Consider the following 57671-nt stretch of genomic DNA (forward strand, 5'->3'; position numbering starts at 1 on the left):
ACTGTAGTATCAGTGTGCTGCAGTGTGATTCACCGGATCGCTTGCCGTCACCCGGAATTTGGCAGACGGGTCGTGCTGTCCGGCGGCAGCCTGAATAATCAATTTCTCGCCAGGCATTTGCAGGCAACGTTAGCCGCTGGCGGTTTTGATGTTTTTACACATCACCGTATGCCATGTGGAGACGGGGGGCTGTGCCTTGGCCAGCTGGCTGTGGCGGCAGAAATGCAAGTTGGCAAAACATGATATAACTTATAGCATGATAAAGTGATATATTAATAAAGAAAACTGGCGAAACCAAGCCTTTGCGCCGGCTGAGCCTTAGTTGTGACGGACGGTCCAGAGCGGAACATGCCACAGGATGTGGTATTGCTCGGCCGCTGACACTTGTAATCCACTTAAATTTTATACTTTATTATGGTGTTAAAAAGGTTCATAGGGGGATGAACAGTATGTGCGTAGGTGTACCTGCAAAGGTTATAGAAAAGAAAGAATATACGGCACTTGTTGACGTCATGGGGACCAAAATGGAAGTCGGAATCCTCTTTGTTCCGGAAGTAGAAATAGGAGAATACGTGATTGTCCATGCCGGACAGGGTATGTCAATCATTGATCAGACATTTGCCCGTCAAAGCATCAGCGAATGGGAGAAGATGGCCCGTGCAGACGTTATTTGAACCCGCCGATCCGGCAGTTGCAATCGAACTTGCACAGAAAGTGATTGCGCTTGCCGACCGCTGTAAAGAAAAATTTGGCGCAATGCCTGCGTTCATGGAAGTCTGCGGTTCACATACGATGGCTCTTGCAAAAACCGGAGTCAAACTGATCCTCCAGGGACATGTGAATCTCATTTCAGGCCCGGGCTGTCCGGTCTGCGTGACAGATCAGAAGCAAATCGACGCGATGATTGAAGTAGCGGAATCGGACAGCAGGATTGTCTGTACTTTCGGCGATATGATGCGCGTACCGGGATCGAAACGGAGCCTGCTAAGCGCGAAGACAGAAGGGCGCGATGTCCGCATCGTCTATTCACCGCTTGACGCCGTACGGATTGCTGAAGAAAATCCGGAGAAAGAGGTTGTTTTTCTCGGTGTCGGCTTTGAGACGACGGTTCCGGTGCTGGCAGCCGCAATTCAAATGGCTGCACATAAAAATATTAACAATTTTTCGATGTGGGCCACGACAAAGCTTGTCCAGCCTGTACTCAGAACGCTGCTGTCCGTAAAAAAAGTGAAAATCAACGGTTTCTTGCTTCCCGGGCATGTTTCGATTGTGCTTGGCGAACAAGCCTACCGGTTCCTGATTGACGAATTCCGGATGCCCGGCGTGATCAGCGGCTTCGAACCTGTGGAGATGTTGAGCGCTATCTATAAATTATTGAAAATGGTTGATGAAGGCCGGCCTGAAATTATTAATAATTATAAAAGTGTTGTACGTGCCGGAGGTAATAAAACAGCCCAGAAAATGATGAATGAATTTTTTCAGCCATGCGACGAATCATGGCGCGGCATCGGTATGATTTCAAAGAGCGGCCTTGAAATCCGTGAGAAATACAGTCGTTTTAACGCCAAAGAGAAATTCAGCATTAAAATCGGTGAGCCCAAGAAAACCCCCTGTCGCTGCGGCGACATGATCTGCGGCCTGGCTTCTCCGGAAGAGTGTGTACTGTTCGGGAAGGCATGCACGCCGCTGCACCCGGTCGGGCCGTGCATGGTTTCCACAGAAGGTAGCTGTGCGGCCCACTACGCCTATATGAGAAAGGAAGGGTGATTTGATGGAACGCAAAGTGACACTCGCGCATGGCGATGGCGGAGAACTGGCACACAAACTGATCCAGCAAATCTTTATCTCAGCATTTGGCAATGGACATGCCGCCCGGTTCGACTCGGCATATCTGTCGCTGAAAAGTGGAGAAATAGCGGTGACGACGGATAGTTTCGTGGTTAGGCCGCTTTTCTTTCCAGGCGGTGATATTGGCAAGATCGCCGTATCCGGAACGGTCAATGACCTGGCAGTAGCTGGCGCAATCCCGCTTTATCTTACTGCAGGATTTATTATTGAGGAAGGCTTTTCGCTGGCAGATCTGAGGAAAATTGTTCAGTCACTGGCCGAAGAAGCAGGCAAAGCAGGGGTCCGTGTTGTTGCAGGAGATACTAAAGTTGTTGAAAAAGGAGGGGCTGACGGCGTCTACATTAATACGACCGGTGTCGGTCTCCAGCGCGCTGGCAGCTCAGTCGACCCCTCTCGGATCGAAGCGGGTGACGATATCGTTGTCAGCGGCACCATCGGCGACCACGGAATTGCGATTCTGGCGGCACGCGGCGAACTGGGGCTGATGACCGACCTTGAGAGCGACTGCGCATCGTTGAACAAAATGATTGCTGCGTTGATTGACGGCGGCTGCGATGTGAAAATGATGCGTGACCCGACCCGCGGCGGCGTGGCGACAACATTGGTTGAGATTGCTGAAGACTTTGGTGCGGTGCTCGAAATTGAGGAACGGACGCTGCCGATCCGCAATGAAGTGAAGGGCGCCTGCGACATTCTCGGCTTTGATCCACTGTATCTGGCAAACGAGGGTAAGGTGATCCTGGTTGTTTCCCACGCCGACTGTCCGCAGGCACTGGACATATTGCGCCGTTTTCCTGAAGGGGAAAATACCGCAGTGATCGGGCACGTTGCGGGCAGGGGAAGGGGAACCGGGCAGCTGCTGCTTGAAACGCCCCTTGGAAGCAAGAGAAGAATTCACCGCCTTTCAGGTATGATGCTTCCGAGAATATGCTGAACAAATGTCGCGGATGCCGCTTAACGATGAACGAACTATCGGAAACTAATAAAAAGAGGTGCTTTTTCAATGAGTCCGTTAAACATTGGTTTTCCCGGTCTGATTATGATTCTGGTTATTGCTCTGATCATTTTTGGTCCTTCGAAGCTTCCCGAAATCGGCAAGGCGTTTGGTAAATCATTGAGGGAATTTAAGAAAGCGACACAAGGCCTTGCATCTGAGAATGATGAAGAAGATAAGTCTGAAAAGAAAAAGAATCTGATGGCAAGCCAGACGGAACAAACAGAAAAAGACGAAAAAAAAGGATGAAGGAAACCGGATGACTATGACAAAGAGCGGTCAAAGCATGACGCTGATGGAGCATCTGAATGAACTTCGGAGGCGATTTATTCTTGTTCTGATCGCTTTTATTATCAGTTTTGGTGCCTCCCTCTTTTTTGTGCGCAAGCTCTATTACTGGCTGATTTACGATCTGGGCATTCACGGGAAACTGACGGTTCTCGGACCGACGGATATTCTCTGGGTTTATTTTATGCTTGCCGGAGTCATTGCCTTGGCTGTGACTATTCCATTTATTGCTTGGCAGCTCTGGCTGTTTGTTTCGCCAGCCCTGACAGAAAAAGAGCGGAGAATTGCGGTCGCCTATATACCGTCTATCTTTATTCTGTTTATCTGCGGCATTGCTTTCGGTTACTTCGTCGTCTTTCCGAATATACTCCGTTTTCTAATCTCAATTAATGGTGGTATGTTTACGGTGATGTTTACGACGGACAAGTACTTTGGCTTTCTAATCAATATAGTTCTGCCCTTCGGTTTTCTGTTTGAACTTCCTGTTGTCGTCGTTTTTCTGACGAATCTGGGCATATTATCACCTGCGCGGATGAAAAAAATGAGAAAAATTTCTTATCTGTGCCTGGTTGTTCTGGCAACGATGATTTCCCCGCCGGATTTCGTCTCGCATTCTCTCGTTGCTGTTCCGCTTCTGCTGCTTTACGAGATTTGCGTGACCGTGTCGGGTGTAGCCTATAGAAGAAGGAAAAAAAGAATGGCGGCCGCTGAAAAAGAGTTCTCCGCTTCACCCGAATAAAAGGGCCTGAAGACGATGGATAAAATAACCTGCTTTTAGTTGCGGCAGAGCGGCCCATATGTTACATTAAAAATAATGGGTTAGTGAACGTTGATATGAAGATTGGAGCGTTAGTGTATGCATACACTGCTGTTGATTCTGATGATCGCTGCTGCAGTTATTATGATTGTTCTGATTATGATGCAGAGGAGCCGCGGCGACGGTCTTTCCGAAGCCATTACGGGCGGTGCGGAGCAGCTGTTCAGCAAGCAGAAAGCAAGAGGCATTGAAGTGGGGCTTAACCGGCTGACCATCTTTTTTGCTGTTGTCTTTTTCGTCTGTGCTTTTTTGCTTGGGTATTACTTCAAATAACCGCATAGGACAGAATAAACCGGAAAGACGGCTAACGAAGCTGCCACTCCGGTTTTTGTCATTCAGGATAGCGCGAAGAAGGCTTTCCATGATTTCCCGATTGGATTTAGACCTGCACGCCCGGATGGCGTATAATGAAGACTGAATAGGGTGGAAAATGGTGAGTTCTCTCTTCGCCTGTCCGCCAGAAGACAGGAGATTGATTGGGGGGATACGGTATGTCGAAAATCAGGCCGCCCAAGCCTTTTCTGTTTGAAGGCGGGCCGAGAGCGGTTTTGCTGCTTCACGGATTCACCGGAAATTCTGCAGATGTCCGCCAAATCGGCAGGTATCTGAATCAACGGGGATACACGTGCTACGGGCCGCACTACTCCGGACATGCCGTTCCACCGGAAAAATTAATTGAAACGACACCGGATGACTGGTGGCGGGACGTCAGAAATGCATACTCCTTTCTTGAAAAAAAGGGCTTTCAGAAAATTGCAGTGTGCGGACTTTCCATTGGTGGAGTATTTTCCCTCAAATGTGGCTACACTTTTCCTGTCAAAGGAATTATTTCAATGTGTGCACCCGCCGACAGCAGTACCGGGAACAGAATTTATGCTGGTGCTCTCGGATACGCTGAAAACTATAAAATGTATCAGGGAGAAACCCGGGCTGAGATTGACGGCGAAATGAGGGTCATTAAGGAAAAACTTCCAACGCTGCTGGCTGCTGTAAGCAGTCTCATTCTGGATGTCCGTTCAAATCTTCACCGTATTAAAGCACCGGCATTTATTGCTCAGGCTGCCCTCGATGAAATGATCAATATGGACAGCGCAAATTTTATTTATCATGAAATACAATCGAAAATCAGGCGGCTCAAATGGTATGAGCAGTCCACACACGTAATTACGTTAGGAACAGAGAAAGCACAGCTGCACCAGGATATCTATGCGTTTCTTGAAAGCCTGGATTGGTCTGTTTCCTAAGGACAGGGAGGTTATTATATGGCGGAAGAGCGTATTCAGGAAATTCTGGATTACATGCGTGAAGAAACTTATCGGCCGATGACGCTGAATGAGCTTGAGGAAGCTTTCAGTGTTCATGATTCGGCCAAATTTACCGAATTTGTAAAAGTAATGAATGAAATGGAAGAACAAGGGCTAGTCATTAAGACACGATCGGACCGGTACGGACTGCCGGAAAAAATGGACCTGATGAAGGGCCGTGTGCAAAGCCACGCCAAGGGATTTGCCTTCATTATTCCTGAAGATGACAAGCTGGATGATGTTTTTGTCGGGCCAAATGATCTTGCCGGAGCGATGAATGGTGACACCGTCATTGTCCGTGTTTCACACAAAACAACGACGGATGATCGCGGTGACCGTGCAGAGGGCGCGGTGATCCGTATTTTGGAACGTGCCGTAAAGCAGGTTGTCGGTACGTTCAATGCAGGAAAACATTTCGGCTTTGTTATTCCCGATGACACGCGGATTAACGGGGATATTTTTATTCCTGAAAACGCGGAACACGGCGCGATGGAGGGCCACAAAGTCGTCGCGGAGATCACAAAATATCCGGAGGGGCGGAAGAATGCCGAGGGGATGATCACGCAGATCCTGGGTCACAAGAATGATCCGGGTGTCGATATCCTGTCCATCATTTATAAGCACGGGCTGCCACTTGAATATCCACCTGAAGTGATGTCGGAAGCAGAGGCAATTGCGGATGAAATTTCGGATAGAGACCGGGCCGGACGTCGGGATCTGTGCAACGAAACCATTGTGACGATCGATGGGGAAGATTCCAAGGACCTTGATGACGCGGTCACTGTGGGTAAACTTGAAAACGGAAATTACCGGCTCGGTGTACATATTGCGGATGTCAGCTATTATGTCACGGAGGGTTCGTCTCTGGACGCAGAAGCATATGACAGGGGCACAAGTGTATACCTTGTCGACCGCGTGATTCCAATGATCCCGCACCGCTTGTCCAACGGTATCTGCAGCCTGAACCCGCACGTTGACCGGCTGGCGATCAGCTGTGAGATGGAGATTAATCCTCAGGGCATTGTTGTCGATCACGAAATTTTTCCAAGTGTGATCCGGACAACAGAACGCATGACTTATACTAATGTGCGAAAAATTCTTAAACGTGAAGATGATGAGGTGCTTCAGCGCTATCATGATCTCATTCCTTTCTTTGATCTGATGGCCGAGCTGGCCAAAATTCTGGAGAAAAGCCGTCAAGACCGCGGCGCCATTGATTTTGATTTTACCGAAGCAAAGATTATCGTCGATGAACAGGGCAAGCCGACAGATGTTGTGATCCGCGAGCGGACTGAATCCGAGCGATTGATTGAGTCGTTCATGCTTGCAGCCAACGAAACCATCGCAGAACATTTTGAGAAGCTTCATCTGCCTTTCCTCTATCGCGTCCATGAGGAACCGAATCCGGAGAAGCTTCAAAAGTTCTTTGATTTTGCTCTGAACTTTGGCTATGTGTTGAAGGGTGCGACTGATCATGTGCATCCGCGCACGCTTCAGTCACTGCTGGAAAAGGTTAAAGGGCAGCCTGAAGAAGCAGTGATCAGCACAGTGATGCTGCGCTCGATGGCGAAGGCAAAATATGATGATCATTGTCTCGGCCATTTCGGCCTTTCAACCGAATATTATACACATTTCACTTCGCCTATTCGCCGTTATCCCGACCTGACCGTTCACCGGCTGATCCGCAAGTATCTGTTTAATGGGCAAACCGATGGAAAAACGCAGGCCTTCTGGAAAGAACAGCTGCCGGAGATTGCAAAAAGCACTTCTGCTCGTGAGCAGCGCGCCGTCGAGGCTGAGCGCGATACGGACGATCTGAAAAAAGCGGAATTCATGCAGGATAAAGTCGGACAGACCTTCGACGGTGTCGTGAGCGGTGTGACAAACTTTGGCCTGTTTGTCGAACTGCCGAATACGATTGAAGGCCTGGTCCACATCAGTTATCTCACGGACGACTATTATCGCTACAGCGAAGAAAACATGGCACTGATCGGTGAACGAACCGGCCATCTGTACCGGATCGGCGATGAAATCCAGGTGCGTGTGCTTGATGTTAATCTGGACGAGCACGCCGTTGATTTTGAAGTTGTTGGCATGAAACCGCAGAAACCGCGAGTTCGCAAGTCGCGCCCAACGATTATTCAGGGCAGCATGTCCGGGGCCGGAGAGAAAAAACGGTTCGGCAGCAAGCCGAATGGCAGTGGATCGGATCACCGGAAACCTTATCATAAAAGCAGCGGTGGAAGCCGAGGCTCCGGCATAAAGAACAGGCCACATTTTAAAAGCAAAGATAAAAATAAATAATGTAAGATGGAGAATCCTCAGCGATTCTCTTTTTTTTACGATAAAAAAATATACAACTTTGGGAATGTCGACACAACTGGTTCAATTAATAATGATCACAGTTGGCCGGGACTGCGCATCAAAATGAGTGACATTTATTCTTGCCCTATAACTCTCTTTTTTTTACAGCGAATCAACGCAAAAGCGAAGAAAATCAACGAGTCGATGCAAGAAATCAACGCAAAGGGGAAAGGAATCGACGAAATAGGCTTAAGAATCGGCACTAAATCGGAAAAAATCAACAAATGATCAGATTTTATCAATCATATATATACATGTACAAAATAAATTGCAACATGACTATACAAATATTAATGGAAGCGCTATAATAAAAGCGTTAACAAAAGAACAAAACATTAGGAAACACAGATAGGCAGTGTTAAAAAAATATTATAAGCGTTTCTATTTTTGAAGGCATTTAACCAACGCGCGATTAATCAGCGGGTAAGGCTAATTAAAAGAATATCCGCCAAAATGGTTCGGTTCGGGGAGTTGATACTGTGGATTTCAGAAATAAAGTGATCTATCAGATCTATCCAAAATCCTTTTATGACAGTGATCATGATGGGATTGGCGATCTGCGAGGCATCATTGAAAAGATACCTTATATTGTGAAACTGAACGTTAATATGATCTGGTTTAATCCATTTTTCGTTTCGCCGCAAAAGGATAATGGCTATGATGTTGCCGATTACCGTGCGGTTGATCCAAGGCTTGGCACGATGGAAGACTTTGAAGAACTTGTCGCGAAACTAAAAGCACATCAGATTGATGTCATGCTGGATATGGTTTTTAACCATACTTCGACGAAACATGAATGGTTTCAGAAAGCGTTGAACGGAAGTAAAAAATATCAGGACTACTACATTATAAAAGAGCCGAAACCGAATGGCGGCCTGCCAACCAACTGGACTTCCAAATTCGGCGGACCTGCATGGGAAAAGTTTGGCAGCACTGATCGCTATTATTTGCATCTGTACGATAAAAGTCAGGCGGATCTGAACTGGCGCAATCCGGAAGTCAGAAATGAGTTATACAGCATCATTAATTTCTGGATGACAAAGGGTGTCAAAGGATTTCGCTTTGACGTTATCAACGTCACTGGAAAAGACGCACGTCTTGTTGATGCCAAACCCGGTGAAGAGAGCAAGTCTCTATACACAGATAAGCCGGTTGTGCATGATTATTTACAAGAAATGAATCGGGAAAGTTTTGGCAAGGCAGCGGACACTGTTACAGTCGGAGAGATGTCTTCAACCTCAATAGAAAACAGTGTCGGGTATACGAACCCGGACAATCATGAGCTGACGATGGTCTTCAGTTTCCATCATTTGAAGGTTGATTATCAAAATGGTGAAAAATGGACCAAAACAAAATTTGATTTTATGAAATTAAAACGGATTCTCGATAACTGGCAGTCCGGAATGGCGAAAGGAAATGGTTGGAACGCTTTGTTCTGGAATAATCACGACCAGCCCAGAGCAATAAACCGTTTCGGTGATCCGGGAGAGTATCGTGTAAAATCAGCTCAAATGCTGGCTACCGTGATTCATCTGTTAAGAGGAACGCCCTATATTTATATGGGTGAAGAGATCGGAATGACCGATCCGGATTATCACGGTATCGGTGATTATGATGATATCGAGGCCATTAATGCTTATCATGCGTTATTAAAGAAAGGCCTGTCTGAGAACGAAGCCTTTGATATTGTCCATGCGAAGGCTCGGGACAATAGCCGGACGCCGATGCAGTGGGCGGACAAAGAGAACGCCGGTTTTTCCAGCCATCAGCCTTGGCTCAAACCAACAAATTATAGACAAATCAACGTTGAAAAGGAACTGAACGAAGGAAGCATTTTTAATTATTACCAGAAACTGATCCAATTGCGAAAAAATGACCCGATTGTTTCTCATGGCGGTTACGAAAGCCTTTTAATGGATCATCCTGATGTATTTGCTTATTTCAGGACTTATCAAAATCAAAAACTGCTCGTTCTTAACAATTTTTTTAAACGGAACACAGCCGTTACTGTTCCTGATCAGTATTTAAGCCTTGACAGTCGGGTACTCATTTCAAATTATGATAGGCAGACCTTTGAAAAAAGCATCATCCTAAAACCATACGAAGCCATTGCATTTTTATTAATAGATCGTGAAAGCGGGGAGCAGCATGTTTAAACTGTTTGGAAAGAAAAAAGAAATTGAAGCAGATAATCAGTTATACGCCCCGGTAAATGGAAAACTGATTGATATCACGGAGGTAGGAGATCCGGTGTTTTCCGGGAAGATGATGGGGGAAGGATTTGGCGTCATGCCCGATGATGGACATTTGGTTAGTCCCGTTGCCGGCCAGGTGACCATGGTGGCAGACACGAAACATGCCGTCGGCCTGAAAATGGCAAACGGCCTGGAGATTCTGATCCATCTCGGAATTGATACCGTGGAGCTGAAGGGGATCCCATTCTCCCTGACTGTAAAAACAGGTGATATTTTAAAAGGAGGGGATCCTTTAGGAACAATGGATATCAATGAAATTAAAGAAGCCGGAAAAGGAAGTACGGTGATTGTGGTCGTCACCAATTCAAAAGACGCTCTGGATCAGATTAATGTCAGCAAGGGAAAGACTGCTGCAGGTGAAAAGGTGGGCAACTTAGCAGCCAGATCATGACTGTTTCGTTTACAGACTATCTAAAACGCTTACACGTATAATTGGGGAGGGCATTAAAATGGCTAAGAAAAACTATGATCAATTGGCAAAAGAAATTATCACGAATATTGGCAATAAAGAAAACGTCAACAGTGTGATTCATTGTATTACCCGTTTGCGCTTTTATTTAAGAGATGAGTCCCGGGCAAAAACAGACACGATAAAAAAACTGGATGGTGTCATTGATGTGGTCAAATCGGGCGGACAATATCAGGTTGTGATTGGCAATGCCGTGGGCGATGTTTATGACGCGGTCATTCATGAATTAGGAGAAGGTTATGCTGACGATGTCGCTACAGATGCGGCAATTGCTGAAACAGCAGTTGAACAGGGCACCGGGAACCGCATCAAAAACGGGTTTAATGCATTTATTGGTGTTATTACCGGTTCGATGTCCCCGGTCGTCGGCATTCTGGCCGCTTCCGGTATTTTAAAGGGTTTACTAGCCATGTTCACAGGCTTTCACTGGTTGTCCGCGACCGGAAACACTTTTATGTTGCTGAATGCCATGGGCGACTCTGCCTTTTATTTCCTACCGATCATCATCGGTTACACGGCCGCCAAGCGTCTCGGCGGGGATCCAATAATTACGGCTGTTATTGGCGGTGCGATTGCCTATCCAACGATTCTGACCGCAGCCAAGGGCGGACTGAATATTATGGCATTGGGCGCGCTGCATTTTCCCTTTGTTTCCTATACGTATTCCATTTTTCCAATGATTCTGGCCGCTTGGATGGCCGCAAAATTAACCAAATGGGTGAAGAGCTGGCTGCCCAACTATTTGCAGATGATTTTTACGCCATTGATTGTCATTTTGGTTGTTAGTACCATTACTTTATTAGTAACGGGTCCGGTGATTACATGGCTGGCGGATGGTCTTGCCGCAGGGATCGCATGGGGTTTGCAGTCAAGTGGATGGGTATCGGGATTGTTACTCGGTGCATTTTACCAGATTTTGGTCATTTTCGGTCTGCATTGGGGCGTTGTTCCATTGGTTGCCAACGATATCGCGACGACCGGACACAGTTATTTGAATGCGATCCTCTGCCAGACGATGGTTTCACAAGGCGCTGCTGTTTTGGCGGTTGCCATCAAATCGAGAAAGACGACTTTGAAGGAATTGTCGTGGGGCGCTGCCATCTCAGCATTCTGCGGTGTTACAGAACCGGCTATTTATGGCGTTAACCTGAGATATCGCCGCGTCTTCGTATCTGGTTTAATTGGCAGTGCGGTTGGCGGTTTTATCACAGGGCTGCTGCATGTCAATATGTGGGGATTTGCCGGTTCACTGATCGGCTTCCCATCGTTCATTAATCCGAAAGTAGGCATTGACCCGAGTTTCTGGGGATTTGTCGTTGCAAGCGCCGCTTCTCTAATCGTTGGGTTCGTAGTCGCCTACACTTGGGGATTCAACGATAAGATGCAAAAAGAAGAAGAAATAAAACCGGCAAAAAACCCTGCAAAAGCTGTCTAAAGAGCGACAATTTTTGAACCTTGCATATGACAAAAAATGAGACCGCTCAGCCACAAAATGAACCGTTGAAAAACTTCAAGAGGAACCGCTTGGAGTTTTTCAATTTCTGTTCATTAAATTGAATCCGGGAGCATCAACCATGCTAACGAAGACGATTAACTTAAAAACAGTTTTAAAAGAGCCATTTGAAGTTAATGGATATCTTCTTGATCAAATTTCAAATGATGATACGGCAGTTAATGATCCTGCTGTTGTGATCTGCCCGGGCGGCGGGTTCACTTTTTTGTCCGGACGGGAAGCGGAACCGATTGCCTTGAAGTTTAACAGCGAAGGCTATCATGCTTTTATCCTGAATTACTCCCTGATTTCAGCCGGCAAAACCGTTTACCCCGGCGCTCTGTTAGAGATGGCTGCAACCATCCGAATGATGCATCAGAATAAAGAGAAATGGCATATTGATACGAATCGTATTGTTTTGGTCGGTTTCTCGGCCGGCGGCAATATCGTTGCCAACTACAATGGTATTTATAGTCAATCTGCTTTTCTAAAAAAATATCATCTTGACAAAGACGGCATCGCGCCCAGTGCTGCAATTTTATGCTATCCAGTGATTGACTTTCATCTGGGGTATCCCGATGGACATGAGAAAAAGCTGGCAGTCAGTAAGGACAGAACGTACTGGGCAGCGGAACATCTGATCAGTACGGGAACGAAACCAACCTTTATCTGGCATACGGTGACGGATCAGGTTGTTCCAATGGAAAATACACTGGTTTACGTGGCCGAATTAAAAAAACATCATATCCCGTTCGAAGCGCATTTATTTGCTGAGGGAAAACATGGGCTTTCTTTAGCGAATGCAATCACTCAAAAGTCCAACCGACCCGAAGATATCAATGCCCATGTCAGCCACTGGTTCAATCTGGCAGTTGAATGGCTGAGTGACAGGAGCGGGAAGCCTTAAAGTGAACAGCAGTTTTGAATAATTTTTGGTTAACAAATCGGGGAAGCCGTAATTCATCCAGGTGAAACAGTGACCTTTTTAAGTTCAAAATTTTTCCTGTTAAACAAAATAGCAGGGAATTCATGGGCAAAGAATTTTGTTATAATAATAAAAGGTGGAACGTGAAGAAGCGCTTTCTTTATTCTGCAGTCTGGGTGGACGGCTCTCTCCGTATCATGGTTTAAGGAACGTGAAGGCAATGCATGAAAATAAATTCTTGAATATCTATCACGATCTGTCCGGCAAAATTCGCAAGAAAACGATAGCGACGGGAGATCTGCTTCCCTCGGAAAATGAACTGGGTGAGCGTTACCAAGCATCGCGGGAAACAGTGCGCAAAGCATTGGCGCTGCTATCGCGTAACGGATATATCCAGAAGATTCAAGGGAAAGGCTCGGTCGTGCTTGATGTCAGTCGGTTTGATTTTCCTGTTTCCGGACTGACGAGTTTTCAGGAATTGGCCAGCCACACTGAGGAGGAGTGGAAGACTACCGTCCACCAGCTCGTTCTCATGAAACCCGACAAAGAATTGCTGCACATCATGGCTATCGATGCCGGCGAGTACTTATGGAAAGTGATCCGTTCGCGCGCCGTTGATGGTGAGACGGTCATTCTTGATAAGGATTACCTGCTCATGAGTGAGGTACCGATGCTGACGCAGGATATTTGTGAACATTCAATATATAACTATCTTGAGAATGATCTAAATATGAAAATCGGTTTCGCCAAAAAACAGATTACCGTAGAAACGGCAACCGAGGAAGACAGAAATTATTTGACGATGTCCGAAGTGTCAAGCGTAGTTGTTGTGCGCAGTCTCGTCTATCTGGATAATACCGAACTTTTTCAGTTTACGGAATCAAGGCATCGTGCAGATAAATTCCGCTTTGTGGATTTTGCCCGCCGGGAGCATTTGTAAATGATACATTTTTTAAAAAAGTCAGCCGGGAGGACTTTATGGTTAAATTAATTGCAATGGATATGGACGGCACCCTGTTGAATGGCCATCGGGGGATCAGCTGGGACAATTTGAAAGCGCTGCGTTTTGCACGGTCGAAAGGTGTGACACTGGCTATTGCTTCAGGGCGGGCTTTTTTTGATATTAAGAACCTGATGAGAGAAATCGATATGGAAACACATATCATCGGCACAAATGGCGCGACGATCCATACGATTGACGGGAAACTGTTGGGTGCGGATGCTCTGGACCGCTCGGAGGCACTGGCCGTTGTCGCTGAACTGGTCAAGCAGAACTATTACATCGGCGTCTATTCGGAGCATCATATTTATGTCCCAGCAGATGGAACGGAGTGGCTGTACGAGGAACTCGAGCGTCTGCACATTCATGAAGATCGTTCAGTTGGGTTCCAGGGGGCGACGCATGATGATTTTTATCGTACGTTCAGCGACTGGCACGAAATTGACAAGAGAGGGTCCGAAATTTTTAAAATAATCATTTGTTCCTATGATGATGCGAAGCTTCAGAAAGCGCGCGGTATTTACGAAGCGAAACATCGCTATAGTATCGTGAGCAGCGGGATCGGCAATTTTGAAATCATGGCTCCGAATGTTTCGAAAGGCAACGCACTTTATCAGTTGTCCAATTATCTTGATATTCCGCTCAGCGATGTCATGGCGATCGGCGACAATTATAACGATTTGTCCATGTTCGAAGTGGCTGGAATCTCGGTGGCGATGGGCAACGCTGACGATGTCATTAAAAGCAAATGTGACCGGGTCACGCTGAACTGTAATGAAGACGGTGTGGCCCACGCCATCTATGAAGAATTGAAAGCGAAATAAAACCTGATTAAGGGCTTTATTTTAAAGAGGATGATCCGACTTGAAAAAAGCAATGAGATATCTGATTTTTTTCGTAGCCAGCCTTTTGATCCAATGGGTCTGGTATGCTGTGGTGTCCCCCGGAGCACATAAATCCTTACTGGACATGCTGCTGGCTTCACTCGTTTTTATTTTCATCCTGTTCATGCTTGATCTTGTCCCAAGAAGAAGATAGGATGAGAGATACTAATAGCCAAAAACGGCTGTATGAAAATGGCTGCACTTGCGGCGCAACGCCTGCGTAGCCTATAATGGAGCAATGGTAACAGTCAGGCAGGTGTAAATAATGGTTAAGGAAGAAAACCGCGCTCTTGCACAGAACCGCAAGGCGCATCACGATTATTTTATTGAACAGACCGTGGAGTCGGGCATTGTTCTGCAGGGAACGGAAATAAAGTCGATCCGCAAAGGGAAAGTCAGCATTCAGGATGCCTTCGCCCGGATCGAGAATGGCGAAGCATATCTTTATAATATGCATATTAGCCAGTACGAACAGGGCAACCGCTATAATCATGAACCGCTTCGCACGCGTAAACTGCTGATGCATCAGAAAGAGATCAAAAAACTGGGTGCTGAATCGAATAAACCGGGTTATGCGCTGGTTCCGCTTAAAGTCTACCTCAAAAATGGCTTCGCAAAAGTGCTAATCGGCCTCGGCCGGGGCAAGAAAGAATTTGATAAGCGGGAAACACTGAAAAAACAGTCTGCCGAGCGTGAAATTCAAAAGGCATTCCGGGCGAACCAGAAAATGTAAGTTGTGTTTACTTTCCTTTTGTGATATAATTTTTCCACTGCATCAGTCATGCAGTAAACAACAGTTATGGTCGTTTTCACTCTATTCGCACGCCCGTTTTTTAAACGGGGACGTTACGGATTCGACAGGGGTAGGTCGGGTTTAAGCGGCGAGCCGAGGGGGTCGGCCTCGTTAAAACGCCAAAAGCCATAACTGGCAAAGAAAACAACAACCTCGCTTTAGCTGCCTAAGTAGCTTTTGCGGTCCCTTCCTCCATCGCCCATGTGGTAGGGTAAGGGACTCACTCTAGTGGGATACGCCGGAAGCCTGCATCCTGAAGGCCATGGAAGAGATTAACCGGGATAGCCTCGCGGAAGCCTGTCAGTGGGCCGACGCTGGGGCGAAACGCTAATACATTGACTACGCTCGTAGAAACTTAAATTACGATGCTTCTGGACGTGGGTTCGACTCCCACCGTCTCCATATCCACAATTCTGTGAGATTCTTGAAGAGGTTCGAAAACGTTGATTTATCAAGGTTTTCGGGCTTTTTCTTTTGAGGAGAATTCGATGCAATCCGATACTATCCGAAATAATTCCGGATCGTTCCGGAGCTTATTTGGCGACTTGGAAGAGGTCATCCATCGCAGCGTCTGTCGTCTCAGAGTCTCTCTGAGCAAGCTCGTCTAATATGTGTGTGTAAACGCGCATGGTTGTTAGAACGCTCTCATGTCCCAACCGACGGGAAAGATAATTGATGCTAACCCCTTTATACAGATGGAACTTATGATCATGATCCGTAATTTAGTACCGGAGTTAAATTGCCGGCTATGTAAAAAATGGCTAAGTTTAAATTCAACGTTGTTTTTGCCCCACCGTTGATTGGAGCGGAAGGTGTGAGGCTCACGGATCACCCGCGAAAAGCGAGCACCTGGAGCGAAAAACAACAGACAAGTTTAACAAAGCCAAAAAAAGAAAACCGAAACGTCTGAGTTCCGGTTTTCTTCTTATTGAAGAACTATTTTCTTATTAAATGTTTCTCTTATTTCGTAGTTGTTGCGGCTTCGGCATAGGCTTTATTCCGTTTCTTCATTTGGAAAGCATACCAGATGAAGAGCAGGATATATCCGGCAAGAGCTGCCAGCGCATACAGAATGTAAGAACCGCCCTGGCTGGTAGCATGTCCGACCAGATAACCCAGGAATTTTTCGATAGGACCTTCCATCGTTGTCTGAGAGATCAGCTGGTTCTGTGCCACACCGGCAGGGAAAGCACCGACCACTTTAGCCGTATGTGTAACAAACGGAGCGGCGAGTGTACCGGCCCACAGGAATATAGGAAGTTCAAGTGCTCCGATGACAATCATACGAATAATTTTACCGCGTGTAACAACAAGCAATGCAGGCGTAACACCCATGGCAATGATACCGCCGAGAGGAAGCAGGTGGTTGCCCGGAAGAATCAGGGCTTCACCAAGCATGATCGGAGCAAGCACGTTAGCAGCTGCCCAGATTTCCGCACGTCCTGCAAGGAAAGGCCAGTCAAGGCCGATATTGAACTCACGGCCTTTCAGATATTTTGTTGCAACGTTTGAAATACCTTGAGACAGCGGTTCAACAGCCTTGATAAACCAGCTTCCGATTTGTGAGAACAGTTCAAGACATGTACCGGCTGTAAATGAAAGAACGAAAATGGCTTTAGGATCCTGATGTGCCATCAGGCCGATAAAAACACCGAGATAAATACCGATTGCAAAGTTGCTGCCCCAGAAGCCGATTTTCTTGTTCAGCTTTGCGGCGTCGAAGTCGAATTTGTCGAGCCAAGGAAAGACAACATCGAAGATCTTATTAAGAACCATGATAATTGGGTTCATCATATAGTTCATATGTGTCGTTGTCATCGGGTTGTTTTCGTTGTGCAACAGATCATTGAATGTCGGTTTCATCAAATCCGAGTTGAAGATTTTCATGGAGCCGATTATGAGAACAAGAATCGTGGCAATGAGAAGATTCCCGCCTGAAAAAATACACAGCAGACCGACAAAGGCCAAGTGCCAGACGTCAAAAATATCAACATCCAGCGTATTGGTTCTTTTTAGCAGAACCAGAATAATGTTCAATAAAACGAGTAAAAGCAGGAAAAAGAGGGTGTATGGAGAACCCCAGGTGATCGTGGCCAGTGGTGCCCAGCCTACGTCGGTAATACTTAATTGAATACCTGTTGACTTTACGAATTCGGTAAGTGCTGCTGAGAAAGCCGTTGTCAGCAATCCGATAATCGCACTGATACCGGTTAAAGCTATAGCAAGACGGATACCGCCTTCCAGCGCTCTGGTCCATTTTACCCTGAAAATCAGGGCGATGACCGTTAAAACGATAAGCATGACTGGTGCCGAACCGAGAGCAATGATTGGGTTAAAAATACTGTTTGCTAAGCTAATGATTGAACCCATTATAAATTCACCTCTGCCTTATTTGAACGCATGTTCGATTATTTATTGATACTTTTAATAACTTCTTCCATTTTATCGTACACAGGCTGAGCCATCGTCGGAATGCGGTAAAGGATCGGTCCGCAGTCAACGGTTGGAATCTTGATTTCAAATCCGAGATCAGGTTTTACAATTGGAGCAAAAATATCATAATCAGAGATCAGGCTTTCGGTCACGTCTTTAACCATCACGGCGGTTGCTTCAACATCATATCCGCGTGTCTTCATTTCAGATTCGAGAGCATCTGCAATCTGGTGACTTGAGTTAACACCGGCGCCGCAAGCAGTTAAAATTTTTATCATTTTCATTTCCTCCTCTTTAATCAAACGTTCTTTTTTTTACTTTGGTCAATTAAGTGGAATACTATACAGCCTGTGAAGCTTACTACTGTGATGCATCTGAACTTCTTTAACGGTTGGAACTACTTAAAAGAAGAAAGCGGGTTGATTTCCCATAATTAATAAGTAACATACTCCCTGACTCCGCATAAACCCATGTGACTAGGACGGGTTATAAAGTGAAACGCTTTAAACGGACATATGGGTTCACCCCTGTTTCTAAAATGTTTTAATTTGTTTTATTTTTTTCACATATAGAATAAATCTTTTGGAAAGCGCTGTCAATAGATTATCTCCTGAAAGAGATGCAAAATTTGTGTCGATTTGTGTCTGAATCATTATCTTATATCCATTATGTATGCGTTGACATTGTCGCTTCTGGGTGCTACATTGTTCGTGAAAACAAAAATAAACATTTTAAGACATGGTCACAGAATAAGGAGGAGAACATGGTGAAAGTCATTATTGGCGCAGATAAGGTCAATGTACAGGCTAAGGACGATCTGGTTAAGGATTTGAAGAGTGAAGGTTACGAGATCCTTGATGTATCAAAAGAAGGACAGGATTTTGTGGACGTCGCGGTAGCGGTAGCCAGGGAAACGCTCAAAGAAACGGACAACGGCCAGGATAAAAGTGAAACCGCTCCGCGTGGTATCGTCATTGACACATGGGGATCCGATGCTTTCATGGCAGCCAACAAATTAAAATACGTAATTTGTGCGAACGTTTCAGACGAGCATTCGGCCCGGATGACGCGCCGCCATAACGGGGCACTGATGATCACACTCGGTACGGCAGTTGTCGGTCCGGAACTTCTGAAAAATTGTGCCAAAGCCTATCTCGAAGCACCGTTTGACGCAGGCCGTCACATGGTCAGAATTGATATGGTCAACAAGATGGCGTAATGAAGCAAATGATTAATTTATTTATACTTACTGAAGGAGTGAGCAAAAATGGGAAAGACCGTTATTTCAATCGGAAATGATCATATAGTGACAGACATCAAGGAACGGATTTCAGAACATCTGAAAGAAGAAGGATACGAAGTTATTGATAACGGAACGTATGATAAGCTTCGTACGCATTATCCTATCTATGGAAAGAAAACGGCTGAAAAAGTAGTCAGTGGAGAAGCAAAATTCGGTGTTTGTCTGTGCGGAACCGGTGTCGGTATCAGTTCATCGGCGAGCAAGGTCCCGGGCGCCCGAGTCGCACTTGTTCGTGACGTATCGGAAGCTGAATATGCGCGTAAAGCACTGAATGCCAATGTTGTTGCAGTAGGCGGACATATTACGGGCGTCGATCTGATTGCCGCAATTGTTGATAAGTTTATTACGACGGAATACGAGAAAACCCCGGAACACGATGCTTGGATCAAAAAAATCGATGCTTTGGAAGGCCCGAAACCGGAGCAGACAGGCAATGACCATTTCTTTGATGAGTTTGAACAGAAATGGGAAGAAGGATACTATCACGATTGATTACGACTGGAATCATTGGAACAGACGGCTGACGTTGCTTGTGAAGTTTGCAGGCAAGGCCACGGTTTAGAAAGGGACGGAATGGAGATGCAGAGAACATGCCGAAGATGATATCAAACGCACTAAAGTTCATTTATCTGGCCGCTTGCGTGGTATTTGTTGTCTGGGGATTGCAGGAGTTTCTAAAAAGCGGAAGCATCTATTCATTATTCGGATGGTGCTATTTGATGCTTGGAACCGTTTCGCCGGCGGTCGTTCTTTTAGGGAACAACAGGCGGCGAAAAGAAGAAAAATATTTATCTCCGCGATCACGTCTCCTGGTTGAGGGAGCCGTGTTGATCGGCATTGTTCTTTTTATTATCGGTTTTAGTGCTCCGATGGGATTCATTCCCCAGCTGATTGTAAGCCTGCTTGGATTCGGAATGGCGGTTCCTTCTTCGTTCGTGTACCTGTATCAGTCATCTCCGAAACCGTCACCAGTTGACAAGGAAAAGTCTTGAAATAGGAAAAACGATCCTCACCCTTAAAAAGGTGAAGGATTGTTTTTCTTTTTTTTTGAGCTGTAAAGGCTGCTTTACGCAGCATCATAGAGAAAAATATGCTGTCTGGCAAGTCTCGTTACAAAATAGTGAATTAAAGTAAATAATCTTGAGATGCTAACGTTTTCATGATAATATGTAATCGAAATGAACATTTATTAACATTATGAAACATAAAATAACTTTAAAAAACACTTTATTTAAGGAAGTGATGCAGACCTGAATAAATTGAGTACATCTCCAAAGACTAATTAATGAATTTCTTTATTATGGGGAAAATGGTCCGATAACGGATCACCTGATTTTTTCCAAATGACATGAAGGAGGATTTTTAATGAAAGTTATCATTGGTGCGGATGTTAAAGGGTATGCATTGAAAGAACATTTAAAGGATTATCTGACGAACAAGGGATATGACGTTATTGATAAAACACCGGAAAAAGATCTGGATCTCTTTGAATCCGCTTCGCGTGTTGCAAAGGCAATTCAGCAAGGTGAAGGCGACCGCGGCATTGCGATAGATGAATATGGTGCCGGATCATTTATGGTCGCAACTAAATATAAGGGTGTCATCGTCGCGGAAACCTCAGACGAACATTCATCAAAGATGACCCGCAGCCATAACAACGCATCGATGATCACACTTGGTTCAGGCATCGTCGGAGACCGTACGGCAGAAGGCTGCGCGGATGCGTTTATTAAAAATGAATACGCAGGCGGCCGCCATCAGGTGCGTGTAGATATGCTGAACAGAATGGGCTAAGAAAAACGGGATAAAAAAGGAGCGATCACATATGAAAGTGGCAATCGGCTGTGACCATATTGTAACGGAAATTAAAGATCACATGGTGGAATATCTGAAAGAAAAGGGTTATGACGTTATTGACTTTGGCACTTATGATAAAGTCAGGACACATTACCCGATTTATGGACGGAAAGTAGGCGCCGCCGTTGCATCAGGTGCAGCAGATCTGGGCGTAACGATTTGCGGGACTGGTGTCGGAATCACCAACAGTGTGAATAAAGTCAAGGGAGTTCGCGCAGCGCTGGTACGTGACGTAGGTACGGCTGTTTATGCACGGGAACATTTGAACGCGAATGTCATCGGAATGGGCGGTCGCATTTCCGGAGTCGGCCTGATTGAAAACATCGTCGATGCTTTTCTGGAAGCAAAGTATGAACCGACCCCTGAAAGTGAGGCGCTTATCGCAAAAATTGATGGAATACCAATGAGCGATGAAGCAAATACCAATGACCACATTTTCGATGAGTATAACAAAAAATGGGATGAAGGCTATTATCACGACTAAAACGCAGCAGCCGTTATGAAATTAAGCCTTTGACTCATTATGCGGCCATACGGAAGAAAATGCCGCGTGAATAAGAATTCGGACTCTTTCTTGTGGGTTCAATAATATTCGAGGGGAATTTGTGATGATTTTAACATTGACATTGAATCCCGCCATCGACATGAATTATCAGCTGGATCATTTGAACATTGATCAGGTCAATCGTTGCGGTCATGTGATTAAAACAGCCGGGGGAAAAGGGCTGAATGTGACACGTGTTTTAAAGTGCGCGGAAGCAGATGTACTAGCAACAGGTTTTCTAGGCGGAAAAACCGGTGAATTCATCACCGAAGAACTTGATCATGCGGGGATTAAGCACCACTTTGTATCTATCAGCGGCAATACCCGGCATTGTCTGGCACTCATGCATGAGGGGAACCAGACGGAAATTCTGGAAGACGGGCCTTCCATTTCCGAAGAAGAAGCAGATGCTTTCTTAAAAGAATATGACCGCCTTCTTGAACAAGCGACGGTTGTCACAGCTTCCGGGAGCCTGCCCAAGGGACTGAAAAAATCTTTTTATCAGCAGCTGATTGAACATGCCGGCCGGAAAAACCGGAAATTTCTTCTGGATACCAGCGGTGAGTCGCTGAAGGAAGGGATTAAGGGCGCACCTTATCTGATTAAGCTCAATCAGGATGAACTGGTAGCTTTGATCGGTAAAGAAGTAAATACAGAAGCCGAGATCCTTGCAAGTGTGAAACAGCTTGCGGAGACAGGTGTGAAATTTATTGTTGTTTCATTGGGCAAAAAGGGTGCAATGGGATTCTTTGACGGACATGCCTTCATTGTGGAACCGCCGATTGTTAAGGCAGTCAGTGCTGTAGGATCGGGCGATTCAATGATCGCAGGTCTTGCATATGGAATTGATAAGGGACTTACTCCTGAAGAAGCTCTCACATACGGGGCCACTTTTGGAACATTAAATGCAATGGAAGCACGTACCGGCTACATTGACCAGACGCAGATCGAATCCTTTAAGAAAAAAATAACCGTAAGAGCAGTCGACTGAAAGGGGAGAAGCAGGGTGGAAGCAAATATTCAGGAATTGTTCCGTGAAGACCTCATCTTTTTTGAAGATGTAAACAGCAAAGAAGAATTATTTAAGTCCGTAGGTGAAAAATTGTTACAGAAGAATCTGGTTAATCCGGGGTATATTGAAGCACTGACGGAAAGAGAAAACAATTATCCGACAGGACTCGATTTAAGCGTCGTGAAAGCCGGCACATCGAATGTCGCAATTCCTCATACAGAGGTGAACTATTGCAACTGGAAGGGACTTGTGGTTGCCCGCCTGAAAGAAGAAGTCACTTTCCATAATATGATTGCACCGGATAAGAGCATTCCGGTACGCTACGCATTTTTTATATTAAACAATGAAAAAGACAACCAGACCAATATCCTTTCTCACCTGATGTCGTTTTTTACTGCGGAGGACAGGATTTCTCATTTGGATTCGCTGAAAACAGGTAAAGAAATTTACGATTTTATTATTTCATAATCATTAAGCTGAGCATGAAGCTTAATCAATCCATCATCTTTTTAATTCAACGCTATGTCTAAATTCAATGTTGTTTTTTGCTGGAGCGAAAAACAACAGACAAGTTTAACGAAGTCCATTCAAAATACAGCTGGGGGAATTAATATCATGGTAAAAATCCAAAAAGGTAAATTTGCAGCTCTTGAAAAACTTTCAGATATGAACGGTGTTATCGCGGCACTGGCCATTGATCAACGTGGTTCTCTGAAGAAAATGATCGGAGCCGCTAAGAAGACCGACGCAACGGCTGAAGAACTGGTCAACTTCAAAAAATTGGTTTCTCAGGAGTTGACACCTTATGCCAGTTCTATTCTGCTTGATCCCGAATTTGGTTTGCCTGCAGGCAGAAGCCGCGATGAGAATTGCGGCCTGATCACCTCTTATGAGAAGACCGGCTATGATGTAAACGCACCCGGACGGCTGCCTGACCTCTTGCCGAATTGGTCGGTGAAACGAATCAAAGAAGAGGACAGCAATGCCGTTAAAATTCTGGTTTACTATGATAAAGACGACAGTGAACAAATCAATGATGTGAAGAAAGCATTTGTTGAACGCGTGGGTTCAGAATGTAAAGCAGAAGATATTCCTTTTTTCCTGGAAATTGTTACTTATGATGAAAAAAAAGCCGATAAGGCGGAATACGCGCGGGTAAAACCTGAAAAAGTCATTGAGGCAGTCAAAGTATTCTCTGAGAAGCGCTATGGCGTGGATGTTCTGAAACTGGAAGTGCCGGTTGACATGAGCCGCGTCGAGGGCATCGGGGATAATAAACCTGTTTATTCAGCTGAACAGGCTAAGGAATACTTCAGACGTGTTGAAGAAGCGGCTCAAGTTCCTTATATTTGGCTGAGCGCGGGCGTTTCAGCCGAATTGTTCCAAAAAACGCTGATTTTCGCTCATGAAGCCGGATCAAAATTCAATGGTGTGTTGTGCGGACGGGCTACCTGGCGCGAAGGCGTAGCTGCTTATGGAGAAGGCGGAGAACAGGGAGCGATTGAATGGCTTCGGTCACAAGGCAAGAAAAACATTGACGAATTGAATGCCGTTCTTGCAAAGACAGCAACACCTTGGTACGAAGTATACGGCGGAAAAGGGCAAATCACTGTTGACTAATTTTGGGCCCAGCTTTTAATTGTTACTCTGTTATACAGATACATCAGGTTTTTCGGATTATAGTGTTAAAAGATTGGCTCTTGTTGACTACTCTTTCAATAATCTGGCTCAGTTCCATATTATGATGTGGTCGTTGCATGAGCTTTTTTTGACGCAATGAACAAGGATCAAAGGTCAATAGGCGTTTCAGAGTCGTGTATTGATCATTCTTAGCTCAGATGGACATCTTTATATAGACCGACACTTTCATTTGTGCGGGAACATCGTGATAACCAGACGTTCTCTTATTGAGACGATATTGCAGTCGCTTTGTTGTATAATGTGGAAAGCGGCTGTTTGCTTGAAGGAAACAAAACAATGTTTTCCTGACTCGAATAATCCTTTTGTAAGTAATATGAGTCAAGCGCAGTTATGCATTCGTACGTTGGGGGAAGCGGGAAGGAAATGTTAAGAGAAGAGCGTTATCGTCAAATTGAAAAAGATATTGAACTCAATCTTATTGTACGTGTATCCGATCTCGCAAAAAAACTGAACGTCACCGAAATGACCATACGTCGGGATTTGAGGGATCTTGAAGAAAGAGGCATGCTTGTTCGCGTTCATGGAGGAGCAAGGAAAAAGCAGGTCAATGATTATAATGAATTATCGCACCGGCAAAAAAAGATGATAAATGTTGAACAGAAACGTTCCATTGCCAAACACTGTGCAGATCTTATTCAAGATAAGGATATCGTTTTTATTGGGCCAGGCACGACTGCCGGTTTTATCTATGAGTTTCTGAATGAGGGTCATTACGAACATATTGATATTGTCACCAATTCCGTGTCTGTTTTTGAACAATTCAAGAACAGTTTTCCTCGTTTTGAAATCATCTTAGTGGGTGGGCGCTATCGTTCCAGAACGGAAACTTTTGTCGGTTATTTTACCAATAAAATGCTCCGTGATTTTAAAGTCAATAAAGCGTTTATCGGGACAAACGGCATCATAAATACAAGTATCACTACGGCTAATGAAGAAGAAGGAAATGCTCAGAAGATAATACTTGATCGTGCCAATGAAACCTATATTTTGGCAGACAGTACAAAATTTGGAATTGAAGCGTTTCACAAATTATATGATGTCCGTGAAATAACGGCTATTATTACTGATTCATCAATTGATCCTCAATTGGCTTCTTATTATGAAGAATTTATAAGGGTCATTAAGTAAACATTTCGATAGTTAATAGCTAATAGATACGAAACGAATAAAAAAAGGCTCTGTTACTATTGAATGTTGATTTTGCTGTCCGCTGATTGGAGCGGAAAACAGCAGATAAGTTTAACAGACCAAAAGAAAAGAGGATAAGAAATATGTATGAGGTAACCGAATATGAAAGAGAAGGATTAAGCTTTATCAGATTGTCCGGTGATGGATCGTATGCAGAGCTGTGCCCTGAACGTGGCGCTATTGTGACCGCCTTTCATGCGTCAGGAAAGGATCTGCTGTATCTGAATGAACAGACACTGTTCAACCGTGAAAAGAATGTGCGCGGTGGCATCCCTGTACTGTTTCCAATGGGAGGCCAATTGACAGACGGCCGGTATGAATGGGACGGAAAAGTATATGAAATGAAAAATCATGGACTGGCCAGAACGAGGCCGTGGCTGGTCATTCACCATGATGCGGATGCGGAACACGCAGAAGTGACTGTTTCTTTTTCGAGCGATCAGGAAACAAAGCAATCTTTCCCTTTTGATTTTGATGTCAAACTGACATACAAGCTTGAAAAGGGCAGACTGATCATTCAGCAGCTTTACAGCAATCTCTCATCTGAAACCATGCCGATTTATCCCGGTTTTCACCCGTATTTTGCTATTTCAAATAAAGAAGTTCATGTCACAACTGATGCAACTCACTATCTGGATTATAATGACAATAAAATTAAGCCATTTGACGGGGCAATTGATCTGACTGATCTGGTCGAGCCCGTTGTGTTTCAGGATCAATCGGATAAACTGGCAGCAGACTTTGATGAATCTGAAATGCTGGTGATTGAAAAAGATCCGGCTTTTCGCTACATTGTGCTTTGGACTGAAAAAGGCAAGGATTATGTATGTGTTGAACCTTGGACAGCAAAGAAGGATGAATATAATGAGAAACAGGATCTTTTGTATGTAGAAAAAGATCATCCTCTTGAGCTGTCGGTAACTTTTTACCTGCAGAAGCGCTGATCATCATTTTTAAAGTGAAGGCTTTGCTTGAACTGTTGATTTATGTTACTTGAAAATAAAATCCGGATAAGAGCTGTTGCCTAAGTACATGGGGGACGGCTTTTTTAATGAGATACATAAGCGGCTTTTAAAAAGTCAATACTAGAAAAAAGGCAGTTGATTGAGCCAAGGTGAGCAAATGCTGAAACGTTTATCAAAACTCTTCCGAATTCAAAAGCGTCATGAAGAGGTTCAGAAAACCACTCCTGTCCGGTTGACCTATCCGGATCAGACACTGCTTCTAAACAAATCCCTGGATGCAAATCGTTCGGACCTGAAAAAGATGTTCAACAGCAGCGATGATCTTGTATTCAGAGAATTTTACTTTGGTGTCGGGAAACGAATCAGAGCGCTTATTGTGTTTATCGACGGCATCAGCGATAAAAAACTAATTCTTGATAGTGTTGTCCGTTCACTAATGGTCGATATTCATATTATTGATACAGAAGTTAATTTTGCTGAGAGCAAAAATCATTTCGACGAAGTCAAAAAACAGGTTCTGACGATTGTAGAAGCTACGGAGATCCACTCATTTAATGACGCCGTTGAAAGTGTGATAAACGGAAATGCGTGTTTGCTCATCAACGGAAGCAACTCCGGTCTTTCAATCGGCGCGAAAGGCGGCGAAAAAAGGGCGATTGACCAGGCATCAAGCGAGATTGTGACCCGTGGTTCACATGAAGCATTCGTTGAGGCACTGAGAACAAATACATCAATGCTGCGAAGAATCATTAAAAACCCGGATCTTGTGTTCGAACGATTCGTGTTGGGAAAAAGGACACATACCGACATTTGTATCGCTTATATTAAGGGAATTGCAAATGAAAAGATCATCGAAGAGGTCAGAAAACGTCTAAATCGAATTGACATTGATTCAGTACTGGAGTCCGGTTATGTCGAGCAATTAATTGAGGACAGCTCCTTTTCCCCGTTTGCTACAGTGGGCAACAGTGAGAGACCTGACAAAGTTGCGTCAAAACTGCTGGAGGGCAGAATCGCCATTATATGTGACGGGACGCCTGTTGTGCTGACCGTTCCATATTTACTTATTGAAGTGCTTCAAGTCCCTGATGATTACTATTCAAGACTGTTCAATGTGAATATTATGCGTATCGTCCGTGCTTTCAGTTTAGCGGTCACACTAACTCTGCCGCCATTGTATGTTGCGATTACCACGTTTCATCAAGAAATGATTCCGAGCATTCTCCTGATTAAACTGACTGCCGCCCGTGAAGGGGTCCCTTTTCCGGTATTATTGGAAGCATTGATGAGTGAGATGATCTTTCTTCTGATCAGAGAATCGGGTATCAGGATGCCGCGCGCGACCGGTTCGGCGGTGACAATCGTTGGAACGCTTGTAATGGGTGACGCGGCTGTCACTGCCGGTCTCATCAGTGCCCCCATGGTGATTATTACAGCTCTGTCGGGAATAACCGGTCTGATGCTCCCTGCTTTATATAATGCGTTGGTCATTTTCAGATTTATTCTTATCCTGTTGGGCGGATCTTTTGGCTTGTACGGCGTAGTGATCGGCCTGCTTTGTATTCTGGCCCATATTTGCTCCCTGAGGAGCTTCGGAACGCCATTCCTGGCACCCTTGGCACCAGTTGTTCTGAGCGACCTAAAAGACACCCTGATCAGATTTCCTTTATGGATGATGAAACAAAGGCCTCAGTCCACGACATGGAAAAAATCCAACCGTCAGACGGAGATTCAGAAGCCACGACCGCACAGAAAATGAGGAGGATCATTCGTGTTCAGAAAATTAGTGGCTGCCGTCCTGATTATGACTTGTATATTACTTTTGACCGGATGCTGGGACAAGAAGGAACTGAACCAGCTGGCCATTGTGATGGCCATGGGATTTGACAAGGACGCCAAGACCGGGCAGATCAATCTGACACTCCAGGTTATTCGGCCCAGTGCAATCAATAGACAACAATCAGGCAGTCAGGAGGCACCGTACGATATAGTGTCTGCATCAGGAAATACTATGTTCGAGGCACTTAAAGAGGCCAATAAAAAATTGGACAGAAAGTTCTTTTTCTCACATCTCAAAATCATCATTGTCGGGGAACGAGCGGCGCGCAGCGGATTAAGTGATTTATTGGATTTTGTGACCCGAACATACGAGATGAGGACAAATACATGGCTTCTCGTGACACGGGATGATGTCGGGCACTTGCTCGAAATAAAACACGGCATTGAAAGTATTCAGGCCACTTATATGGAAGAACTGATCAGAACGCAGATGCCATACATGACTGTAACATCAACGGATACCACTCACTTCATAAAAAAAATAACGGTAAACGGAATCGGACCGGTGACAGGCGTTTTCTCAATTCAAAATGAAAGAGGGATATCCGCGACAGACGACCAGCCAGAATTAAGGCAAGGAATTATCCTTTCTGGAACAGCTGTTTTTAAAAAAGACAAGTTGTCAGGATATTTGAATACGAACGAAACAAGGGGTCTGAATTATTTAACGGATACGTCAAAGAGCGATTATCTGCATGTCCCCTCAGTTGGGGACAAACAGAAAAAAATTGAAATAGAAGTGAAAAAAGTAAAAAGCAAAATAGATCCGGTCAAAGTGAACAAAAAAACGGTTTTCAACATTGAGGTGTACGCAGTCGGAAATATTGTAGAAGACGATAATGCGACAGACATTTTGGATCAGAAGCAATTGAGTTTTGTTAACAGAGAAATTGAAGGTTCCATTCAGAACACGATTCAGTCAATTCTGGACAAAACGCAAAAACAATTAAAAACAGATGTGATCGGTTTCGGCCGTGCCTTTGAAATTAAATATCCTGCGGAATGGAAGAAAATCAGAAAAAAGTGGGCGGTCTCCTTTCCAGATGCAGCTTATCGCATCAGCGTGAAAACACGTATTAATCAGACGGGTATGCAACTGAACAATCTCGATATGAGAAACTAATCCGACGAGAGGCCAAGTGTTACCTTTGGAAAATCAGCTTGATCAGACTTAGAAATGCGTAGTAAAAGGCGACAATGAGCAAGACAAGAACGTAGATCCACGACGCGAAGACGAGAAATGTCTGCCCGGGACCATAGTTTGTAGCTTCATAAATCAGCCGCTGCATGATTCGAAACATCCATTTTTTCTCCTTTATCGATTTCAATATTTATTTACTAATGCCTGCATTATATTTCTTTAACCAGAAAATGAGCAATAACAGTATGGGAGCTGCATCATAAAGCGGAACAAATTGCTGCCACGACTGTGCGGGCAAAAATTTTACATGAAACGGATAGTTGGGTTCATACACCCCGGAATACCAGAACACAAATGCGGCAAGGGGCAAGATAAACCACCTGTAGTCTTTGATTCTGAACAGGGTCGACAGAAGCATTGATGCGGAAAACATATGAACTGCGGTAATATAAAAACCGCCAATGAAGATTAAAAAAATTCCCAGCGCATCAAAGTTTGTAAGGATATCACTGATACTAATCAGCTTGACCACTCGAAGGATGGGGAGGGCTGAGCCCGCAGCTAGATCAACGCCAAGAGTGGTAATGATCGTCACTTGGGTCAGCGTCAGAATGATACCTGCGAAGATTGCAGCTGTTAGCGTCACTTTTCTCACCGATTTCTGATCATTGGCAAAATGCCAGAATTGAAAAAGAACAAGAGACATACCGAAAGGGAAATTGACAACCGTGGGATACGAGGCTTTCAACACCGGCATCATACCGTTTTCCAATACCGGTGTAAGTTGCTGAAGATCAATTCTTCCCGAAGCTAAAATCAGAACATAGATTAAACTAATTAGTATCAGCATAAAGGGCAGAATGATTTCTGTTAAACGCACAAAGTTTTCAACACCCAAAAATGAAATATATACCAGAGTGATCAGAAATAAAAGAAGAACGATGGATGAAGGCGTTCTCTGGAGAAAAGTCATATTAAGAAGCTCGGTAAATTCGTTGGCATTTCTTGTTGAATTGAAAAGGCCCAGAAGGACGTAAAGAAATGCCAGTGGCCATCCAATTGCTTTTCCGAGCAGTGTTGTGGTCAGTCCCGCAAGATTATCATTCGGGAAATGTCTGTGAAGTTCGGTGAAAATCCAGATCAGTGCGCATCCCGGCAGCATAGAAAACAAGATCACAAGCCAAGCGTCCTGTCGGGCTTCAATGCCTAATGCCCACAGGTTGGTACTCCCGATCTGCTCCATCATCACCAAGACAAACAATTGATGTTTACTGATCTTTTTCATCCCGGGCTCCTGTATGTCTTTATTAATAGTAACTAGTTTGTTCGACTTTCCTGATTGTATGCATAACTTATAACTATAGCCATTGGCGATGACTGTGGAGACATGGAGGAATCAGGACGCCATTAAATCCCGGAAGAGTGTTGCTGACAGTGAAGGCTCTGTTTTAAAGGAGCATCAAATCATTGAAAAATCTTTTGTAAAATCGGTTACGCGATTAATCTCTATCCATTGGTTGAGAATGCTGGACCGTACGCGAAGAAGTTACAGGGGTTCTGACAGAAGTGAATAAGAGGTTACGGCTCGCGCTTGGAAGGCGATGTATCCGTGACAGGGTTAAAACTGCGACATCATGGGGAATATTTTCGATGTCTTTCTCTTGGGAACAGATTAACCTGCTGCGTTCCGAAGCAATGAAGCAACGGATAATTTAAAGAAAATATTAATAACTGCTTTCTCGTATTACAAGCTTTGTCCCAAGGGTCACCCTTCTGGGTACTTCGGGATTTTTTTTTCATATTTTTGATCAGTAAATCAACGCCTTCCTCACCCATCGATTCAGTATACACTTTTACTGTGCTTAACGGCGGGAAAGAATATTTAGCAATTGAAATATCATTAAAGCTAATGATCGAAACCCGCCCGGGCACATCAATATTTTCCTCATGGAGTGCCCGTATGGACCCGATTGCCATTGCATCATTTGCAACAAAAAAAGCTTCAGGAAGTCGATCACCTAACTCTTGAACGGCTTTCTTCATCAGTTCATAACCGGATTCAGGTGAAAAGTCCCCGGTGTAAATGCATTCCGGCGATTGATTCAGCCTTTCTTTAATGTAGTCTTTAAAAATTTTTAACCTGGGATCCTTAAGTAATACGTGATCATTTGTATATTCAATACCGGCCAGTAAACCTATTGTCTGTACTTTCCGGGCAAGAAAATGATCAATCACTTGTTTGATGGAGTGTTCGAAATCTGTAACGACACAATCGTATCCTAAAGACAAGGTGTCAAAATCGACAAATACGATCTGTTCGCATGCAGCACTCAGATTTTTTATTTGATCATTACTAAACTTACCTATAGCAATCATGCCGTCTATATTGGCGTTTACATCGATATGCAACCGTTCATTAGGCAGAATATGTACGAATTCGTATCCCATGCTCTGAAGCTTATTCTCTACACCTAAGCGGATGGATAAATAGTAAAGATCATTTAATTCTTCCTGCTCCGTATACCAAAGGACAATTGCAATTTTCCCCAATGACTTTTTCTTTTGAATCTTTTTCCTGTATTTTGAATAATTGAGAGTTTCCGCCGCCTCAAAAATCCGTTTTCGGGTTGTTTCAGAAACGGATAAGGTTCTGTCATAATTAAGCACTCTTGAAACCGTGGCGCTTGAAACGCCTGCTTTTTTTGCAATATCTTTAATGGTGGCCAAATGTCCACTGCCCTTGTTCATTCAACCGTTAAGTTAATAGGTGAAGACGAAAAATAGTCCGATAGTATTCGGTAGACAAAGCTAATACAAAAATAAACCCTAATACCCAACATAATAAACACTTTAACATAAAGAGACATTGTTATACAAGAAGGTTCGTTTGATAGGAAGTTTTGACGATGCAGCGCATTCAGACAGTCAGTCAGATAAAAATCAGGCCGTCGTTGCAGAACAGTACAATGACGCCGATTTTGGCCGGGTTCCTTTGCGTATCCGTTTACGGGTTCTAAAAAAATGAAGGACTTTCCTGGCGAGACGGATCGCTTGTTGATATATCGTTAAGGTACGTTTTGTCTCAGAAGGCAAGGAGGCTTATCTTATTTTTCGGGAACAGGGAAGCTGATACTCACGTCCGTCAATCGAAAAACGTCCGTCCGCGATTTGCCCGGCGACGCGGCCGACTGTTGCACCGAAACAGGCATACTGCAGTGGATAACCGTCAAATTGTTCGAAACCACGCACGATGTCGGCCGATGTGCCGTTTTTATCGGGCACTTCAATGCTGTTCAGTGTGGCCGTAGTTCATCACTTTAATTCGTACACTGCGGTTGTTTGTCAGGCAGTACTGCCAGACGATATGCCCCCGGCAGACACCGAATTCATTCTTTGTGATTTCCATGGCTGTGGCACCCTCCTTATTATTATGATACGGACGCCGCGAATCGCATAAATGCCGCGTGTCCCTTTTCAGTCCGTTTATAGACACCCGCGTCTTCCAATACCCGTTCAAAGACCCTGCCGACTTCCTGCTTCAGGATGCTGCTGACATTATCGGAGGTCAATTCCAGATGGCGCACTTTTATTCGGTCCGCCCAAGCTTTGTGATAATCTTTTATGTCATTTGACTCGTTCAGAAGATACCGACCGACTTCCAGCAATTCCGGTTTCAGCCGCGGCGGTAAAATAGCCAGTCCCATGACTTCTTCTATCAGGCCGATGTTTTCTTTTTTGATGTGCTGTACGTCCTGATGCGGGTGATAGACGCCGTTCGGGTGCTCCCCCGACGTCTGATTGTCTCGCAGTACCAGGTCCAGTTCGTAAAGTGCCCCGTTCCTGCGGGCAATCGGCGTGATCGTATGATGCGGTTCACCGTCTGTCTCTGCCCGGATGCCAACCGCTTCGTCGGAATAATGACGCCAGCCGTTCAGAATTTTTGTGGCCAGCTCGATCAGTTGTTCCTTGTTCGCGGCAGTCAGGCGGATTACTGACATCGGCCATTTTACAATCCCGGCCTGCACGTTGTCGAAGCCGGCAAACGTCAGTGGTGTCTCGATTGGAACCAGCGTCATCGGAAAAGTGTGCCGGCCGCCCTGATAGTGTTCGTGGGACAGAATCGACACGCCGACGATTGGCAGATCCGCATTGCTTCCGACAAAATAATGCGGGAAGCGATCAATCAGTGAAACCAGGCGTACAAACGTGTTCCTGTTAATTGTCATCGACTGATGCCGACTGTCAAGGAAAATACAATGCTCATCGAAGTAGGCATAGGGTGAATACTGAAAGCCCCATAACTCGTGATTCAGTTCGAGGCGGATAATTCGATGGTTGCTTCGTGCAGGGTAATCGGTCCGTCCAAGATAACCTTCATTTTCCATACATAGCTGACAAAGCGGGTATCCGGAGTCCGGCACTTTTTAGCGAGAGCAATCTTTTTCGGGTCCTTCTCCGGTTTGGAGAGATTAATTGTAATTTCCAGATCACCGTATTCAGCCGGTGAGCGAAAATAGATATTCTTCCGGATCGCCTTGGTCTTGATATAGTCATTGAGTCTGCATAGGCGGTAAAAATAGTCGGTGGCCTCCAAAGGACCATGGCTTACATACTTTTTCCAGAATATACGGTTGACGACGGAAGGAGGAGGCGTAACGAGATCCATCAGCTGCGCGCCAAGCCTATCGCGAGAACTTTGATTGTCATCGATCCGGTGATTCCGGACGGCGAACGCGACGAGATTGTCCTTCAATTCAACCAGTTCTGTTCTGTCCGAAACGGGCGCTTTACTTTCACCTTCTCCAACCAGGGCCAGCACCCGGTTAATCAGATAGCGCCGGTCCGTCTCTTCATAGTCGCTATGTTCAATAAGCTGATCGACAAAATATTCGATTTCACGGCTCTCACTCACTTCGCTTTCTCCTTATCCTGGTAGCCTCTCGGATGCTTCTGATGCCAGTTCCATGCTGTGCGTATGATCTCATGTATGTCATCGAAGTTTGGCTCCCAGTGCAGGATCTCGCGGGCTTTGACACTCGCCGCGACCAGAGTTGCCGGATCTCCGGTTCTTCTTGGCCCAACCTCAGCTGGAATCTCCTTACCTGTTGCCTCCCGCGCCGCTCCAAGAATCTGTTTGACGGAGTACCCGGTTGCCGATCCAAGGTTGAAGCAGTCGCTTTTCCCGCCCTTCACCAGATAGTCGACGGCCAGAATATGCGTGTCGGCAAGGTCTGTAACATGCGCATAGTCGCGGATATTGGTGCTGTCCGACGTATCGTAATCATCACCGAAGATCATCAATTTCGGACGCTTTCCAAGAGCCACCTGCATCACCACAGGGATCAGGTGCGTCTCCGGATGGTGGTCCTCACCGATGCTTCCGTCGGGCTTGGCACCGGCGACGTTGAAATAGCGCAGGGCAACAAAACGGATGCCATAGGCCTCATCAGCCCAATGAATGATCCTTTCTATTGCCAGCTTGCTTTCGCCGATCGGCACCTGCGGGTCGCTTTCCAGGATTGGCGTGTGCTCTGGTATGCCATATGTGGCGGCTGTGGAAGAAAAGACAATCCTTTTTATACTAAAATCTTGCATGATTTCAAGAAGACTGATCATGCCGCCGATGTTATTATCGAAGTATTTCAGCGGTTTTTCCATTGATTCACCGACGAGTGAATTGGCGGCGAAATGGATCACGCTGTCAATGGGTTCCTTTTCAAAGATACCGGCGAGAAAGTCTTTGTCACGAATGTCACCTTCATAAAAGACGGCCTGATCGGCGACCGCAGCCCGGTGCCCGGTGGACAGGTTATCCACGACAACAACCGAACGGCCCTTTTCGATCAGACAATCCACGGTATGCGAGCCGATATACCCGGCACCGCCGACAACTAAAATTGACACGGGTCATCAAACCTCCTGATTCATTAATTTCTTCGCACCGTCGGCAATTTCTGCCACATAGAACGAAGGAGCATAACCGATGGTTTGCTCGTACACGTCGCCGACTCTCTGTTTAAACATTTCAGCGGCCGATTTATGAACAAGGGGGCAATGGCGCAGCCGCCGAATCCTGCTCCGGTCATCCGGGCGCCGAGTACGCCTTTTTGCTTCCATGCGGCTTCCACCAGCGTATCCAGTTCTTTTCCGGTCACCTCGTAATCGAATTTCAACGAGACATGCGATGCATTGACAAGTTTTCCAAATGTAGTCAGGTCATTGCGCTTCAGAGCTTCGCGCGCTTTGTTAGTCCGAAATAGGTGGGCGATTATGGAGAATTAGCGAATAACTTACTGGTTTTGACTTTGAAGTCAATTAAATCGACCAAAAATAAAATAGTACTTATTACTTTCAGCAAACCCGCTGCCCATTATTTGACGCTTACTCTAGGAATTATACAGGAAAGGAAGCTATTGAAAATTTACATGTTGCATTTAAGTCCAAAGGCTATATTTCTGATAACTTAAAATAGAGGGACACGAACCATGTTAAATACAGGTTCATGTCTTTTAAAGTTAGTGTCTAAATTTTTTTGAAGATGACTATTTTTGATTCCGGATGATGTTGTTCCAAAATGTTGATAAATGCTTGATATAACAACAATTTAGAGCTTTTTCAAACACGGACACCGTCGGAATGACCTAATTAGTTTACGGTGTCAGCAGTGTTTATCCATAATGAACAACCGTCATCTACACAGCAGATGGCGACTATTATGTCTATTTTTAAATGGGTAAATACCCCTGTTTATTTCATTAATCATGAAAGCTGTTCCGCTACTATTTTTGATGCGGAGAACCGTATCATAAGTAAATGAGGTTTTTTGTTAAAAAACAAACGTCCCTATAGTTGTATAAAGGAACGCGTTAATATTACTTTAATTATTTTAAAATTGCTCTTCCAATAAATTTTGACCACCTATAAACATAAACCATGGATCCGGGCGGCCGTACAGATCAGAAACAGTAGACTTTGAGAGATAAAACTAATAAAACAGATAAAAAAAGTATGAATATCTCTTGTTTTTTATAAAATTGTTTTGTATTATTTTATCTAAAGTAAAAAACTTAATATATCTTATCAAGAGTGGTGAAGGGACTGGCCCTATGAAACCCGACAACCAGCATTCTGAGGAGGAATGTATTGGTGTTAATTCCAGCAGATTAATCTGAGAGATAAGAGAACAAAGTGCTTAATAAAATAAAAAAGCACAAAGCCGTTTTCTTATTCAAAGCAAACGGCTTTTTTGTATCTTATTTTTTTGGATTAGAAAACTGAACATAAGGGGGCTTGATTAAAAATTCTCAGGAAGTTGAATTCAAAAATAACTTTAAGCATAGGGGGTTGTTATTTCTGAATAAAAAACAATGATCATTTCACTCTCTGCACGAGCGATTGCCATCAATGTCATTGCTGGAACAGTTGGTGATACATACTATTGACCGTTCCCCACTTGAAAATTCTATTTTGTTTTTGGATGCATTTTTTAAAGCGGGTTCAAGAATGATAGCAAGCCTTTTTTATTAAATTTTGTGTATAGGATGATGAGTATGAGTAATTTATGGAATGAAGTAGAAAGGTTGAAAGATTTCAGATGGATTGATTTGTCTCATGGATTGAACGATGAAAGCCCATATTGGGGAGGTATGCCGGATGGAGTACGTGAGATAGGAAAAACGGTATATGATTATGATCAGGAATTGAGACTCAGAATTCAAACCTTCAAATTTCCTGGTCAATTTGGAACCCATATAGATTATCCTGGACACTTTGTTCAGAGTGGTAAGCTTTCTGATCAATTTGGCATAAAAGATTTAGTGTTTCCACTGATTGTGATTGATGTTTCAGAAAAGGTTAAGCAAAATTCGGATTATGAGTTAACACTGGCAGACATTGCAGAGCATGAAAAAAAATATGGAAGAATTCCGGAACATTCCTTTGTTGCACTTCGCACAGATTGGAGCAAAAGATGGCCAGATGAAAAGGCTTTGTCAAATCTAGATTCAGATGGAAATGAACATTGCCCTGGTTGGACAGTTGAGACCTTAAAATTTTTGTTTGATGAGCGAAATGTGGCGGGAAATGGGCATGAAACTTTGGATACTGATGCTTCTGTCGGGTTTCTGGCAGTTGGTGATTTGGTCAGTGAGCGCTTTGTTTTGGAAAGAGGAAAAATTCAGGTCGAGTTATTGACAAATCTGGATCAAGTCCCGCCAGTAGGTGCAGTTATCTTTATTGCTTCTCCTAATATCGAAGGAGCAACAGGACTTCCCGCTAGAGTATGGGCAATAACAGAATAAAAAATAACTAATTAGCAAAGAAGGATAAAATATGGGAGAGAAAAAAACACTTAAAAAAAATCAGTTAAATTTTCTAGAGGTTATCGCACTGTCTATAGCAATTCTTGCGCCTACCTTTGCAAGTTCAATGAACTTTGGGCTGATCGCTTCAAGCGCAAGCTATTCTGTCAGTTTAGTTTTCATTATTTCAGTTATTGCATTGCTACTTGTTTCGGTAGCATTTGTTAAATTTGGCAAAGAATTTGTTTCCGCTGGCTCTGCTTATACATATGTGGAAGCCGGCTTAGGAAACAAATTTGGTGCAATAAGCGGTTGGGCACTTTTGCTTACTTATGCAGGTTATACGAGTGGTTGCTCATCAGCATTCGGGTATTTATTCAGTGATTTTATTCGCCAGCTTACAGGAATAAATATTCCTTGGGTGATTTTCGCCTTATTAAGTTTATTGTTGATCTGGTATATTACCTATTATGATATCAAAGTAAGCACTAGAATCATGCTCTTTATAGAAATTTTTTCTGTTCTCCTAGTTTTGGGTATCGCAATAGTTGTATTGATAAGGGTAGGTACAACAACCGGACTTAGTGCTGCACCTTTTAAATTTTCTAATGGATCATCTCTTAATGGTATCGGTGCCGGTATGGTTGCCGCCATATTGAGTTTTGCAGGATTTGAAGGAGCGGCTAGTCTTGGAGAGGAAAGTAGGAATCCGAAAAAATACATTCCTGTTGCAATTTTGAGTACTGTTATCTTTGCTGGAGTAATTTACATTTTTGTCAGTTTTGCCGAGATTAACGGCTTTGGTGTTACGAGTGCTGGTCTGAAGGCATTCACAAGTTCCGGCTCAACAATCGTAGAATTATCGAATAAGTATGCCGGTGCCGTGTTCACGGTAATTATCACCTTTGCTATCAGCATTTCAGCATTTTCTACTGCATTAGGTTCCAGTACAGCAAGTAGTCGAGCTCTTTATCAGTTAGCAAAAGATGGGAAGGTTCCTTCGCTGTTTGGGAAAGTGCATGAAAAACATAACACACCGTATATTGCCGATAGTGTCATTACAATCGCATCGGTCATCCCGATAATTGCTCTCTATTTTGGTAGCGGTTTGCAAATTGATGGCTTTACGGTATTTTATTACATTGGGACAATTGGAACTCTTGGTCTCATTGTTGTTTATCTACTAACTTGCATAAGCTCAGTTGCATATTTTGGCTTTAATAAGAAAGTATGGACCTGGCAGAATATTGCACCTATCGTAGGTGGATTACTCCTACTTTACGTGCTTTGGGCGAACGTTAGCCCATCAGCTCTTTCGTATCCTTTTAATATTTTCCCATATATTGCACTTGCTTTTATTGCAATAGGTAGTATTTATACTTATTATTACCAAAAAGGGAGCAGGGTAGCTGCAGATCAATCAAATATTACTAATTAATGTCCCATTAATGATTGAGTGAGCTATTTTGACTGTCAATAAAGTTTTTTAAAGTATAAAAAGATCGGAGAGAAATTTATTTGAATTTCTCTTCGATTCTTTTTTTGAGGTGGATTGACCAACCAAGCCAACAATTTGAGTTCGAAAGTATTTGGCAATTAATTTATGCATGTCCGGTGGGCACACAGTATAATCAAAACGGTGGAAGGATGCTGTTAACACTGAGGAGAGGTTTCATGAAGCGGTTATTTATTGTATCAGTGAATCAACAATCCGGATTATAGAAAAAAAGCTGTCTTATTTGCCGCGTATCCGGCGAAAAGGAAGCTTTTTACTGTTTGCTTTATTTTGAATGCTTGTTTTCAGTTTAAATTCAGTTCAACTGCTTATATTAATCATTGTAAAATGAAAGTTTTAACGTAAGAAAATGAAACATAAAAAGGAATTTAAAAATGAGTCTTTCGAAAACCTTCGCTCATCGTGTGGTTATGTTTTTCACTTTAATTATTGGTTATGAATTCCTGATGTCTGGATTAAGTAAACTGTTTGGTGGATTTGTTCCCGGCTTCCATCATGAATTGGGAACATCCATTAATGCCGCGTTCGGATTTTATCATCCGGTTCTCCAAAGTATCGTTTTGCCAAATTCAACGTTATTTGGGACGATCATCATGTGCTCCGAACTGTTTGCCGGGGTCTCCTTTATCTTGATTCCATTACTTGGGTTCCGTTCTTTTTCGTCAAGCTTATCAAAATGGGGGATGGTTGCGTCCATTCTCGCTGTGTTCTTAAGTACGAATGTTTTTTTCTTTAGTGGAGATCCGTTTTTTGTGAATCCCAGCGATCCTTATCAGGAAGCGGTATCCATTGATTTGTTGTTAGCACTTATGGAACTGACACTGTTCTCCTACTTCTATCAGGCGAATCGAACGATCAAAGAGGGCGCTAATGAAGATCCTCAAAAAGTAGAGAATGTATAAAAGTGTTCCGCTAAAAAAAGCTGTAATCGCAGAATGTTGAATCTTGTCCACCTCAGAGAACAAAAGGTATATAAAACTGAATGCCCTGATGAATAAAAAAATAAGGGTTTGTTTTCTCGAAACAAGTCTCTCCGGAATTTGTAAGTTTATTAGCTTCGCTATTGTTGGATGACTCAAATTCACAATTATTCAGTGGCCTGGATTCTTACAGAAGCACGGATTCAGCTAACTCGGCCCCCAGTTCACTCAGCGGTATTACGTCAAACCCTCTTTTGTCGGACAGTTTATTGTGGAACGCATTATCCTCTTCGGCTTTGGATCCGTCAACATTGCAGAGTGCAAGTTCTGTTTCCAATTTGTTATCTGGTGTTGATCAGTCGTCGGCCAATCTCTCGACGCAACAGAGCGGATTATATTCCATTTTGGTAAAACCGGAGTAATTGTTCTTGAACATTGATGAGCGCCCCGGTGCTCTTCCACCACAAGCCTTGCGACACACTCTTTATACTCAGGAGCTCGATGTTTCGGCACTGTGAACACATCCTTTAAAATTATAGTTCAATCATATGGGCTCCCATTTTGCTGTGTCCACCATTTAGACTAATTTTATGCCCGACTGAAAGAGGAGGTCGAGATCTTAAAAAAAGCCATGCACATCTTCACGCAAGGCCAGTCATAAGGTACAGGTTCATTCATGCTCATCGAAATGAACATTCTGTCGTGCTGATGTGCCGAGTTCTGAACGTATCGAAGAGCGGTTACTATAAGTGGGCCAGTGACGAACGACAAAACAGGCCGACAGAGCGGGAGAAGTCCCGTGAAACGCTGAAGCGGAAAATCAAGTCCTATTTTGAGCAGAAAGAGCAGCGGTATGGCAGCCCGCGTATTCACCGCTACTTGACCCGCAAGGGCTTTTGCGTTTCGCTCAAGACCGTGGCACGCTATATGAAGGCGATGGGATTGAAGGCCGTGCCGGAACACCGGTATGTTGTGACCACCGACTCGAAGCATGATCTGAGGGTCTACCCGAATCTGTTGAGCCGCCAGTTCCATCAGGAAGCACCTAACCAGGCCTGGGCCACGGATATGACCTATATCTGGACACTGGAGGGCTGGGTGTACCTGGCTTCGGTGATCGATTTGTTCTCACGAAAGGTGATCGGCTGGCACATGGCAGAGTCAATGACCAAGGAACTTCCGCTGCAGGCACTTAAGCTGGCCATTCACAAGCGGAGACCGGGTGAGGGGCTGATTCATCACTCTGACCGAGGGTCTCAGTACTGCTCCAACGACTACGTCGATGTGTTAAAACAGGCCAAGATGCAGATCAGTATGAGTCATAAGGGTGATCCCTACGACAACGCCTGCATGGAATCCTTTCACGCAACGCTGAAAAAGAAACTGGTTTACCGCCGGCGTTTCATCACACGGGCAGAGGCAATCCAGTCGATCAATCACTACATCCATGATTACAACACCCAGCGGATGCATTCCACTCTGGACTACTGGTCACCCAGTCAATTTGAGGCCATGTACCTGAAGAACCAGGCGGGATAAGGCCCAAAAGTAACCCAAAAGGGCTTCTGCCAAGAACAATCCGTTCTGGGACTGTTCCTGGCAGAAGCCGAACCAAGCGAAGCGCGGTAGGTGTTTAAGCAAAGCAAATTTCCACTTTTGCGTGTCCATTTTCTTGACAGAAGTTCACCTTCTCCCGGAAAATAGGCCAGAAGGGCAAACCATCAATCGGATTGTCTCTCATGGTCTTTGTTTATACAATCATTCGTCGTCTGGCCGGTGTCGCGAGCGTAATTAACCCTTTTTTATTGAACTTCTTCATCGCCTTGATAATCCGATCATGTCCGTCGGCGACCGGCGAGCCTTTAAGCTCTCGCGACATATCAGACGGTGGTCCTAAGGTGCTGATCACGACATCCGCTTCCACAACTGCTGTTTCAATGGCTGAAGCGTTCGAGAGTTCCCCCGTTACAAGCCGCAAATTGGAATGATTTAGCTTGATTTTCTCAGGGTTTCTAATATATGCCGTATCGAAATCTCTGTTGTCTAATGCAAATCGCGTTACAAGTTGAACGATTTGACCGCTTGCCCCAAAAATAGTAATGTTTATGGTCTTCTACCTCCTTGTGTTATGGTGATTAAAATTCATCAATTTCTGTTCTTTGATCAGCGTAGCCGTTTCTCACATCAAAAACGGCTACCTTTTTGGTGATTGATGCCGGATTTACACCCGAGATGATTGATTTTTAATCTATCCTATTCATACTTTGTCTTCCGTAATAAACTCTTCAACTCGATCTCTTTTGGTGCACATGTCAAACCAAATGTTGGCGATTTTGTCCTGAACTCCCGAATTCGGCTGCATCCAGATTCCTATCGAAATATGCCCTGCATAAATACCTTTGTCCTTTAATTCACTGTTCAAATTGAAAATATAATTACGAAGACCGGAAATTGCAATTCCGACATTGCCCATCATCGGTACTGGATTGATTGCAGCACCACCCGTTGTAAATAACAGAGCTCCACTTTGTTTATTCAACATATCCACAAGCACTTCACGAATAATCGATATCGCACCTAAAACGTTAAATTGAAATTGGTATAGCGCATTTTCTTCTGTTACATCTAATGCATTTGCTACTGTATCGATACTTGGAGTTGGACTGTATTCAACCACATTAATAAAACCGTATCTCTCTTTGATTGCTGCGAAAGCTAAACTAATTTGGGCTTTATTTAATATATCTGCTTGAAATGATGCTGCTTCAATGCCTAATTGTTCTAGTTCAATAACCAGTTGGTTTAACTTTTCTTCATTACGGACTATAAGCGCTACACGAAATCCGTTTTTTTCGAACTTCTTCGCAATAGCCATTCCTAATCCTGGTCCTGCTCCAACAATTACAATATTTTTCATAATGAAATTCCTCCATAACTTTTTAGCTAAATTTTTTTAGAGAGCTCATTTGTTACGATAGGTACTAATTTATTTATTAAGAACCAACCGCCTTTTTAATCTTTTGGGTATAAATCTGAATGAACACAACAATTTTTGCTTGATCAACTCCTTCTACAATAACACGTGTTATTTAGACAACACACGTTGTATAATTGATGGCAAGATGAAAAGAAATATTAACAACCACCAAAATGGCTAATATGTTGTTTACACAACACTTCTATTGTATTGTCGTTTTTTAAACACCATTATGTACCCTAAAAAGGAGAAGAAAAAATTGATTATGCCAAAAAAAGATCCGAGAATACTTCGTACAAGACAATTGATTGTAGACTCTTTTCTTTCGTTAGCTAGTGAAAAAGATTTCAACGATATTACGGTACGTGATATCACAGAAAAGGCTACTATTAACCGAGCTACATTTTATGCGCACTTTGACGATAAGTTTGATTTATTACATTCTACAATCACCAATACTTTTACAGACAAATTGAAAAAAAGATTAAATGGTCACGAGGGATTCAATGAAGAAGTCATTGCCAATATTTTTCTAGCCATGTGTGATCACCATAAAGAATTAAGCGACTTATGCCAAAAAGGTTATAATTCTTTAGGAACTATTATAGAAAGCAAAATTAAAGAAGAGTTACAGAAGCTAATAGCTGATCTTGTGCTAAAAGAAACTAAAAATACCATTGTGTTAGAGGATAAACAATTGGTAACGACCTTATCTACTATACTGAGTTGGAGTATATACGGAGCTACATACACATGGAATAAGGATGGAAGACCTATTTCACCAGAAGAGCTAGTGTCTAAGACCTTACCTATATTTAAAAATGGCATGAGTAAGTATTTTTTTAACGAAACTTATGTTAAATTTTAATTCTTTTTCGCCAATTTAAGGGGCAGCTTTCAGATCCTGTTCAATTTTAAATAGTTGGTTGTAGTAAGCGAGTCCTTCTTTAGCGATAACAACTGATTCTTTTGCCGAATCGGGCAAAGCTTTCAAGGCTTCATCAAACTTCCGTCGGGCATGCGCCCAACAGCCAACAAGTGTCACGTTTCTAATCGCATGATACGCGCGCTCGCTGCTCTTCTTTATGATTTTCATATTATTTCCACCGGGATAGGAGTTTTTGGCGGATTATTTGCGCTGTTTTTCGAGAAGCTCCAACTTCCATCCACTATGGGGAGTTGGAGCGCTGTACTGATGCTCAGCATTGTCTGCAGTGTTTTTGGCTACGTCGTTCAATCAATCGCACAAAAATACACAACACCGACGCACACCGGGCTCATTTTTTCATTAGAACCTGTCTTCACCACATTATTTGCTTATCTATTCATGAACGAGTTAATGCCACTCAAAGGGTATGTGGGCATTGCTCATTCTATACGGTGTTATACTGGCCGAGATAAAAGTGAAACGTACACATCCAATGACAAAAAAGAAAGCCATGAAAGGCACAGAGTTGTCCCGCTAACTTATAGAAACAAAACGAGAAAACTTTTACTTGGTACGTCACTGATTAGAAGGGAAAGAGTACCTGTTTATTCCAAACTTTTTTGACCGTATACGCCACCTGCTGTTACTATTTTTGCAATGTATGTTCGTTTTTCTTGCTCTGGAGTCAATACAGGTAAAACCGTTTTTGAACACAAATATAGCTTTGAAAACCACGTATAGTCTTGTTCCATTTCAGTGATCGCACATTGTAATATATTCCTGGCAAACAGACAGCTGCAGTAGACACGTTTAAGTCGATCATAAAGAATATTGGATTAATTCCTTATCTAGAAGGTTGTTGTTTAGGCGTAAACATGTAGTTTCTAAGTAAAATAGTTAACAGACTTAGTATCAATGATAGGATTCCCATCAATATGACATATTGTATGCCCATTTCTGATATAAATAACCCGCCTACAGATGCTCCCAATGTTGTTCCTACGTTACAGGCTGATATAAAAAGTCCATTGGCAAAATCAGGCGCTTCGGGAGCAGAAGACGTAATCAAATATTGATTAATATTTGCCATAATTCCTCCAGCCAATATTCCCCAAATTAAAGTTATAATTACCATAGGTATGGTAAACTGTCCTGTGAAGAATAAAACGATGTAAACAGCACCCAATAACAAAGGGAAAAATACTACAGTCTTAATGGCACTATGAGTAAGTAACTTTCCTGCGACAATATTTCCAATAATATTGGCTCCACCGAAGATGAATAACGTTAAACTAACGGTATTCGGAGACATATTCGTTACTGTTTTCAGATATTCAGCAATATAACTATAAACCCCAAATACAGCTGAGTTTAATAAAATGACAGTCACGATGGAAAGCCATATAATAGATTTTTTTAATACGGATAATTGTGTACCATAGGAGAGTCTTTCTTCAACAGGCATAAAGGGTACAAAAATCAATGTAGCAATGAATACAATAGCATTAACAATAGCAAAGAATGCCATCGCCATTTCATACGAAACGGCACTATCAATAAAACTTGCGATTGGTACGCCGGCTACCATACCGGCAGATACTCCTATAAATACTTTTGAAACAGCTTTTGGAGCTTCTTCTTTACTTACTGAGGAAGCAGCAACTGTAAATGCCAAAGAACAATAAATTGGATGAAAAAAGGCTGGAATGATACGAGCAATTAATAGAATGGTAAAGTTAGACGTAAATATGGATACCATGTTTCCCAAAACGAAAACGCCTAATACAAGTAACATAACCTTCTTACGATTTATCCCAGAAAATAATAACGGCATCGTTGGTCCAGATACAGCAATAGTAAGAGCAAAAAGACTCACCAGCAATCCTGCTTTTGATATACTAACATTAAAGTGATCAGCAATGGAAGGCAATAACCCAATAACCCCCATTTCAGTATTTAAGATGCCGAAAACCCCTATGGTCAATATGAAAATCAATAAATGGTTTCGTTTAGTCAAAAAAACAACTCCTATCTTCAATAAAATGCCCCCAAAAACCCATGGAGACATTTATTAAATTTCTTCCCGAAGAATTCAAAGTTAATTTCGTTTCAAAGCTTTTGCATCACTCATAAGTAAGAGAAGTCGAAAGGTCAAAATAGGCATTAATCTGCTTTTGAAGCTCCATGACTTTCTTTCCTGCCCTTTCTTATTTCTTTATTGATTAAAAATAATACGTCTATAAAGTATACTAGTTATTTTAAAGCCTAAAGTTCACTTTAGGTCAATGGGGATTTCAAAAAAGTTTAAAATAATTTTTGTTAACTTAACTCGAATGGTTCATTGAGCTCATCATACAAGTGCTACTGTCTTAACGTGAGCCATATGGCTGTTAAATGACATATATCTGCATATTAATTTCAATCAAAACACCATGTAAATCAAGACCGCCTCTTTTATTTTTAACAGCTTGAAACGGTTGTCTGGACCATTGATAGTTTGTCTGTAGCAGAACTCTCCTGTAATTTATATTCCTTCCTTATTTCCGATCTGACCACAAAAATGACCATGAATCCATTTTTGTATGGGCAACGGTAAAAGTCATATTATTTGACATAAAGTAAAGTTTATGGTTTACGATTGTTGTGTTGTTCAGGTGCGTATTCGTTAAACCATGTACACATCTAAAATAAATAACTAGCATTATTTTTGGGAGGTAAATAAGTATGATTAAAAACAAAGTCGTTGTGATTACAGGTGCTTCATCTGGAATCGGTGAAGCTACTGCAAAGTTATTAGCTGAAAAAGGTGCTCTCGTTGTATTGGGCGCCCGTCGTGAAGATAAGTTAAGGGCTTTGACAGACGAAATCAAAAGGCAAGGCGGCCAATCCGTTTATCGAGTGACGGATGTGGTTAATCCGGATGACAGCCAAAAACTTGTACAATTAGCTAAGGATACTTTCGGACGTCTCGATGTGATTTTCCTGAATGCCGGAATTATGCCGAATTCACCACTTTCAGAGTTAAAAACGGATGAATGGAATAAGATCATTGACGTTAACCTTAAAGGTGTTTTAAACGGCATCGCAGCAGTTCTGCCAACGTTTAAATCACAAAAATCCGGACACATTATCACCACGTCATCAGTGGCCGGGCTTAAAAGCTACCCAGCAGGTGCTATATACGGTGCGACAAAATGGGCTGTACGTGACCTAATGGAAGTTTTACGTATGGAATCCGCATTGGAAGGTAACAACATTCGCACGGCAACGATTTATCCAGCAGCCATCAATACGGAATTGTTGGATCAAATCACTGATAAAAAAACAGCTGGGGATATGGAGAAAATTTATGAACAATACGGCATTACGCCTGATCGTATAGCGAATGTTGTAGCCTTTGCCATTAATCAGCCGGAAGATACGAATGTCAACGAGTTTACGATTGGACCAACAAATCAACCTTGGTAATCGTGGGAAATATAAAAGAACAAACTGATAATTGCTAGTCATAATCATAAATGATATAACGCACAAGAAAGGTCGAGACAAAATAAGAGCGCACAGAAATTGATTTTTCTATGTGCTCTTATATATTTGACGAAAAAGTCCCAGTAGACCCAAAACTAAGCATCCGGGTAATAGTATGACAATCGGCCCGGCTGAACTTCAGATGCGTCAACCATTCGATCACTGGGTCCTTAAAAAGATTGGTTTAGGCAGTATGAGCGTATGCCCCAAGTCTATTCCCTTTTATTATTATAATTTTGAAATTGTTTTTTCCGTATTTTTATGAATAGATTCTGTTCCAGCTTCCAATGCAGTTTTGTAATACCAACATTTATAGTTAATAGTTTCTGCTGTCTTTTTTATCTTTTCCAATTGAGCCTCTACGACAGCCTTTCGTTCCAAGAACATGTCATAGCGCTGCTGTAAGGTGGAATCTCCATGAGAACACCAATCAATGAAACTTTTAATGTTTTTGATCGGCATTCCGGTAACTTTAAGACATTCGATTACTTTTAACGTATCCAAATCAGAGTCATTAAAGACACGGATACCGCTGTCGGTACGCTCTAAATGAGGCAACAGGCCTTCCTTGTCGTAGTATCGTAAAGTAGGTATTGTGAGATTCAACATCTTAGCAACTTCACCAATTGAATAAGGCATGATTTATTTCCCCTTTCAAAGCAAGCATAAATCTCAAGTTAGCTTTATGTCATTTTAAAAAAATATCACAGAAATTGTTTAATGTCAATTTCAATTCCTCCAAAATCCCCATCGAAAATTAACTTTAAGTAATGTCTTATAATAATAATGTTTTTCTCATTATAAGATCAGTTTGTTCCTCGTCACCCATATAAAAAGAGTGAGCTCCGGCTTGGACAAAACCAATTTTTTTATAAAAGACAGTTGCGTTCTCATTCTTTTCCCAAACACCTAGCCACATAAACTTTTTGTTTCGTCTTTTTGCTATCTCCATCGTTTTGTTTATTAGATACTTTCCAAGCTCTTTCCTTTGAAATTTGTATCTAATATAAATTAGCTCAATTTCAAGTGACTCATCACTCATTTTTTCGAATTGGGCATCATTAATATTTACCTTTAAATATCCAGCTAGTTCTTCATTGGAATAAATGAAAAAGAATTCTGAAGAGGGGTCAGACAATTCTTTTTCCAACTGTTTAGCGTTAAATGCTCTTTCCAAATAGGTTTTCATATTTTCAGGTGAATTCTGATCTTTAAATGTTTTATTGAATGTCTCAATGCTTATTTTTTGGAGTGTTTGTAAATCTTCACGGCAGCACTTTTTTATACTTACTCAACTTTCGCAGCTTAGTTCTGGCAGGTAAGCCTTGATATAGTTGGGCAGTCTGTCAATCCATTGTTGGAGTTGACAAGTAACCCACTTCTTGATTGTACCCTTGGTTCCGGCTAATGCTTCATGAAGAAGATCCAAAAGCTGGGTCAAAGCAACAGCCCAATCCAGTTCGCTCATTTCGTCGCAAAGTTCGTAGAACATGCCACCCAGTGTCCGTTCGTCTGAACTGCAGCGGTTCTGCCAGGCCAGAAGAATGAACCGGGTAAATACAATGGTTGTGTGGCTGATCAAGAGGTCATACGACCGTCCCTGAAACTCTTTTTGCAGTTTGAGAAAAGACTTGGCTGCTTTAAAAAACAGCTCAATGTCCCATCTCATGCCATAGATCCGAATGATTTCCCGTTCTGCCAATGTGCAGTCGGTACTTAGAATGGCTAGCCAGCGACCCTGCTGACGACGGTTCTGTACAAATACCACTTTGACTGGAACCCCATTGGCCAGGGTGGTGCGTATGGAACGAAGAATCCCTTTCTGTCCCGTAACCGGCACGGCCAGCCGGAACAGAGATTTCAAACCAACGAGCTGGCCACCGACTTGATAACGCTGATTCGTTGCTTTCACCATGCCAATGACATTTAGACCCTGATGGGTCAGTGCTTTAACCAGAGGCTGCTGCGTGAACCAGCTGTCCATCAGGACATAAGAGGTTTGAATCCCCTTTGACAAAGCCCGTTTCACCATGGCAGGGATTTGGGCAGGTGCCGTCCGCAGGGCTTCGATCCGCCGTTTGTAACCGGAACATCTTTTGTCGATCGTCGAATGGATTCCGTTTATTGCTGCCTTTTCAGAACTAAGCAGAGAAAAATCAACGGGCAGAAACGTGGTGCCGTCTGACCAGCCCAGAGTCAACATCCGGAAACCCTTGAAATAGGGTTTGCTTCGCGTGATCAAAGCAGCGGGCCAGCAGCTCTACCTGCTTACTACGATCCCGATAGAAGGACGAATCATCCAGAATGAGTACTTTCGTGTGTTTCGTGTCCGTCAGCTGGCTGACTTTTTGGATCGTTGCCGTACTGAGCGACAGAAGAAATCGTCGCCAGGCAAATTTCGGATGGTTCAGGAAGCGATAAACCGTATCCTTTCCGGGTAAATCAACGGCCTTAGGACTGTCAAGCAGACGATACCAGTTCTTTTGAGTGAAAATCAAACGGAACACCAGTTGAAAGAGATAATCGCAGGAAAAGCCGAAGGCTTTAGTGATTCCTGCCTGGCACAGATGTTTCAGAATACTGAGCTCATCAAATTTTGCTTTTATTTCTTTAGGGAGTTGATTATTTTGACCCTTTTTCGCTATCATATTAGAGGACACCTTCTGTTTGGTAGTGTTTTTCGTCAAAATTCACTATACCAAAGAGAAAGGTGTCTTTCCATTTAGTCAAGAACCCTAATTGACAAGCGATGAATCTTGCAGTGTCAGGCAATCACCTCGATTTTTGAACTGCGAAAGTTGAGTTTAAATTAATACAAAAAATGAAGATATGCGAAGTATCTTTAAGTTCTATGGCAGCGATGCACTGCTAAATCTTTACTTTTCAACTTCAGCATGGCTGCGAAAATCACCTCACGATCATCATGGCCAAGAAAAAAGCGTGCCACTTCAGCGGCCTCGCTTGGTTGCGCATTTAAATAACGATGAAGGGGTTTTGAACTATATTGAGGCGTAGTTAGATAAAAACGACAGGCAAAATTAGCAGCACCTGGGTGCATTCACTTTTGGTGTCATGCGAAGACAAAGCTAAGTAGTATTAATAAAGAAAGATTTGTTAGGACAGGTATTCAAGCGCTGACTGATTCTTGATTGAACTATTTCACTTAAAGTTTTTTACTTTCTGCTTCTGTTAGACAAACGGTGTTCTGTGCACTAATAAAATCAATCAAAACAATTAGATTATTATCGTTTTAGGCTAATTACAAAGTCCACATTCGAGTAACTTTCCTCGTTTTCCAAAGACAAACGCCCCAGCTAAACTTATTCATAGATTTGACTTTGTTTAATCCTCGTTGAATTCCCCTGTGTAGCAATACTTTACGCTTTCAATGCTTTTCACAAGGACTAAATTAGGTAAATATATGTCAAAGCAAAAAAGGATTTTGAAGAGTAACAGTTCAACGATCAAAGCATATTTACCCCATTTTTGATGAAATTCATGAATTGTTTCACGTAATCCTCTGGTTTTGTCGTTTGATTTTGTATCCAATGCATCGCAGCTCCATAAAGTGCCCAGCTTAACATTACCGCAAAAACCTCTACCCCAACTTTATTTTGGTCAGACCATTGTTTTTGCATCCGCTCTAAAAAGAAGGCCTGAAGTTCCTTCTTAAAAGTCGTTTCTATTTGGGGAATGAATGCCTCGTAGCTTCGCTGGCATTGGTTCCTAATTGAAATTTGAAACTTAATAATTGATAAAAAAATAGCCTCAATGGTCTCTTCGTTAACTACCTTATGCGTACTGACTTCCTGAAGGACTTCTTCCATAATACATTCACTTATAACCTTTTCAAGCAAGTCATATTTGTCAATGAAATGATAATAAAAGGTTGCACGATTAACAGTTGCAGCAGTTGTAATGTCCTTAATGGTGATATCTTTAAACTCTTTTTTCATGGCTAACTCGATAAATGCATCCATAATGAGCTTACGGGTACGGAGAATGCGGGGATCAATTTGTTTTTCCATAACTTTCTCTCCTGATTTTAGACATTTTAGTAAAAATGTTGGATATACGATATATGCGTGATTTTGTCGGTTGTTTAACGTTTTCCAACTTGTTATATTAACTATACGACAAGTGAAGGATAAACGAAAGGTGTTGTAATTAAGAAAATTAAAATAATTTTTCTTAGAGTATCTTGTTGGATGGTGAGCTTCTTGTAAAGCGGGCACTTTAGGACGGATAGGATGTTACAGCCAGTACGACGATCTGTCGTCCACAGCGCTTTTTCTAACATGATTTTGTTTTAGAAAGCGATAAAAAAATTTGAGTCTAAAGAGGAGCTGAGAAAGACTATGGAACTAGTAACTTTTATTTTACAAGGAATTCTTGCATTAATCTTTTTGATGGCCGGATTCGGAAAAGTAACGGGTTCGAAAATGCATGTAGAAGCTTTTAAGCATTGGAAATTGCCACAATGGTTCAGAATTGTAACCGGAATTGTTGAATTATCAGGGGCTGTGCTTTTAATTATTGGATATTGGGCTCCGATTTCGGCGATAGCGGGTGCAACATTGCTTACCTTTACAGGTGTAGGTGGCATCCTGACACATATTCGGGTAAGGGATTCCTTTAAGGATACGGCTATGATTCTATTTTTAGCTATCCTGTCGCTCGTTGTTGTTCTTCTACATTTATCGTAAAAATTCTGCGGAAATGAACACAAGGCTCTCAGACAATAAAATACGACAACAGACGTTAACGGAGCCATGTATTTAAGCAAAATATATCACCCGCTTTGGAGGAGGAAAAAACAATGAAAATATTAGTCACAGGAGCAACAGGAAAGTTAGGTTCAAAAGTTGTTGAGACGCTTTTAAAAACGATACCGGCAGATCAATTAGCCGTCAGTGTTCGAAATCCTGATAAAGCAGAAGAATTGAAAGCACGCGGAGTCGAAGTCCGGCAGGGTGACTTTGATAAACCGGATACACTGGATGTTGCTTTCTCAGGAATTGACAGGCTATTGCTAATATCTTCATCGGAGGTGCGGCTTGGCGGTGATGAAATAAGAATGAGGCAACACATGAATGCGGTTGCTGCCGCAGAGCGCGCCAAAGTTAAGTTTATTGCTTTTACCAGCGCGAACAAAGCAAATGACAGTAACTTTTTCCTTGCTCCGGTCTATAAAGCTACGGAAGCTGCCATTGTAAAAACAGGTATCCCTTATTCATTTTTGAGGAACAACTGGTATCTGGAAAACGAAATTGGAAGCATTCAGGGGGCTATGGCGGGTGCTCCATGGGTCACAGTGACTGGAGATGGAAAGGTAGGCTGGGTGCTTCGGCAGGATTTGGCTGAGGCCGCTGCTGTCGTGCTGACTGGAAGCGGACATGAAAACACCACTTACGAGCTTTCCGGAAAACTTATGACACATCGGGAATTAGTTTCTGTTCTTGAAACAGCATTAGGAAAGAAGATCTCTTTTCAGCAGGTTGATGATGAGACTTATGCTCAGTTGATGAAAGATGCTGGAATACCAAAAGACTTTCTTCCTTTACTTATAAAGATACAAAAAGGCATTCGCGAAGGTGGATTAGCGATTGAAAGCGACGATTTGGAGAAATTGCTTGGTCGTCCTGTTACACCAATAAAGGAGGCTTTGATCCAGATAGTTAACCAGATATCCCATTCAGAAGATTAACCACCACATAATAAACAGGTACAGAGTTGCACGTTGAATGAAAGGACAGCAATAAATTAATCTTAGAAAGGATTGACGAAAATGGATAAAAAAGTATGGCTAATAACAGGATGCAGCAGAGGACTTGGACTGGAGTTGTGCCGGACATTGCTGGAAAACGATCAGTTTGTGGTAGCCACCAGCCGCAGAAAAGAAATCCTGATTGAAAAAATAGGAGCTGAAAATGATGCATTCTTACCTGTTGCCTTGAATTTGAATGACGAGGACGACATTAAACAAAAGGTGGAGCTTGCTAAAAATAAATTTGGCCGTATTGACGTTTTAGTTAACAACGCGGGGTATCAGCACTTGGGAACCATTGAGGATTCTAGTGATAAAGAGGTGAGAGCCTGCTTTGATGTGAATGTTTTTGCTACCTTAAATATGATCCGAAGCAATTGCTCCCATTATGCGTCAGCAACAGTCCGGACATATTTTTAATACTTCTTCCGTTGCAGGACTAACTGCAGACGCATTTGGCTCAATTTACAGTGCAACAAAATTTGCCGTAAATGCAATCAGCTACGGTACAGCCGCTGAGCTGAAGCCTTTTGGCATTCATGTGACAAATATCATTCCCGGATATTTCAGGACGGAATTTTTGAATCCAAATTCCTATTCTGTTGCCCATAGCAGCAGCCCTTATGCGGAGATGTTCACATTTGTTAACCAATTCCTAAAAGAGAAAAATGGAAACCAGGCCGGGGATCCACATAAGGCCGCTCTCTTATATTTGAAGGTGGCAAACATGGATAATCCACCATTGGATTTACCCATGGGAAGCGACGCTTATGATGCTGTTGTGGCTGTGTCAAATAAAAAAAAACAGAATCTCGATGCAGTTAAGGAATTGACATTGTCAACTGATTTTGACGTATGATTGTAAGCGTCAAATAATGGCCACCTTGCATAAATAATCCCCACCTGAGTCAAGCTCAGATGGGGATTCCTATTTGTTTATAATAATATGACAATTTTCCGGGAGATCATCAGACCATGGGAGAATTCGGTCTAGTGAGGATGAGACTTCTGACACACTAAGAGGCCGCTAAGGCACTAGGGGAAAGTCCAAGTTATCAAGAACGTCAGGAACTAGAAGATCTACTTGGCGAATATTCAATGATCTTAAAGGACACGGAAAGGTTTAAATTAACATTACCAACGATTACTTTTGAAGATACGATCACTTTAAATGGAGCGAGGATGTATGCTGAATTTACCACCTATGGTGGAGGTTATACAAACAGTGATTCTTTTCTCTATCTCCAAAAGGAGCAAGTTATTTTCTTAGCAGATCTTATGCATATCGGATATCACGCTGATTTCAGACAGGGGAATGTGGATCAGTGGATGAGTATACTTAAAAAAGTTAAAAATCTAAATCAAAAAAGTCGTTTCTGGTCATGGCGGAATTGGAACAGCAAAAGATTTAGACGCTATGATCGATTACCTTTACACGATCAAACAAATTGCGGTAGATTGGGGGCAACCTGGGGGTACTATTGAAAATATAAATGAAATCGATATACCAAAAAGATATGCTTCCTATGGTGCGCCAAGTATCTTCCATTACAATATCAAATCCCTTCTGGAAAAGGGAATATGATCAAACAATTCATATAAACTGCTGAGAAATGAAGAGATTACAGGGAAAGCTCTCGATTACTTTCAATTGAGAACATATGAACCGATTATTAATCAGCTTAGTACCTTGAACAACAGGGTTTGTCACGTTTTTGAATGGTAAGATCATTTAAGGAAGATTTTAGTTTTTTGCTCTGCAGCTATACATTATTCAGCTATGTCACCATCCAAAACCTTTTTAAGCCTGTCTTGCATCTTTAACTCGCTCAAAATCCCGGTAAATCAACGTTCTACCTGCTAAACACGTTGATTACAAAAGAGTGGGCATAAAGTAGATACCTCGTTTGGCGTCGAAACGTTGATTTAACAGCATTTTTGGCAAAGGTAAAATGGATAAAAACACTTAAATTGATAAGGATCTCCGCCAGAATTCCGCCAAGAATCGGAGCCAGAGAACCATCAGTTCAAGGTTTGAAAGGTATATTTTGAAGAATATGCCTTCTTTTTTTGTCTTATTTTCCGCCAAGTCATTCTGTTTTCGAAAGGTACCCTCTTACTGTGCTACGAATTTTAATCAATCCTGTGCTGAGATGAGAAATCATTTCAGCATTTTTACTTCAAGTTTTTTGCGTTGGAAGGGATGTGGTTTTACCAAAGCATCCCGCTCTTTTCCCGACAAACTTTAAGTTTGAATCAGCTTATTAATCAAAACAAAATTATTTACAGAAAGGAAAATGATTTATGGAACTGAAACACATTATTCCAAACGTTGAAAAGACATTTGGAAACCTCGAATATGCTGGAGAAGGCAATGTGGAACAGCGCAGAGTAAATGGTCGCACGATGATCCTTTCCCGCAGCTACAATTTGTATTCCGACATCCAGCGAGCAGACGNAGCGCAGAGTAACGCACGATGATCCTTTCCCGCAGCTACAATTTGTATTCCGACATCCAGCGAGCAGACGATATCGTTTTGGTGTTGCCACCGGAAGCGGGTGAAAAGCATTTTGAAGTAGAAGAAAAGTTAAAATTGATCAATCCTCGAATTACCGCAGAGGGTTATAAAATTGGGGCTCGTGGTTTACAAATTATATTCTGCATGCAGACGATATGGTGAAAGCATAAGGAGGGCAAAAAATGAGATTAGCTGAAGGCATTGTGATTGATAAGGACAAGACGTTTGGCGCACTGAAATTCTCCGCACTCCGCCGTGAAGTGCGCGTGAATAATGAGGACGGCACAGTCAGTGACGAAATCAAGGAACGTACCTATGACCTAAAATCCCGTGGATAAGGGCAAATGATACAGGTCAGTATTCCGGCAGCCATCCCGTTAAAAGAGTATGACTATAATGCCGAAGTCGAATTGGTCAACCCAGGGGCAAATACAGTGGCCACCGCGACGTTCCGAGGTGCAGATGTGGACTGGTATATCAAAGCTGATGATATTCTTTTTATGAAAAATAATATGCTTGAAAAAAATGGTGAAACAACATGTCAATGTATGTTTTTAAAGATAAGCAGAGAAAGATAAAATTTTATGCCAAAGATGCAACAAAAGAAAATAGAGATATTCGCTTTTATTGTCCCAATCCTTATTGTGATGCCCATATGTATATATGTGGCGTAGATGGCTTGTCTGCCGCTTATTTCAGTGCTAATCGTCAAAATCATCCTCATATAAATGGCTGCTCGTATGGTTCTCCAAATAATTTTAATGCAAGTGAGTATGATGAGAATGCATTTGATTTTGAGAATGTTTTAGAAGCGTTAATGACTCCCAGTCAGTCAACCATAAGAAAAGAAACTCCAGGTCCGCATAAAACGGGTGATCCGACAAAAAAGCCATTTAGAACTATTAGACAAGTCTATGATATGTGTAAATCATTTGATCCAGCTGATACTTACAGTGGTGTTGAAATTGGACAAATGATTGTTGATGATAGAAGTGAGTATATGTATCCAAAAGGCGTCTTTCGCAAAAGGATTATTGAAGGACAGGCGAAGGGACAGTTTTACAATTCAATAAAAAAGGAAATTACAATTTCAGCGCCTATCAAAAGCAGAAAGTATTCCTTTGTTTTAAATGCGCAGGGTGCATAAGGAAGCATAGTTTAAACAATCAGTAGTATATAGATAGCCCGCAGATCGGCAATGTATAAATGCATTCATTTATGACAATGTGCCCTAGAACGAACGTTATGGAAAGAACAGTAGTATTCTTGACGTAATAGAGCGGAACTCATTGAATAGGCATTCAAAACAATTTACCTGTAAAGTTAGCTTGACAGCCACGGCAATGCGTATATAATAAAGTAAAGTGGGCTTGACAGGAGGTGCCTGCTTGGAAAATAAGGTAAGGGAATATAGGGGAAAATTTGGACAATCTCAAGGCCAATTGGCGGAGCTTGCAAACGTATCGCGTCAGACAATAAACTCATTGGAAACCGGTAAATACAATCCGTCTATTTTTCTTGCCCATAAACTTGCAAAGGTGTTTCATGTGTCAATTGAAGAATTATTTCTTTTTGAGGATGATGAGTAATGGATTTATTAATACTTTTGATTGGTACGATTTTACTTGTGATCAGTGCGGTTTTTAAGCTGGATATTCTTTTTATGGCAACATTTTTGGTCGCAGCCTTCAGTGATTTTATTAGAACGGCTATGATTCAAAAAAAGCAGGATGAACGGGCAGTCCTCATAAAATCAAAATCTGACGGCCTAACCTACTTTATTGTCTTTGGTTTGCTTGT

At 42.8% G+C, this 57671-nt stretch carries 61 protein-coding genes, 1 other RNA gene, 5 pseudogenes and 1 riboswitch (2 of these 68 running past the window's edge); of the genes and pseudogenes, 48 read left to right on the plus strand and 19 right to left on the minus strand.

Annotated elements, in window-relative coordinates; genetic code table 11:
• From hypF to ssrA, 18 genes are all read left to right on the plus strand, one after another.
• Window positions 1-243 carry the end of a carbamoyltransferase HypF gene (gene hypF / locus COP04_RS06430; protein WP_100487224.1) on the plus strand. 2052 nt of this gene lie to the left of the window's left edge, so 243 of the gene's 2295 nt are visible here — the last part of the coding sequence; its start codon lies beyond the left edge, outside the window; its stop codon occupies window positions 241-243.
• Window positions 244-449: 206 nt separating this feature from the next.
• The gene (locus tag COP04_RS06435) at window positions 450-674 is read left to right on the plus strand and encodes a HypC/HybG/HupF family hydrogenase formation chaperone (RefSeq protein WP_100487225.1); all 225 of its coding nucleotides are present in this window, start codon (window positions 450-452) and stop codon (window positions 672-674) included.
• A complete protein-coding gene (hypD, locus tag COP04_RS06440; protein ID WP_100487226.1) occupies window positions 658-1767 on the plus strand; it encodes a hydrogenase formation protein HypD in 1110 nt (369 codons plus the stop codon). Before COP04_RS06435 ends, hypD begins: the two co-directional genes overlap by 17 nt.
• Before the next feature lie 4 nt (window positions 1768-1771).
• Window positions 1772-2782 carry a hydrogenase expression/formation protein HypE gene (hypE, locus tag COP04_RS06445; protein WP_100487227.1) on the plus strand — a complete coding sequence of 337 codons (1011 nt, stop codon included), beginning with the start codon at window positions 1772-1774 and terminating at the stop codon, window positions 2780-2782.
• 69 nt (window positions 2783-2851) lie between these two features.
• Window positions 2852-3091 carry a twin-arginine translocase TatA/TatE family subunit gene (locus tag COP04_RS06450; protein WP_100487228.1) on the plus strand — a complete coding sequence of 80 codons (240 nt, stop codon included), beginning with the start codon at window positions 2852-2854 and terminating at the stop codon, window positions 3089-3091.
• 16 nt (window positions 3092-3107) lie between these two features.
• A complete protein-coding gene (gene tatC / locus COP04_RS06455) occupies window positions 3108-3869 on the plus strand; it encodes a twin-arginine translocase subunit TatC (protein ID WP_420852780.1) in 762 nt (253 codons plus the stop codon).
• 117 nt (window positions 3870-3986) lie between these two features.
• The gene (gene secG, locus COP04_RS06460) at window positions 3987-4220 is read left to right on the plus strand and encodes a preprotein translocase subunit SecG (protein ID WP_100487229.1); all 234 of its coding nucleotides are present in this window, start codon (window positions 3987-3989) and stop codon (window positions 4218-4220) included.
• A 218-nt stretch (window positions 4221-4438) separates the two neighbouring features.
• Window positions 4439-5191, plus strand: a complete 753-nt coding sequence (locus COP04_RS06465) for an alpha/beta hydrolase (RefSeq protein WP_100487230.1) — start codon at window positions 4439-4441, stop codon at window positions 5189-5191.
• 18 nt (window positions 5192-5209) lie between these two features.
• A complete protein-coding gene (gene rnr / locus COP04_RS06470; RefSeq protein ID WP_100487231.1) occupies window positions 5210-7555 on the plus strand; it encodes a ribonuclease R in 2346 nt (781 codons plus the stop codon).
• A 539-nt stretch (window positions 7556-8094) separates the two neighbouring features.
• A complete protein-coding gene (treC, locus tag COP04_RS06480) occupies window positions 8095-9771 on the plus strand; it encodes an alpha,alpha-phosphotrehalase (RefSeq protein ID WP_100487233.1) in 1677 nt (558 codons plus the stop codon).
• Window positions 9764-10261: a PTS sugar transporter subunit IIA gene (locus tag COP04_RS06485; RefSeq protein WP_100487234.1), complete on the plus strand. Its 498-nt coding sequence runs from the start codon at window positions 9764-9766 to the stop codon at window positions 10259-10261. The genes treC and COP04_RS06485 overlap by 8 nt, the downstream gene beginning before the upstream one ends.
• A gap of 58 nt (window positions 10262-10319) precedes the next feature.
• Window positions 10320-11774 carry a PTS transporter subunit EIIC gene (locus tag COP04_RS06490; protein ID WP_100487235.1) on the plus strand — a complete coding sequence of 485 codons (1455 nt, stop codon included), beginning with the start codon at window positions 10320-10322 and terminating at the stop codon, window positions 11772-11774.
• A gap of 139 nt (window positions 11775-11913) precedes the next feature.
• A complete protein-coding gene (locus tag COP04_RS06495; protein WP_100487236.1) occupies window positions 11914-12738 on the plus strand; it encodes an alpha/beta hydrolase in 825 nt (274 codons plus the stop codon).
• 238 nt (window positions 12739-12976) lie between these two features.
• Window positions 12977-13696: a trehalose operon repressor gene (gene treR, locus COP04_RS06500; protein ID WP_100487237.1), complete on the plus strand. Its 720-nt coding sequence runs from the start codon at window positions 12977-12979 to the stop codon at window positions 13694-13696.
• 38 nt (window positions 13697-13734) lie between these two features.
• Window positions 13735-14580 carry a Cof-type HAD-IIB family hydrolase gene (locus COP04_RS06505; protein ID WP_100487238.1) on the plus strand — a complete coding sequence of 282 codons (846 nt, stop codon included), beginning with the start codon at window positions 13735-13737 and terminating at the stop codon, window positions 14578-14580.
• Between the two features lie 40 nt (window positions 14581-14620).
• Window positions 14621-14794 (plus strand): hypothetical protein, encoded by a 174-nt coding sequence (locus COP04_RS19475; RefSeq protein WP_157800200.1) that lies wholly within the window; start codon window positions 14621-14623, stop codon window positions 14792-14794.
• 111 nt (window positions 14795-14905) lie between these two features.
• A complete protein-coding gene (gene smpB / locus COP04_RS06510; RefSeq protein ID WP_100487239.1) occupies window positions 14906-15373 on the plus strand; it encodes an SsrA-binding protein SmpB in 468 nt (155 codons plus the stop codon).
• 106 nt (window positions 15374-15479) lie between these two features.
• Window positions 15480-15838: a transfer-messenger RNA gene (gene ssrA / locus COP04_RS06515) on the plus strand.
• 555 nt (window positions 15839-16393) lie between these two features.
• Here the strand turns inward: ssrA and COP04_RS06520 are convergent.
• Window positions 16394-17803, minus strand: coding sequence for a PTS transporter subunit IIC (locus tag COP04_RS06520; protein WP_100487240.1), 1410 nt, complete (start codon window positions 17801-17803; stop codon window positions 16394-16396).
• A 38-nt stretch (window positions 17804-17841) separates the two neighbouring features.
• The gene (locus tag COP04_RS06525) at window positions 17842-18144 is read right to left on the minus strand and encodes a PTS sugar transporter subunit IIB (protein ID WP_100487241.1); all 303 of its coding nucleotides are present in this window, start codon (window positions 18142-18144) and stop codon (window positions 17842-17844) included.
• A 488-nt stretch (window positions 18145-18632) separates the two neighbouring features.
• Here COP04_RS06525 and COP04_RS06530 point away from each other — a divergent pair, with 488 nt between their 5' ends.
• From COP04_RS06530 to COP04_RS06585, 12 genes are all read left to right on the plus strand, one after another.
• Window positions 18633-19085, plus strand: a complete 453-nt coding sequence (locus COP04_RS06530; RefSeq protein ID WP_100489571.1) for an RpiB/LacA/LacB family sugar-phosphate isomerase — start codon at window positions 18633-18635, stop codon at window positions 19083-19085.
• Between the two features lie 48 nt (window positions 19086-19133).
• Window positions 19134-19661 carry a galactose-6-phosphate isomerase subunit LacB gene (gene lacB, locus COP04_RS06535; RefSeq protein ID WP_100487242.1) on the plus strand — a complete coding sequence of 176 codons (528 nt, stop codon included), beginning with the start codon at window positions 19134-19136 and terminating at the stop codon, window positions 19659-19661.
• A 98-nt stretch (window positions 19662-19759) separates the two neighbouring features.
• Entirely contained in the window at window positions 19760-20161 is a 402-nt protein-coding gene (locus COP04_RS06540) for a hypothetical protein (RefSeq protein ID WP_100487243.1), read from the plus strand.
• A 373-nt stretch (window positions 20162-20534) separates the two neighbouring features.
• Window positions 20535-20963, plus strand: a complete 429-nt coding sequence (lacA, locus tag COP04_RS06545; RefSeq protein ID WP_100487244.1) for a galactose-6-phosphate isomerase subunit LacA — start codon at window positions 20535-20537, stop codon at window positions 20961-20963.
• A gap of 31 nt (window positions 20964-20994) precedes the next feature.
• Window positions 20995-21510: a galactose-6-phosphate isomerase subunit LacB gene (gene lacB, locus COP04_RS06550; RefSeq protein WP_100487245.1), complete on the plus strand. Its 516-nt coding sequence runs from the start codon at window positions 20995-20997 to the stop codon at window positions 21508-21510.
• A 124-nt stretch (window positions 21511-21634) separates the two neighbouring features.
• Window positions 21635-22561, plus strand: a complete 927-nt coding sequence (gene pfkB / locus COP04_RS06555) for a 1-phosphofructokinase (protein WP_100487246.1) — start codon at window positions 21635-21637, stop codon at window positions 22559-22561.
• A 15-nt stretch (window positions 22562-22576) separates the two neighbouring features.
• Window positions 22577-23050, plus strand: coding sequence for a PTS sugar transporter subunit IIA (locus COP04_RS06560; RefSeq protein ID WP_100487247.1), 474 nt, complete (start codon window positions 22577-22579; stop codon window positions 23048-23050).
• 147 nt (window positions 23051-23197) lie between these two features.
• Window positions 23198-24202: a tagatose-bisphosphate aldolase gene (gene lacD, locus COP04_RS06565; protein ID WP_100487248.1), complete on the plus strand. Its 1005-nt coding sequence runs from the start codon at window positions 23198-23200 to the stop codon at window positions 24200-24202.
• Window positions 24203-24613: 411 nt separating this feature from the next.
• Window positions 24614-25411: a DeoR/GlpR family DNA-binding transcription regulator gene (locus COP04_RS06570; protein ID WP_239984788.1), complete on the plus strand. Its 798-nt coding sequence runs from the start codon at window positions 24614-24616 to the stop codon at window positions 25409-25411.
• Between the two features lie 143 nt (window positions 25412-25554).
• The gene (locus tag COP04_RS06575) at window positions 25555-26415 is read left to right on the plus strand and encodes an aldose epimerase family protein (protein ID WP_100487250.1); all 861 of its coding nucleotides are present in this window, start codon (window positions 25555-25557) and stop codon (window positions 26413-26415) included.
• A 160-nt stretch (window positions 26416-26575) separates the two neighbouring features.
• Complete coding sequence (locus tag COP04_RS06580; RefSeq protein WP_204988028.1) at window positions 26576-28195, plus strand: spore germination protein; 1620 nt, start codon at window positions 26576-26578, stop codon at window positions 28193-28195.
• A gap of 12 nt (window positions 28196-28207) precedes the next feature.
• Complete coding sequence (locus COP04_RS06585; protein ID WP_100487251.1) at window positions 28208-29398, plus strand: Ger(x)C family spore germination protein; 1191 nt, start codon at window positions 28208-28210, stop codon at window positions 29396-29398.
• 19 nt (window positions 29399-29417) lie between these two features.
• Here COP04_RS06585 and COP04_RS19480 read toward each other — a convergent pair whose 3' ends face one another.
• From COP04_RS19480 to COP04_RS06615, 8 genes and pseudogenes are all read right to left on the minus strand, one after another.
• Window positions 29418-29576 (minus strand): hypothetical protein, encoded by a 159-nt coding sequence (locus COP04_RS19480; protein ID WP_157800201.1) that lies wholly within the window; start codon window positions 29574-29576, stop codon window positions 29418-29420.
• Window positions 29577-29606: 30 nt separating this feature from the next.
• Entirely contained in the window at window positions 29607-30701 is a 1095-nt protein-coding gene (locus tag COP04_RS06590; RefSeq protein ID WP_100487252.1) for a GerAB/ArcD/ProY family transporter, read from the minus strand.
• 347 nt (window positions 30702-31048) lie between these two features.
• Complete coding sequence (locus COP04_RS06595) at window positions 31049-32143, minus strand: LacI family DNA-binding transcriptional regulator (RefSeq protein ID WP_239984789.1); 1095 nt, start codon at window positions 32141-32143, stop codon at window positions 31049-31051.
• 372 nt (window positions 32144-32515) lie between these two features.
• Window positions 32516-32698 carry an aldose epimerase family protein gene (locus COP04_RS06600; RefSeq protein WP_157800202.1) on the minus strand — a complete coding sequence of 61 codons (183 nt, stop codon included), beginning with the start codon at window positions 32696-32698 and terminating at the stop codon, window positions 32516-32518.
• 1 nt (window position 32699) lies between these two features.
• A complete protein-coding gene (locus COP04_RS20440; protein ID WP_275656858.1) occupies window positions 32700-32822 on the minus strand; it encodes a hypothetical protein in 123 nt (40 codons plus the stop codon).
• A 22-nt stretch (window positions 32823-32844) separates the two neighbouring features.
• A pseudogene (gene galT / locus COP04_RS20720) lies at window positions 32845-34328 on the minus strand (UDP-glucose--hexose-1-phosphate uridylyltransferase).
• Window positions 34325-35320 carry a UDP-glucose 4-epimerase GalE gene (galE, locus tag COP04_RS06610; protein ID WP_100487254.1) on the minus strand — a complete coding sequence of 332 codons (996 nt, stop codon included), beginning with the start codon at window positions 35318-35320 and terminating at the stop codon, window positions 34325-34327. Before galE ends, galT begins: the two are co-directional and overlap by 4 nt.
• Window positions 35321-35326: 6 nt before the next feature.
• Window positions 35327-35670, minus strand: a pseudogene (locus COP04_RS06615) (galactokinase); the annotation flags it as partial.
• Window positions 35671-36490: 820 nt separating this feature from the next.
• A riboswitch (SAM riboswitch) is annotated at window positions 36491-36598 on the plus strand.
• Window positions 36599-36966: 368 nt separating this feature from the next.
• Between COP04_RS06615 and COP04_RS06620 the strand changes: the two are divergent.
• The 3 genes from COP04_RS06620 (at window position 36967) to COP04_RS06630 (ending at window position 40134) form a co-directional block, all read left to right on the plus strand.
• Window positions 36967-37716, plus strand: coding sequence for a cyclase family protein (locus tag COP04_RS06620; RefSeq protein WP_100487255.1), 750 nt, complete (start codon window positions 36967-36969; stop codon window positions 37714-37716).
• Window positions 37717-37747: 31 nt separating this feature from the next.
• Window positions 37748-39154: an APC family permease gene (locus COP04_RS06625; protein WP_100487256.1), complete on the plus strand. Its 1407-nt coding sequence runs from the start codon at window positions 37748-37750 to the stop codon at window positions 39152-39154.
• Between the two features lie 452 nt (window positions 39155-39606).
• The gene (locus COP04_RS06630) at window positions 39607-40134 is read left to right on the plus strand and encodes a hypothetical protein (RefSeq protein ID WP_100487257.1); all 528 of its coding nucleotides are present in this window, start codon (window positions 39607-39609) and stop codon (window positions 40132-40134) included.
• Window positions 40135-40339: 205 nt separating this feature from the next.
• On the opposite strand, the gene COP04_RS19485 is transcribed toward COP04_RS06630, so the two are convergent.
• Window positions 40340-40489 (minus strand): hypothetical protein, encoded by a 150-nt coding sequence (locus tag COP04_RS19485; RefSeq protein WP_157800204.1) that lies wholly within the window; start codon window positions 40487-40489, stop codon window positions 40340-40342.
• 224 nt (window positions 40490-40713) lie between these two features.
• Here COP04_RS19485 and COP04_RS06635 point away from each other — a divergent pair, with 224 nt between their 5' ends.
• Window positions 40714-41691 carry an IS3 family transposase gene (locus COP04_RS06635; RefSeq protein WP_157800205.1) on the plus strand — a complete coding sequence of 326 codons (978 nt, stop codon included), beginning with the start codon at window positions 40714-40716 and terminating at the stop codon, window positions 41689-41691.
• Between the two features lie 211 nt (window positions 41692-41902).
• Here the strand turns inward: COP04_RS06635 and COP04_RS06640 are convergent, their stop codons facing one another.
• Together COP04_RS06640 and COP04_RS06645 are read right to left on the minus strand one after the other, a co-directional pair.
• On the minus strand, window positions 41903-42259 hold the full coding sequence (locus COP04_RS06640; RefSeq protein WP_100487259.1) for an NAD(P)H-binding protein: 357 nt from the start codon (window positions 42257-42259) through the stop codon (window positions 41903-41905).
• Window positions 42260-42409: 150 nt separating this feature from the next.
• Window positions 42410-43069: an SDR family NAD(P)-dependent oxidoreductase gene (locus tag COP04_RS06645; protein WP_100487260.1), complete on the minus strand. Its 660-nt coding sequence runs from the start codon at window positions 43067-43069 to the stop codon at window positions 42410-42412.
• A gap of 325 nt (window positions 43070-43394) precedes the next feature.
• Between COP04_RS06645 and COP04_RS06650 the strand changes: the two genes are divergently transcribed.
• Window positions 43395-43997: a TetR/AcrR family transcriptional regulator gene (locus tag COP04_RS06650; protein WP_100489573.1), complete on the plus strand. Its 603-nt coding sequence runs from the start codon at window positions 43395-43397 to the stop codon at window positions 43995-43997.
• A gap of 27 nt (window positions 43998-44024) precedes the next feature.
• Here COP04_RS06650 and COP04_RS06655 read toward each other — a convergent pair.
• Window positions 44025-44192, minus strand: a pseudogene (locus tag COP04_RS06655) (IS66 family transposase); the annotation flags it as partial.
• On the opposite strand from COP04_RS06655, the gene COP04_RS06660 reads away from it, so the two are divergent.
• A complete protein-coding gene (locus COP04_RS06660; RefSeq protein WP_239984792.1) occupies window positions 44187-44681 on the plus strand; it encodes a DMT family transporter in 495 nt (164 codons plus the stop codon). The pseudogene COP04_RS06655 and the gene COP04_RS06660 sit on opposite strands and share 6 nt — an antisense overlap.
• 220 nt (window positions 44682-44901) lie before the next feature.
• Here COP04_RS06660 and COP04_RS06665 read toward each other — a convergent pair whose 3' ends face one another.
• Entirely contained in the window at window positions 44902-46074 is a 1173-nt protein-coding gene (locus tag COP04_RS06665) for an MFS transporter (RefSeq protein WP_100489574.1), read from the minus strand.
• A 707-nt stretch (window positions 46075-46781) separates the two neighbouring features.
• Between COP04_RS06665 and COP04_RS06670 the strand changes: the two genes are divergently transcribed.
• On the plus strand, window positions 46782-47525 hold the full coding sequence (locus tag COP04_RS06670) for an SDR family oxidoreductase (protein ID WP_100487261.1): 744 nt from the start codon (window positions 46782-46784) through the stop codon (window positions 47523-47525).
• 288 nt (window positions 47526-47813) lie between these two features.
• Here COP04_RS06670 and COP04_RS06675 read toward each other — a convergent pair whose 3' ends face one another.
• From COP04_RS06675 to COP04_RS06690, 4 genes and pseudogenes are all read right to left on the minus strand, one after another.
• On the minus strand, window positions 47814-48227 hold the full coding sequence (locus COP04_RS06675) for a MerR family transcriptional regulator (RefSeq protein ID WP_100487262.1): 414 nt from the start codon (window positions 48225-48227) through the stop codon (window positions 47814-47816).
• 133 nt (window positions 48228-48360) lie between these two features.
• A complete protein-coding gene (gene paiA / locus COP04_RS06680) occupies window positions 48361-48870 on the minus strand; it encodes a spermidine/spermine N(1)-acetyltransferase (RefSeq protein WP_100487263.1) in 510 nt (169 codons plus the stop codon).
• A gap of 6 nt (window positions 48871-48876) precedes the next feature.
• Window positions 48877-50233: pseudogene (locus COP04_RS06685) on the minus strand (IS4 family transposase).
• 816 nt (window positions 50234-51049) lie between these two features.
• Window positions 51050-51613 carry a TetR/AcrR family transcriptional regulator gene (locus COP04_RS06690; protein ID WP_100487264.1) on the minus strand — a complete coding sequence of 188 codons (564 nt, stop codon included), beginning with the start codon at window positions 51611-51613 and terminating at the stop codon, window positions 51050-51052.
• A 330-nt stretch (window positions 51614-51943) separates the two neighbouring features.
• Here COP04_RS06690 and COP04_RS06695 point away from each other — a divergent pair, with 330 nt between their 5' ends.
• From COP04_RS06695 to COP04_RS06735, 11 genes and pseudogenes are all read left to right on the plus strand, one after another.
• Window positions 51944-52291 (plus strand): DoxX family protein, encoded by a 348-nt coding sequence (locus COP04_RS06695; RefSeq protein WP_100487265.1) that lies wholly within the window; start codon window positions 51944-51946, stop codon window positions 52289-52291.
• Between the two features lie 113 nt (window positions 52292-52404).
• Window positions 52405-53292 (plus strand): SDR family oxidoreductase, encoded by an 888-nt coding sequence (locus COP04_RS06700; protein WP_100487266.1) that lies wholly within the window; start codon window positions 52405-52407, stop codon window positions 53290-53292.
• 81 nt (window positions 53293-53373) lie between these two features.
• The gene (locus COP04_RS20445) at window positions 53374-53772 is read left to right on the plus strand and encodes an SDR family NAD(P)-dependent oxidoreductase (protein WP_204988029.1); all 399 of its coding nucleotides are present in this window, start codon (window positions 53374-53376) and stop codon (window positions 53770-53772) included.
• A complete protein-coding gene (locus COP04_RS20450) occupies window positions 53741-54211 on the plus strand; it encodes an SDR family NAD(P)-dependent oxidoreductase (protein ID WP_204988030.1) in 471 nt (156 codons plus the stop codon). The genes COP04_RS20445 and COP04_RS20450 overlap by 32 nt, the downstream gene beginning before the upstream one ends.
• Window positions 54212-54450: 239 nt before the next feature.
• On the plus strand, window positions 54451-54837 hold the full coding sequence (locus tag COP04_RS06710; RefSeq protein ID WP_100487267.1) for an MBL fold metallo-hydrolase: 387 nt from the start codon (window positions 54451-54453) through the stop codon (window positions 54835-54837).
• Between the two features lie 819 nt (window positions 54838-55656).
• Window positions 55657-55833, plus strand: coding sequence for a DUF961 family protein (locus COP04_RS20875; RefSeq protein ID WP_476749549.1), 177 nt, complete (start codon window positions 55657-55659; stop codon window positions 55831-55833).
• On the plus strand, window positions 55830-56033 hold the full coding sequence (locus tag COP04_RS20880) for a DUF961 family protein (RefSeq protein ID WP_476749550.1): 204 nt from the start codon (window positions 55830-55832) through the stop codon (window positions 56031-56033). The genes COP04_RS20875 and COP04_RS20880 overlap by 4 nt, the downstream gene beginning before the upstream one ends.
• 20 nt (window positions 56034-56053) lie before the next feature.
• A pseudogene (locus COP04_RS06720) lies at window positions 56054-56449 on the plus strand (YdcP family protein).
• A complete protein-coding gene (locus COP04_RS06725) occupies window positions 56410-57018 on the plus strand; it encodes a hypothetical protein (RefSeq protein WP_157800208.1) in 609 nt (202 codons plus the stop codon). Before COP04_RS06720 ends, COP04_RS06725 begins: the two are co-directional and overlap by 40 nt.
• 241 nt (window positions 57019-57259) lie before the next feature.
• A complete protein-coding gene (locus COP04_RS06730) occupies window positions 57260-57460 on the plus strand; it encodes a helix-turn-helix transcriptional regulator (protein WP_100487269.1) in 201 nt (66 codons plus the stop codon).
• On the plus strand, window positions 57460-57671 hold the 5' portion of the coding sequence (locus COP04_RS06735; protein WP_100487270.1) for a hypothetical protein. The gene runs 130 nt beyond the window's last position; the window shows 212 of its 342 coding nt (coding positions 1-212); its start codon is at window positions 57460-57462; its stop codon lies beyond the right edge, outside the window. The genes COP04_RS06730 and COP04_RS06735 overlap by 1 nt, the downstream gene beginning before the upstream one ends.

The organism is Sporolactobacillus pectinivorans (assembly GCF_002802965.1).
Classification (GTDB): Bacteria; Bacillota; Bacilli; order Bacillales; family Sporolactobacillaceae; genus Sporolactobacillus; species Sporolactobacillus pectinivorans.

Bases quoted from the DNA above. Each gene is read 5' to 3' on its own strand.
- COP04_RS06435 (WP_100487225.1), top strand. From the start codon at position 450: ATGTGCGTAGGTGTACCTGCAAAGGTTATAGAAAAGAAAGAATATACG.
- hypE (WP_100487227.1), top strand. From the start codon at position 1,772: ATGGAACGCAAAGTGACACTCGCGCATGGCGATGGCGGAGAACTGGCA.
- COP04_RS06450 (WP_100487228.1), top strand. From the start codon at position 2,852: ATGAGTCCGTTAAACATTGGTTTTCCCGGTCTGATTATGATTCTGGTT.
- tatC (WP_420852780.1), top strand. From the start codon at position 3,108: ATGACAAAGAGCGGTCAAAGCATGACGCTGATGGAGCATCTGAATGAA.
- secG (WP_100487229.1), top strand. From the start codon at position 3,987: ATGCATACACTGCTGTTGATTCTGATGATCGCTGCTGCAGTTATTATG.
- COP04_RS06465 (WP_100487230.1), top strand. From the start codon at position 4,439: ATGTCGAAAATCAGGCCGCCCAAGCCTTTTCTGTTTGAAGGCGGGCCG.
- rnr (WP_100487231.1), top strand. From the start codon at position 5,210: ATGGCGGAAGAGCGTATTCAGGAAATTCTGGATTACATGCGTGAAGAA.
- COP04_RS06485 (WP_100487234.1), top strand. From the start codon at position 9,764: ATGTTTAAACTGTTTGGAAAGAAAAAAGAAATTGAAGCAGATAATCAG.
- COP04_RS06490 (WP_100487235.1), top strand. From the start codon at position 10,320: ATGGCTAAGAAAAACTATGATCAATTGGCAAAAGAAATTATCACGAAT.
- COP04_RS06495 (WP_100487236.1), top strand. From the start codon at position 11,914: ATGCTAACGAAGACGATTAACTTAAAAACAGTTTTAAAAGAGCCATTT.
- treR (WP_100487237.1), top strand. From the start codon at position 12,977: ATGCATGAAAATAAATTCTTGAATATCTATCACGATCTGTCCGGCAAA.
- COP04_RS06505 (WP_100487238.1), top strand. From the start codon at position 13,735: ATGGTTAAATTAATTGCAATGGATATGGACGGCACCCTGTTGAATGGC.
- smpB (WP_100487239.1), top strand. From the start codon at position 14,906: ATGGTTAAGGAAGAAAACCGCGCTCTTGCACAGAACCGCAAGGCGCAT.
- COP04_RS06520 (WP_100487240.1), bottom strand. From the start codon at position 17,803: ATGGGTTCAATCATTAGCTTAGCAAACAGTATTTTTAACCCAATCATT.
- COP04_RS06525 (WP_100487241.1), bottom strand. From the start codon at position 18,144: ATGATAAAAATTTTAACTGCTTGCGGCGCCGGTGTTAACTCAAGTCAC.
- lacB (WP_100487242.1), top strand. From the start codon at position 19,134: ATGGGAAAGACCGTTATTTCAATCGGAAATGATCATATAGTGACAGAC.
- COP04_RS06540 (WP_100487243.1), top strand. From the start codon at position 19,760: ATGCCGAAGATGATATCAAACGCACTAAAGTTCATTTATCTGGCCGCT.
- lacA (WP_100487244.1), top strand. From the start codon at position 20,535: ATGAAAGTTATCATTGGTGCGGATGTTAAAGGGTATGCATTGAAAGAA.
- lacB (WP_100487245.1), top strand. From the start codon at position 20,995: ATGAAAGTGGCAATCGGCTGTGACCATATTGTAACGGAAATTAAAGAT.
- pfkB (WP_100487246.1), top strand. From the start codon at position 21,635: ATGATTTTAACATTGACATTGAATCCCGCCATCGACATGAATTATCAG.
- lacD (WP_100487248.1), top strand. From the start codon at position 23,198: ATGGTAAAAATCCAAAAAGGTAAATTTGCAGCTCTTGAAAAACTTTCA.
- COP04_RS06570 (WP_239984788.1), top strand. From the start codon at position 24,614: ATGCATTCGTACGTTGGGGGAAGCGGGAAGGAAATGTTAAGAGAAGAG.
- COP04_RS06575 (WP_100487250.1), top strand. From the start codon at position 25,555: ATGTATGAGGTAACCGAATATGAAAGAGAAGGATTAAGCTTTATCAGA.
- COP04_RS19480 (WP_157800201.1), bottom strand. From the start codon at position 29,576: ATGTTTCGAATCATGCAGCGGCTGATTTATGAAGCTACAAACTATGGT.
- COP04_RS06590 (WP_100487252.1), bottom strand. From the start codon at position 30,701: ATGAAAAAGATCAGTAAACATCAATTGTTTGTCTTGGTGATGATGGAG.
- COP04_RS20440 (WP_275656858.1), bottom strand. From the start codon at position 32,822: ATGGAAATCACAAAGAATGAATTCGGTGTCTGCCGGGGGCATATCGTC.
- COP04_RS06620 (WP_100487255.1), top strand. From the start codon at position 36,967: ATGAGTAATTTATGGAATGAAGTAGAAAGGTTGAAAGATTTCAGATGG.
- COP04_RS06625 (WP_100487256.1), top strand. From the start codon at position 37,748: ATGGGAGAGAAAAAAACACTTAAAAAAAATCAGTTAAATTTTCTAGAG.
- COP04_RS06630 (WP_100487257.1), top strand. From the start codon at position 39,607: ATGAGTCTTTCGAAAACCTTCGCTCATCGTGTGGTTATGTTTTTCACT.
- COP04_RS06645 (WP_100487260.1), bottom strand. From the start codon at position 43,069: ATGAAAAATATTGTAATTGTTGGAGCAGGACCAGGATTAGGAATGGCT.
- COP04_RS06650 (WP_100489573.1), top strand. From the start codon at position 43,395: ATGCCAAAAAAAGATCCGAGAATACTTCGTACAAGACAATTGATTGTA.
- COP04_RS06660 (WP_239984792.1), top strand. From the start codon at position 44,187: ATGATACGCGCGCTCGCTGCTCTTCTTTATGATTTTCATATTATTTCC.
- COP04_RS06670 (WP_100487261.1), top strand. From the start codon at position 46,782: ATGATTAAAAACAAAGTCGTTGTGATTACAGGTGCTTCATCTGGAATC.
- COP04_RS06690 (WP_100487264.1), bottom strand. From the start codon at position 51,613: ATGGAAAAACAAATTGATCCCCGCATTCTCCGTACCCGTAAGCTCATT.
- COP04_RS06695 (WP_100487265.1), top strand. From the start codon at position 51,944: ATGGAACTAGTAACTTTTATTTTACAAGGAATTCTTGCATTAATCTTT.
- COP04_RS06700 (WP_100487266.1), top strand. From the start codon at position 52,405: ATGAAAATATTAGTCACAGGAGCAACAGGAAAGTTAGGTTCAAAAGTT.
- COP04_RS20445 (WP_204988029.1), top strand. From the start codon at position 53,374: ATGGATAAAAAAGTATGGCTAATAACAGGATGCAGCAGAGGACTTGGA.
- COP04_RS20450 (WP_204988030.1), top strand. From the start codon at position 53,741: ATGCGTCAGCAACAGTCCGGACATATTTTTAATACTTCTTCCGTTGCA.
- COP04_RS06710 (WP_100487267.1), top strand. From the start codon at position 54,451: ATGATCTTAAAGGACACGGAAAGGTTTAAATTAACATTACCAACGATT.
- COP04_RS20880 (WP_476749550.1), top strand. From the start codon at position 55,830: ATGATCCTTTCCCGCAGCTACAATTTGTATTCCGACATCCAGCGAGCA.
- COP04_RS06725 (WP_157800208.1), top strand. From the start codon at position 56,410: ATGTCAATGTATGTTTTTAAAGATAAGCAGAGAAAGATAAAATTTTAT.